The 57,671-nt window shown below is 34.9% G+C and carries 42 protein-coding genes (2 of these 42 only partly in view); 32 read left to right on the top strand and 10 right to left on the bottom strand.

Annotated elements, in window-relative coordinates; translation table 11 throughout:
* The 7 genes from benC to ACMDB5_RS12575 all read left to right on the top strand — a co-directional run.
* On the top strand, nt 1-782 hold the 3' portion of the coding sequence (gene benC / locus ACMDB5_RS12545; RefSeq protein ID WP_413998600.1) for a benzoate 1,2-dioxygenase electron transfer component BenC. It extends 217 nt beyond the left edge of the window; 782 of the gene's 999 nt are visible here — the last part of the coding sequence; the start codon falls outside the window, past its left edge; it ends in the stop codon at nt 780-782.
* A 12-nt stretch (nt 783-794) separates the two neighbouring features.
* Nucleotides 795-1,580, top strand: a complete 786-nt coding sequence (locus ACMDB5_RS12550; protein WP_413998601.1) for a 1,6-dihydroxycyclohexa-2,4-diene-1-carboxylate dehydrogenase — start codon at nt 795-797, stop codon at nt 1,578-1,580.
* 120 nt (nt 1,581-1,700) lie between these two features.
* Complete coding sequence (gene pcaD / locus ACMDB5_RS12555) at nt 1,701-2,480, top strand: 3-oxoadipate enol-lactonase (protein WP_413998602.1); 780 nt, start codon at nt 1,701-1,703, stop codon at nt 2,478-2,480.
* Between the two features lie 6 nt (nt 2,481-2,486).
* Complete coding sequence (locus ACMDB5_RS12560; protein ID WP_413998603.1) at nt 2,487-3,833, top strand: 3-oxoacid CoA-transferase; 1,347 nt, start codon at nt 2,487-2,489, stop codon at nt 3,831-3,833.
* Nucleotides 3,834-3,882: 49 nt separating this feature from the next.
* Nucleotides 3,883-4,416 (top strand): FUSC family protein, encoded by a 534-nt coding sequence (locus ACMDB5_RS12565; RefSeq protein ID WP_413998604.1) that lies wholly within the window; start codon nt 3,883-3,885, stop codon nt 4,414-4,416.
* Between the two features lie 5 nt (nt 4,417-4,421).
* Nucleotides 4,422-5,630 carry a 3-oxoadipyl-CoA thiolase gene (gene pcaF, locus ACMDB5_RS12570; protein WP_413998605.1) on the top strand — a complete coding sequence of 403 codons (1,209 nt, stop codon included), beginning with the start codon at nt 4,422-4,424 and terminating at the stop codon, nt 5,628-5,630.
* Nucleotides 5,631-5,664: 34 nt separating this feature from the next.
* Entirely contained in the window at nt 5,665-6,201 is a 537-nt protein-coding gene (locus ACMDB5_RS12575) for a TetR/AcrR family transcriptional regulator (RefSeq protein WP_413998606.1), read from the top strand.
* 351 nt (nt 6,202-6,552) lie between these two features.
* Here the strand turns inward: ACMDB5_RS12575 and ACMDB5_RS12580 are convergent, their stop codons facing one another.
* Both ACMDB5_RS12580 and ACMDB5_RS12585 read right to left on the bottom strand, forming a co-directional pair.
* The gene (locus tag ACMDB5_RS12580) at nt 6,553-7,242 is read right to left on the bottom strand and encodes an SIMPL domain-containing protein (RefSeq protein ID WP_413998607.1); all 690 of its coding nucleotides are present in this window, start codon (nt 7,240-7,242) and stop codon (nt 6,553-6,555) included.
* A gap of 58 nt (nt 7,243-7,300) precedes the next feature.
* Nucleotides 7,301-7,939, bottom strand: a complete 639-nt coding sequence (locus ACMDB5_RS12585) for a rhomboid family intramembrane serine protease (RefSeq protein WP_413998608.1) — start codon at nt 7,937-7,939, stop codon at nt 7,301-7,303.
* 109 nt (nt 7,940-8,048) lie between these two features.
* Here ACMDB5_RS12585 and ACMDB5_RS12590 point away from each other — a divergent pair, with 109 nt between their 5' ends.
* Complete coding sequence (locus tag ACMDB5_RS12590; RefSeq protein ID WP_413998609.1) at nt 8,049-8,924, top strand: lysophospholipid acyltransferase family protein; 876 nt, start codon at nt 8,049-8,051, stop codon at nt 8,922-8,924.
* A gap of 138 nt (nt 8,925-9,062) precedes the next feature.
* Nucleotides 9,063-10,628 carry a protein adenylyltransferase SelO gene (locus ACMDB5_RS12595; RefSeq protein WP_413998610.1) on the top strand — a complete coding sequence of 522 codons (1,566 nt, stop codon included), beginning with the start codon at nt 9,063-9,065 and terminating at the stop codon, nt 10,626-10,628.
* A gap of 71 nt (nt 10,629-10,699) precedes the next feature.
* On the opposite strand, the gene ACMDB5_RS12600 is transcribed toward ACMDB5_RS12595, so the two are convergent.
* On the bottom strand, nt 10,700-12,184 hold the full coding sequence (locus ACMDB5_RS12600; protein WP_413998611.1) for an aminotransferase class V-fold PLP-dependent enzyme: 1,485 nt from the start codon (nt 12,182-12,184) through the stop codon (nt 10,700-10,702).
* A gap of 408 nt (nt 12,185-12,592) precedes the next feature.
* Here ACMDB5_RS12600 and ACMDB5_RS12605 point away from each other — a divergent pair, with 408 nt between their 5' ends.
* The 3 genes from ACMDB5_RS12605 to ACMDB5_RS12615 all read left to right on the top strand — a co-directional run bounded on the left by ACMDB5_RS12605 (nt 12,593) and on the right by ACMDB5_RS12615 (nt 14,569).
* Entirely contained in the window at nt 12,593-12,883 is a 291-nt protein-coding gene (locus ACMDB5_RS12605; protein ID WP_413998612.1) for a hypothetical protein, read from the top strand.
* A 221-nt stretch (nt 12,884-13,104) separates the two neighbouring features.
* Nucleotides 13,105-13,488: a hypothetical protein gene (locus tag ACMDB5_RS12610; protein ID WP_413998613.1), complete on the top strand. Its 384-nt coding sequence runs from the start codon at nt 13,105-13,107 to the stop codon at nt 13,486-13,488.
* A 55-nt stretch (nt 13,489-13,543) separates the two neighbouring features.
* Nucleotides 13,544-14,569 carry a TQO small subunit DoxD gene (locus ACMDB5_RS12615; protein WP_413998614.1) on the top strand — a complete coding sequence of 342 codons (1,026 nt, stop codon included), beginning with the start codon at nt 13,544-13,546 and terminating at the stop codon, nt 14,567-14,569.
* 111 nt (nt 14,570-14,680) lie between these two features.
* Here ACMDB5_RS12615 and glmM read toward each other — a convergent pair whose 3' ends face one another.
* Nucleotides 14,681-16,084 (bottom strand): phosphoglucosamine mutase, encoded by a 1,404-nt coding sequence (glmM, locus tag ACMDB5_RS12620; RefSeq protein WP_413998615.1) that lies wholly within the window; start codon nt 16,082-16,084, stop codon nt 14,681-14,683.
* A gap of 178 nt (nt 16,085-16,262) precedes the next feature.
* On the opposite strand from glmM, the gene ACMDB5_RS12625 reads away from it, so the two are divergent.
* The 15 genes from ACMDB5_RS12625 to ACMDB5_RS12695 all read left to right on the top strand — a co-directional run bounded on the left by ACMDB5_RS12625 (nt 16,263) and on the right by ACMDB5_RS12695 (nt 36,674).
* A complete protein-coding gene (locus tag ACMDB5_RS12625; protein WP_413998616.1) occupies nt 16,263-16,847 on the top strand; it encodes an ACP phosphodiesterase in 585 nt (194 codons plus the stop codon).
* A gap of 330 nt (nt 16,848-17,177) precedes the next feature.
* On the top strand, nt 17,178-18,863 hold the full coding sequence (gene ggt / locus ACMDB5_RS12630) for a gamma-glutamyltransferase (protein ID WP_413998617.1): 1,686 nt from the start codon (nt 17,178-17,180) through the stop codon (nt 18,861-18,863).
* 15 nt (nt 18,864-18,878) lie between these two features.
* A complete protein-coding gene (locus ACMDB5_RS12635) occupies nt 18,879-19,571 on the top strand; it encodes a DNA alkylation repair protein (protein WP_413998618.1) in 693 nt (230 codons plus the stop codon).
* A 19-nt stretch (nt 19,572-19,590) separates the two neighbouring features.
* Entirely contained in the window at nt 19,591-21,375 is a 1,785-nt protein-coding gene (locus tag ACMDB5_RS12640) for a chloride channel protein (RefSeq protein WP_413998619.1), read from the top strand.
* Between the two features lie 85 nt (nt 21,376-21,460).
* Nucleotides 21,461-24,292 carry an excinuclease ABC subunit UvrA gene (gene uvrA / locus ACMDB5_RS12645; protein ID WP_413998620.1) on the top strand — a complete coding sequence of 944 codons (2,832 nt, stop codon included), beginning with the start codon at nt 21,461-21,463 and terminating at the stop codon, nt 24,290-24,292.
* 16 nt (nt 24,293-24,308) lie between these two features.
* Nucleotides 24,309-24,674: a DUF2200 domain-containing protein gene (locus ACMDB5_RS12650; protein ID WP_413998621.1), complete on the top strand. Its 366-nt coding sequence runs from the start codon at nt 24,309-24,311 to the stop codon at nt 24,672-24,674.
* Nucleotides 24,675-25,074: 400 nt separating this feature from the next.
* Nucleotides 25,075-25,629, top strand: a complete 555-nt coding sequence (locus ACMDB5_RS12655) for a PAS domain-containing protein (RefSeq protein ID WP_413998622.1) — start codon at nt 25,075-25,077, stop codon at nt 25,627-25,629.
* A 267-nt stretch (nt 25,630-25,896) separates the two neighbouring features.
* Nucleotides 25,897-26,715, top strand: coding sequence for a 3-methyl-2-oxobutanoate hydroxymethyltransferase (panB, locus tag ACMDB5_RS12660; protein WP_413998623.1), 819 nt, complete (start codon nt 25,897-25,899; stop codon nt 26,713-26,715).
* Between the two features lie 62 nt (nt 26,716-26,777).
* Nucleotides 26,778-27,128, top strand: coding sequence for a four helix bundle protein (locus ACMDB5_RS12665; protein WP_413998624.1), 351 nt, complete (start codon nt 26,778-26,780; stop codon nt 27,126-27,128).
* A 49-nt stretch (nt 27,129-27,177) separates the two neighbouring features.
* Nucleotides 27,178-27,867 carry an RluA family pseudouridine synthase gene (locus ACMDB5_RS12670; protein ID WP_413998625.1) on the top strand — a complete coding sequence of 230 codons (690 nt, stop codon included), beginning with the start codon at nt 27,178-27,180 and terminating at the stop codon, nt 27,865-27,867.
* Nucleotides 27,868-27,943: 76 nt separating this feature from the next.
* Nucleotides 27,944-29,272 (top strand): aldehyde dehydrogenase, encoded by a 1,329-nt coding sequence (locus ACMDB5_RS12675; RefSeq protein ID WP_413998626.1) that lies wholly within the window; start codon nt 27,944-27,946, stop codon nt 29,270-29,272.
* Nucleotides 29,273-29,367: 95 nt separating this feature from the next.
* Nucleotides 29,368-30,132 (top strand): hypothetical protein, encoded by a 765-nt coding sequence (locus tag ACMDB5_RS12680; RefSeq protein WP_413998627.1) that lies wholly within the window; start codon nt 29,368-29,370, stop codon nt 30,130-30,132.
* A 139-nt stretch (nt 30,133-30,271) separates the two neighbouring features.
* The gene (locus ACMDB5_RS12685) at nt 30,272-34,342 is read left to right on the top strand and encodes a PAS domain S-box protein (protein ID WP_413998628.1); all 4,071 of its coding nucleotides are present in this window, start codon (nt 30,272-30,274) and stop codon (nt 34,340-34,342) included.
* 75 nt (nt 34,343-34,417) lie between these two features.
* Complete coding sequence (locus ACMDB5_RS12690) at nt 34,418-35,275, top strand: neutral zinc metallopeptidase (RefSeq protein WP_413998629.1); 858 nt, start codon at nt 34,418-34,420, stop codon at nt 35,273-35,275.
* A gap of 109 nt (nt 35,276-35,384) precedes the next feature.
* Complete coding sequence (locus ACMDB5_RS12695; protein ID WP_413998630.1) at nt 35,385-36,674, top strand: DEAD/DEAH box helicase; 1,290 nt, start codon at nt 35,385-35,387, stop codon at nt 36,672-36,674.
* Between the two features lie 118 nt (nt 36,675-36,792).
* On the opposite strand, the gene ACMDB5_RS12700 is transcribed toward ACMDB5_RS12695, so the two are convergent.
* The 4 genes from ACMDB5_RS12700 to ACMDB5_RS12715 form a co-directional block, all read right to left on the bottom strand.
* Nucleotides 36,793-38,328: a YifB family Mg chelatase-like AAA ATPase gene (locus ACMDB5_RS12700; protein ID WP_413998631.1), complete on the bottom strand. Its 1,536-nt coding sequence runs from the start codon at nt 38,326-38,328 to the stop codon at nt 36,793-36,795.
* A 185-nt stretch (nt 38,329-38,513) separates the two neighbouring features.
* A complete protein-coding gene (locus tag ACMDB5_RS12705; RefSeq protein WP_413998632.1) occupies nt 38,514-39,872 on the bottom strand; it encodes a RagB/SusD family nutrient uptake outer membrane protein in 1,359 nt (452 codons plus the stop codon).
* An 11-nt stretch (nt 39,873-39,883) separates the two neighbouring features.
* The gene (locus tag ACMDB5_RS12710; RefSeq protein WP_413998633.1) at nt 39,884-42,904 is read right to left on the bottom strand and encodes a SusC/RagA family TonB-linked outer membrane protein; all 3,021 of its coding nucleotides are present in this window, start codon (nt 42,902-42,904) and stop codon (nt 39,884-39,886) included.
* Nucleotides 42,905-43,141: 237 nt separating this feature from the next.
* Entirely contained in the window at nt 43,142-45,649 is a 2,508-nt protein-coding gene (locus tag ACMDB5_RS12715; RefSeq protein WP_413998634.1) for a M14 family zinc carboxypeptidase, read from the bottom strand.
* A 316-nt stretch (nt 45,650-45,965) separates the two neighbouring features.
* On the opposite strand from ACMDB5_RS12715, the gene ACMDB5_RS12720 reads away from it, so the two are divergent.
* The 5 genes from ACMDB5_RS12720 to ACMDB5_RS12740 all read left to right on the top strand — a co-directional run bounded on the left by ACMDB5_RS12720 (nt 45,966) and on the right by ACMDB5_RS12740 (nt 55,146).
* Nucleotides 45,966-46,817, top strand: a complete 852-nt coding sequence (locus ACMDB5_RS12720; protein ID WP_413998635.1) for a cyanophycinase — start codon at nt 45,966-45,968, stop codon at nt 46,815-46,817.
* 5 nt (nt 46,818-46,822) lie between these two features.
* Nucleotides 46,823-49,024: a penicillin acylase family protein gene (locus tag ACMDB5_RS12725; RefSeq protein WP_413998636.1), complete on the top strand. Its 2,202-nt coding sequence runs from the start codon at nt 46,823-46,825 to the stop codon at nt 49,022-49,024.
* A gap of 142 nt (nt 49,025-49,166) precedes the next feature.
* Nucleotides 49,167-52,166, top strand: a complete 3,000-nt coding sequence (locus ACMDB5_RS12730; RefSeq protein WP_413998637.1) for an amidohydrolase family protein — start codon at nt 49,167-49,169, stop codon at nt 52,164-52,166.
* A 33-nt stretch (nt 52,167-52,199) separates the two neighbouring features.
* Nucleotides 52,200-53,501, top strand: coding sequence for an amidohydrolase family protein (locus tag ACMDB5_RS12735; protein WP_413998638.1), 1,302 nt, complete (start codon nt 52,200-52,202; stop codon nt 53,499-53,501).
* A 331-nt stretch (nt 53,502-53,832) separates the two neighbouring features.
* Nucleotides 53,833-55,146, top strand: coding sequence for an ammonium transporter (locus tag ACMDB5_RS12740; protein ID WP_413998639.1), 1,314 nt, complete (start codon nt 53,833-53,835; stop codon nt 55,144-55,146).
* Between the two features lie 57 nt (nt 55,147-55,203).
* Here the strand turns inward: ACMDB5_RS12740 and ACMDB5_RS12745 are convergent, their stop codons facing one another.
* A complete protein-coding gene (locus ACMDB5_RS12745; RefSeq protein WP_413998640.1) occupies nt 55,204-57,243 on the bottom strand; it encodes a cytochrome c biogenesis protein CcdA in 2,040 nt (679 codons plus the stop codon).
* 46 nt (nt 57,244-57,289) lie between these two features.
* Nucleotides 57,290-57,671 carry the end of a tRNA lysidine(34) synthetase TilS gene (tilS, locus tag ACMDB5_RS12750; protein ID WP_413998641.1) on the bottom strand. It continues 929 nt past the right edge of the window, so 382 of the gene's 1,311 nt are visible here — the last part of the coding sequence; the start codon falls outside the window, past its right edge — the gene reads right to left on this strand; its stop codon occupies nt 57,290-57,292.

Raw genomic sequence — 57,671 nt, forward strand, 5'->3', positions numbered from 1 at the left:
AGGGTTACGGTTTGGCCTGCCAAATGCGTCCTGAATCGGATATGGTTGTCGATATTTTGGCAAGTTCTGAAGCCTGTAAAGTAGCTGCTACAATGCACGAAACTGAAATTACCGCTATTGAGCTTCTTTCGTCAGAAATTGTAAAGCTGAAAGCTAAAATTTCTGATGGTAGCAGCATCAATTTCTTAGCGGGACAATACGCACATATTGAAGTTCCAGGTTCAGGACTAACGCGTTCGTATTCATTTAGTTGTTTGCCTGACACCAATGAAATGGAATTTTTAATTCGTTTAATTCCAGATGGTTTAATGAGCAATTATTTGAGAGATGTTGCAAAAGTGGGCGAAAAACTAAACATTACAGGGCCTATCGGAAGTTTCTATAGTCGCGAATTCACGAAACCAACGCTTTTATTTGCTGGTGGAACTGGAATTGCTCCTTTTATTGCCATGTTAGAAAAATTGGCAAAAGAAGGAAATAATCAAGATGTCCAATTATTTTATGGTGCTACAACGGCAGAGAATGTGGTAGAATTGGATCGTATCCATGCTTTGGGGACTAATCTAAAAGTGTACACTTGTACGTCTAACGAAACGGTAGACAATCATGCCCCTGGTTTTGTTACCCAATGGATTAATAAATCAGTATTGACGGCTGATGTTTACGATGTTTACATTTGCGGACCCAACGCAATGGTAGAAGCGGTTAAAACTTCATTAGAAGAAAATCAAATAAAACACTCCAATTTCTATACTGAAAAATTTGTTCCTACGGGAATCTAAAAAAAACTTACCATGATTTTTCATAATAGATTTAAAGATAAAGTAGCCATAATCACCGGTGCTGCACAAGGCATTGGTAAAGGTGTGGCCGTACGAATAGCGAACGAAGGTGCCAAAACCGTTTTGGTGGATCGCTCTCCCGTGGTTTTAGAAATTGCGGAAGAACTTAAAAAACAAGGATTTGATGTTATTGCCGTTCAAGCGGATTTAGAAACCTTTGAAGGGTTTCAAAAAGTTGCGCAACAAACCATCGATGCTTTTGGAAAAATTGAAATTCTCATCAATGTCGTCGGCGGAACCATTTGGGCAAAACCTTTCGAAAGTTATCAAGAAGATGAAATTATTAAAGAAATAAATCGTTCGCTTTACCCAACTCTATGGGGTTGCCGAAGCGTTTTACCCGCGATGATTGAAAATGGCGGTGGGGTTATCGTAAATGTTTCATCGGTAGCAACGCGCAGTGTGAACAGAGTTCCTTATGCCGCGGCAAAAGGCGGTGTAAATGCAATAACGGCTTCATTGGCTTTTGAACAAGCTGAGAATAATATTCGTGTTGTTGGTGTTGCTCCAGGAGGAACAGAAGCACCTCAACGCATTATTCCAAGAAATGAAAACCCTCAAAGTGAAGAAGAAAAACTTTGGTACCAGCAAATCGTTGATCAGACGAGAGAATCCTCTTTGCAGAAAAAATACGGCACTATAGACGATCAAGTGGCAGCTATTTTGTTTATGGCTTCCGATGAAGCAAAATATATTACGGGCTCAACCCTTGCGGTTGCAGGAGGCGATTTAGGATAAAATTACAATACTTTTTATAATCGCGACTTAGAGCAACAGTAACTATCAGAAAAACAGTAACTTTATATAAAGCCTTATTGTGTCGTAAAAACTGATTTTTAAACAATAAACAACAAAAAAATGTCTTTAGTTAAATTATCCAACTTTGAATGTCATTACGAATTTGAAAATTTCGGTCATGATGAGGTCATCCTCTTTTCTAATTCATTAGGAACTGATTTTTCAATGTGGGAAAAACAAGTAGATATCCTTAGTCACCATTATAATATTTTACGTTATGATACTCGCGGTCATGGTTTAAGTACAAATGACAAAGAGGAACTAACGATTGCCGAATTAGGGCAAGATATCATCGAATTATTAGATTATCTGAAATTGGAAACCGTTACATTTTGTGGTCTTTCAATGGGTGGTTTAATCGGCCAATGGTTAGGAATTAATCATCCTGAACGGTTTGATAAAATTATTATTAGCAACACTGCCGCTAAAATCGGAACTGCTGAAGGATGGAATACCCGTATTAAAGAAGTTACGGAAAATGGTTTGGCTAGTATTACAGATGGTACGGCGCTTCGTTGGTTTACTGCAGATTTTAGAAAAGATAATCCAAAAGAAGTTAGCGACATTTTAGAAAAATTTGCCAAAAATGATGTAAAAGGATATTGCGCCAACTGTGCCGCCGTGCGCGATGCCGATTTTAGAGATCAATTACAAAATTTAGAAGTTCCAACCATGATAATCAGCGGTCTTCAAGATGAGGTAACCACTGTGGAGGATGGAAAATTCATGGCAAAAAAAATACCAAATTCCCGTCACTTTGAGATAAATGCAGCGCACTTATCAAACGTTGAATTATTTGAGGAATTTTCAAAATATATCATTTTCTTCAAACAACATTAAAAAAACATGAAAAAAGTACCACAACTAAACTTAAAAGAAGCTGCCGCTTTGGTAAAAGACGGCGATACCTTATTACAGGGTGGATTCGGAATGACAGGAAACCCTGTTCACCTGATGCACGCTTTAGCAGAAACCAATACAAAAAATTTAACTTTCATTGGAAACAATGTAGGTGAAGTAGGAATTGGTGGTGGAAGATTATTACGAAATGGACAGATTAAAAAGATGATTGGTTCTTTCTTTACCAGTAATCCCGAAGCTGTAAAAGCGGCTCAAGATGGTGTTGTAGAATATGAATTAATTCCACAAGGAACTTTAGCCGAAGCTTTACGTGCTGGAGGTGCAGGAATCGGTGGTTTTTACACGCCAACGGCCGTTGGAACTCCAATTGCAGAAGGAAAAGAAACGAAAGTAATAGACGGTGTTGAACAACTTTTTGTAAAAGGAATTCGTGGCAACGTTGCTTTCATTCGTGCTTGGAAAGCCGATACGGCAGGAAATTTAGTGTATCGTATGACCGAACAAAACTTTAACCGTGCGATGGCTACGGCAGCAGATTTGGTCATTGTAGAAGTAGAGGAAATCGTACCGGAAGGAAGCATCGATCCCAATGAAGTGCATACACCGGGTTGTTTTGTAGATTATTTGGTTCAAGCAACACTTACGATTGAAGATTTGGGTTCATCTGCATCCGTGGGAAAAGGTAAAAAAGTAAGCGAAGACCGTTTAAACATGGCCAAACGCGCACTTAAGGAACTTAAAAAAGGGGATGTTGTAAACTTAGGAATCGGTATTCCGACTTTAGTCGCCGATTTTATTACGCCTGAAGCAGGAATTATTCTTCACACAGAAAACGGAATGTTGGGCGTTGGTCCAGAACCAGAAGATGGAGGTGGGGCAATGAATTATCCTGTAAATGCTGGAAAAATTCCGATCACGGCACTTCCCGGAAGCAGTTACTTTGACAGTGCTGAATCTTTCGCAATGATCCGCGGAAAACATGTTGATATTGCTATCATGGGCGGCCTAGAAGTAGACGAGAATGCAAATTTAGCGAATTGGGCCGTTCCGGGTCAACCCCTTTTAGGAGTGGGTGGTGCTATGGATTTAGCGTCTGGAGCTAAACGTTTGATTATTACTATGAATCATAACAATAAAGACGGAAGTTCTAAAATTGTTCCAACATGTAAATTGCCGTTAACCGCATTAAATAATGTAGAGATGGTGATCACGGATTTAGCCGTTTTTAAATACATCGACAAAAAACTTACCCTGATTGAATTGATGCCTGGAGCAACTCTAGAAGAAGTACGAGAGAAAACAGAAGCGAATTTCGCAGAACAATTATCATAAATCATAAGGGCAGAAATTAAAAATCTGCCCTTTAGTTTCTTATTAATCAATGATAAACAAAGTTATTAAATACTGCATTGGTTCCGATTTGATTATTTATGTCATTAGATGCATCATCGGTTTTTTAATAGGATATCAATTGTATTTACAATTACCTGAATATGAACTTTATTGGACCTTACTATCCATTATCCTGGTAATATCGCCCGAAGCTAAAGATTCTAAGCGATTAGCTATTGAAAGATTTAAATCCAATTTGATAGGTTCTGGAATCGGATTATTTTGTTTTTTCATTCATGCCCCAAATGTTTATATTATTTTAATAGGCATACTATTATCGATTTCCGTATGTTATTATTTTAAACTGATGAATGTAGCGCGGACTGCAATTGTTGCCTTGCTTATAGTATTAATTCACGAGCAGCAACAACTCACTTGGCTTACTGCCGTTGAACGATTTATGTCTGTTGCCTTAGGATGTTTTATCGGATTAACCGTTACTGTTACCACATCCTTTATTATTAATTATTTGAGAAAAAAAGCAAATCTTCCGCAAGAAGAAAGCATAAATTTAAAAAAATAAAAATTATGAATACTGAAGCTTATATCATAGATGGAATCAGAACACCAATCGGAAGTTTTGGAGGTACACTTTCTGCCGTTAGAGCAGATGATCTGGCTGCCATCACCATCAAAGAATTAGTTACAAGAAACCCAAACATTCCCCAAGAAGCCATTGATGATGTTATTCTGGGATGCCATAATCAAGCCGGAGAAGATAATAGAAATGTGGCTCGCATGGCCAGTCTATTAGCGGGTTTACCCATAACTGTTCCAGGAGAAACTGTTAACCGTTTGTGTTCATCCGGAATGTCTGCAATTATTCATGCCTCTCGTGCCATTAAAGCAGGCGATGGTGATATCTTCATTGCAGGTGGTGTAGAACACATGACACGAGGTCCTTTAGTAATTTCGAAACCATCTAAGGCATACGGAACCGATTCTAAAATGGAAGATTCCAGTTTCGGATGGCGTTTTGTGAATCCAAAAATGAAAACTTCTTATGGAGTAGATCCGATGGGAATCACTGCCGAAAATTTGGTGGATATGTACAATATCAGCCGTGAAGATCAGGATCTTTTTGCATATACTTCACAAATGAAAGCTGTAAAAGCACAGGAAAACGGAATCTTAGCAAAAGAAATTTTCACCGTAACTATTCCACAACGAAAAGGTGAACCCTTAGAATTTACCAAAGACGAATTCGTAAGAGCGTCTACTACTGTAGAAACTTTAGCAAAACTCAAACCTGCTTTCAAAACAGAAGGAAGCGTAACAGCAGGAAATGCTTCGGGTTTAAATGATGGTGCCGCGGCAACTTTCATCGCTTCTGGAGCAGCAGTTGAAAAATATGGTTTAAAACCGATTGCCCGTATCGTTAGTTCAGCAGTTGTAGGTGTAGAACCAAGAATTATGGGAATTGGTCCAGTTCCTGCTACACAAAAAGCATTGAAAAAAGCAGGTTTGACTTTGAATGATATGGACATCATCGAATTAAACGAAGCATTTGCCGCACAAAGTTTGGCTTGCACACGAGCTTTAGGTTTAGCCGATGACGATGCAAGAATAAACATAAATGGTGGTGCAATCGCTTTGGGTCACCCGCTAGGAATGTCAGGAACCCGTATTGTCTATACGGCTGCGCTTTCATTGCAACGTACAAACAAAAGATACGCTCTTGCAACCATGTGTGTTGGTGTTGGACAAGGTTATGCTGTAATTATTGAAAGAGTTTAAACACCGAAACATTCCATAAGCTAACAATTTATAAATGAGTAAAAGGCAAGACATACTTGATGCTGCATCGCGACTTTTCACAGAAAACGGGGCAAGAGCCACTTCCACAAAATCAATCGCTGTGGAAGCGGCAACTTCCGAGGCTTTGATTTTTAAGTATTTTGGCACCAAAGAAAGATTGTTAGAGGAAATCATTAAAAAGGGATATCAGGAAGCGGCCAAAACTATTTTGCCAAACCTAAATGAAAAAGATGCCTTAGCTTATATTTTAAAAATTATTGAAATCCCTCGGATTTTAGTAGACGCAAACCCTATATTCTGGAAAATGCAGTATAAAATTATGGGGCTTAATGCAATATCTCAAAAGTATCATGACAACTTCATGAGACCTTGCTTTGAGCGCTTAGAACAGTCATTCTCAGAATTAAAGTATGAGAGTTCAGAATTAGAAGCTCAACTTCTTTTAATATATATTGACGGTATGTGGCGTCATTTTGCGAGACTACAAGAAGATGTTAAAAAAGAAGAAGAACTAACCAAACTCATGAAACAGAAATACAATAAAAAATAATTTTCTAGATTATATTTATAATCTGGTCAACTAAAAAAATCCGTCCAAAAAGTAATTTTTAGACGGATTTTTTTGTTTTTCTATTTTGACATTAAGTATAAGCGGCAATTACAAGCAACTTTGATAGTGCCTGTTTACAAACCAATTCCTATTATGCTCTTGGAGGTGTTCCTTCAGCGTTTGCTACAGCAACATCTATTTGGACTAAAGCATCTTTAAGTACGGAATTTAAACAAACTACACCCTGGTTAACATACTTAAAATCAGTTATTTATACTGTTGGTTATTTCATAAAAAAATCCCCTCTCATTTTAAAAAATGAGAGGGGATTTTACATTATTTACCTTGATTTTATTCTAAAATAAAACTCACACTTACATTTGCTGTAATAGTAATTTCACCAGCAGCCAGTGTTTCTCTTGGTGCTGAGCTATCACTCATTTCCATCGTTTTCATTCTCGCATAAACGGGCTGTGGATAATAACTTTGTGAATTATCCGATATTGTCATCGCTCGACCTATTTTTTGCCCTAAAACAGACACGTAATCGGTTGCTTTAAGCTTTGCGTCTTTCATCGCTAATTTTCTAGCCTCAGATTGGTATTCGGCTAATTTAGAAGATTGAAAAACCACATTATCAATTCTATTAATTCCTTGACTAACTACGCCATCCATCAATTCATCATATTTAGACAAATCTCTCAATATAATTTCAATAGTTTGTGTCGCATTGTAACTGCTTTTCTTTTTTTCATAATCGTATTGTGGATTCAATGAAACGCGTTGGGTTTTATAATCCGCCGGATTCAGATCCATCTTTTTAATCAATTTAAGAACTGCCTCCATTTGTTGGTCATTTTGCTTTTTTACATCTTTTGCATTATTCCCTTTAGTTTCAACAGTTACAGTTATGGTGGCTTGATCCGGAACAACTTTTATTTTCCCTTCGCCAGCTACGCTTATTTGCGGAATTTGTTTCACCTCTTGTGCATTGGACAGACTCACAAATAGCACGGATAGAATTAGTAATACTTTTTTCATTTTGATCTATTTTAAAATTAAGTTATTTTGTTTTACTATTCTTTCAAAAGTTGTGCCATTAAATTTTTCCTTTTTTGGCCATAACAAAAAGAACAACGATGGGAATAGTCAATAATACTACCATAAATGTATGTTCAACCAATAACTGCGGATAAGTCACCAAAGTAATCAGATAACCTCCTATGGCACCTCCAAAATGTGCTGTATGTCCTATATTGTCATTTTTTGTTTTCATTCCATAAATAGAATAAAGTAAATAAAGAATTCCGAAAAGATAAGCAGGTATAGGAACTATAAAAAACAAGCCCAGCATCATATTAGGCTGTAACAATATAGCCGAATATAAAATCCCTGTAACAGCTCCCGAAGCACCTACGGCACGATAATTATAATCGTTTTTATGAAATACAATTGTCAACAAACTTCCAAAAATCAAGCTTCCAAAATAAATAATTACAAATGAAAGACTGCTTAAAAGTTGAATAACAACTGGCGCAAAAAAATAAAGTGTAATCATATTAAAGGCTAAATGTGCTATATCGGCATGAAGAAATCCCGATGATAAAATTCGAATTTGTTCGCCCGAACGAACGCTTCCCATATGAAATTCATATTTTCTAAAAAAAGAAAGATCGTTAAATCCTTTAAAGCTAATAAGTACATTTGCAATGATTATTGCAATCAAAAAAGTATTCATAAAATATATTTATTGTTTAGGGTAAATGTAATCAATCTCTAAGACTCAACTAGCAAGACTTTAAAATTTATAAGCATTTTTGAATTATCTTTGCAAGAAAAATTAACTCATGCAATTTCTTGTTTTTATTATAATTTATCCATTGTTATGGATTGTCTCTATACTTCCATTTCGTATTTTATATCTATTTTCTGATTTTCTCTATCTTTTAATATATTATGTCATTGGCTATCGTAAAAAAACGGTTAGAGCTAATCTGGCTATGACTTTACCTCATCTTAGTGACCAAGAACGTCTTATAATTGAGAAAAAATCCTATCACCACTTATGCGATATGTTTCTCGAAATGGCCAAAACTATGACCATTTCATCTAACGAAATGAATAAGAGATTTGTAATTAAAAATATTGAAGTCATCAAAGACTATGAAAAAAAGGGAAAAAGTATAATGCTTTTGGCTTCACATTATGCAAGTTGGGAATGGCTAATTACGCTAAACCAAAAAATATCTTTTGGCGGTGTAGCCGTTTATAAAAAAATAAACAATAAATATTTCGACAGACTTGTCAGAAAAATTCGTTCTAAATACAACACAGAACTCGTTGTAACCAATAAAACAATTCCGTTGATTGCCGAGAATCAAAAAAATGGAATTCTATCCCTGTATGCATTAGCAAGTGACCAGTCTCCGGCAGGACATAGAATATTCCATTGGGATCATTTCATGGGAATTGAAGTTCCTGTACATACCGGCCCCGAAATGTTATCAAAAAAATACGATCTCAATGTTCTTTTTGTAAAAGTAAAAAAAGTAAAAAGAGGCTATTACGAAGCTACTTTGGTTCCAATTACGGATGATGTAAAATCAATTCCTGATTTTGATATCACCCATACTTTTATACGTGAAGTTGAAAAACAAATCGAAGAAGCCCCTGAATATTATTTCTGGACCCATAAAAGATGGAAACACAGAAAAAAAGAGTAAACACTTAAAAATCAAATACAATCATAAACCCGATATTAAAATTATCGGGTTTTCTTTTATCAAAAAACTTGATTAAGCTTTAATTAACAATTGCTTCCCGTAAATTTCACTAATTTTGATACTAATATTCCAAGAAAAATGAACTTAAAAATCAATAATAGATTTAGTACCGAATTACCCGCAGACATTGACGAGTCTAACACAACACGTCAGGTTCGTAACGCCTGTTTTTCTTACGTAACTCCCAGAATACCTTCAAATCCAAAATTAATTCATTATTCTGATGAAGTTTTAGAAATGCTTGGTATCTCAAAAAAGGAGGCGGAATCCCCTGAATTTACAAATGTCTTTTCCGGAAAAGAAATAATAGAAAATTCACGTCCCTATTCTATGAGTTATGCGGGACATCAATTTGGAAATTGGGCGGGACAATTAGGAGATGGCAGAGCCATTATATTAGCAGAAGTAGAAAATAAGGAGCAAGTTTATACCTTACAACTAAAAGGAGCCGGAATGACGCCTTATTCCCGAACAGCAGATGGATTGGCTGTGCTTCGTTCTTCCATTCGTGAACATCTTTGTAGTGAAGCCATGTATCATTTGGGCGTTCCCACTACCCGATCTCTTTCGTTAATTCTTACTGGTGATCAGGTATTGCGTGACATAATGTACAACGGCAACCCAGATTATGAAAAAGGCGCCGTCGTTTGTAGAGTGGCGCCGTCGTTTATTCGTTTTGGGAATTTCGAACTTTTTTCGTCTCAAAATGACCTAAAAACATTGAAATTACTCACTGATTTTACCATCAAATATTATTTCCCGGAAATTAAAGGAACTGCCAAAGAAAGCTACATTCAACTTTTTAAGGCTGTTGCCGATAAAACTCGTGAAATGATCGTACACTGGCAACGTGTAGGCTTTGTACACGGAGTAATGAATACTGATAATATGTCTATTTTAGGACTTACGATAGATTATGGCCCATACGGATGGTTAGAAGATTATAATCCAAATTGGACTCCCAATACAACCGACCGACAAAACCGACGCTATCGTTTTGGCAACCAACCCGAAATAGCACTTTGGAATTTATACCAATTAGCCAATGCCTTATATCCTTTGATTGAAGAAGCCGCTCCACTAGAATCAATATTAGAGAGTTATAAAACGCTTTATGAAGCCGATTATGAAAACATGATGCGAAGCAAATTAGGCCTGTTTACAAAAGCAGAAAATGACAATCAACTGATTCACATCCTAACCGAAAATCTACAACTCACAGAAACAGATATGACCATTTTCTTTAGAAAATTAAGTCAAATCAAAAAAGAAGAATCCGTTGAAAATGCGTTTTTGCACATTTATGAATCCTTCTACAAAACGGAAGAAATCACAGAGCAACTGAAAGATTCTTGGTTGTATTGGTTTACCCAATATTTAAACAGATTACAACAGGAATCGACGACTGACGAGGATAGAAAAGTAGCAATGAATACCGTGAATCCAAAATATGTATTGCGAAATTATATGGCACATCTGGCTATAGAAGCCGCCGATAAAGCCGATTATTCTATAATTGAAGAATTGCATCAATTATTAAAAAATCCGTATCAGGAACAAATAGAACAAGAAAAATGGTTTGCCAAAAGACCCGATTGGGCCAGAGATAAAATTGGCAGTTCCATGTTATCTTGCAGTTCTTAAAATAGATATAAACAAAAAGCCCTTTAACTATCTTAAAGGGCTTTTTTGCATCAAATCGATTTTATTTTGGTTTACGAAAACCATTTTTCCACTAATTCATCTTCCAAAGGCTTTGCTTCTTTGTGTACAAACTCGTTCGTGTCTTTATTATAGGTATAATCCAAAGCCCAAATTTTGTGATTTTCAGCCAATGCTTTAATGCTATTGCAAACCATTTCAATCTCGGCAGTAGTCGTTGTAGGATGGATTGACATTCTGATCCAACCCGGTTTTCTCAATAATTCTCCTAAGGTTATTTCTTTGGTAAGTTGATTTGATGTCGCCTGATCTACGTGCAATAAAAAGTGTCCGTAAGTACCAGCACAGCTGCATCCGCCACGTGTTTGAATTCCGAATTTATCATTCAATAATTTCACACCTAAATTGAAATGTAAATCATCAACATAAAAAGAAATCACACCTAAACGATCTTGGTGTTGACCGGCAAGAATTTTAATATTGGAAACCTGTCCCAATTCTGAAAAAATATAATCCACAATTTCGTGTTCTCTTTTCAGTATGTTTTCAATACCCATTTGCTCTTTTAATTGAATAGCAAGCGCGGTCTTTATTACTTGCAGGAAACCTGGTGTTCCACCATCTTCTCTGTCTTCAATGTTGTCAATGTATTTGTGTTCTCCCCAAGGATTCGTCCAGCTTACCGTTCCTCCTCCAGGACAATCCGGAACTAAATTTTGATATAATTTTTTATTAAAAACCAAGATACCGCAAGTCCCTGGTCCGCCAAGGAATTTATGTGGAGAAAAGAAAATCGCATCCAGATAACTTTCCGGATCTTTTGGATGCATATCTATTTCTACGTATGGTCCCGAACAGGCAAAATCAACAAAACAAAGTCCATTGTGTTGGTGCATTATTTTTGCCACATCGTGATAAGGCGTTCTGATACCGGTAACATTAGAACAAGAAGTAATCGAAGCAATTTTAAAACTTCTGTCTTTGTATTTCTCTAACAACACTTCTAAATTTTCAAGACTGAATAATCCGTCTTCTGCAGAAGGAATAACCTCAACATCGGCAATGGTTTCCAACCAAGAAGTTTGGTTCGAATGGTGTTCCATGTGCGAAATAAAAACAACTGGTCTTTTTTCGGCCGGGATAGTAACATAATCGTTTAGGTTTTCAGGTACTTTTAGTCCTAAAATACGTTGAAATTTATTGACAACCCCAGTCATACCGGTACCATCAGTAATAAGAATATCATCAGCGTTAGCATTAACATGGTCTTTTATGATATGACGCGCTTTATGATAGGCTTTAGTCATTGCCGTACCAGAAATGGTAGTTTCGGTATGGGTATTGGCCACAAAAGGACCAAACTCGTTCATTAATTTTTCTTCAATGGGACGATAAAGACGACCACTGGCTGTCCAATCGGTATAGATTATTTGTTGTGGTCCGTAAGGCGAAACAAAGTCCTGATTTATTCCTATGATATTCTTTCGAAACTGCTGAAAGTATTGCTCTAATTCTGTGGTAATTGCTGTGGTAGTCATTGTTATTGTAAATTTGATTTCAAAGATATAGCTTTTTACGGATTTTACAATTTTAGGAAAACCACTAGGCCTTTTACCTTCATTAAAACAAAGCAGTAAATTCTAAAATGGCATTAGGTGCTGGAGCAATTAATAGAAGTAATAAAAAACAATGTCATTATTCGATAGAACAAACTAAATTCAACTGAAAGCAACAAAACAAAAAATCACATTAACTTTATTTTCAGATAATTACATTTTTTAATACTTAATTTTATGTCTATTACTTTTCAAATAACACTTATCAATAATTAGTATTTAATACTAAAAAACACTTCGCAATTATTTCTGTGTGGAGACCAGAAGCCACAATAAAAAACGGGGCGAATTCGAAAAGCCAAATGAGTAGAAAAGTAAAAAACTACAAAAATGGAAAACAAGAAAAAAGTTATGGTACAAATTGACTTTCCTGGCATGTCTGTAAAGGAATATGATCAAATATGGCAAGATCTTCGCAATGCAGGTTTTCAAAACCCAAAAGGATTGATTCACCACCTAGGAGCTCCGACAGATAAAGGAGTAAAAGTGGTTGATGTTTGGGAAAGTGTAGAAAAATTCAAAGAATTTGGAAGTACATTAATGCCTGTTCTCAATAAACATGGTATCAAAGAACCAGAAGCTGTTATTTTACCTTTACACTATGAATATAAAGGAACTTAATATATTAATTTTGATAAAAAAATCAGGGTGGATTATGCCTTTAGACTACTCCACCCTAATTGTCTTTTTTTATTTAATATCTAATTTTAGCTTAAATTCTAAATCCTTTTCTGCTTTCTGGTTCGATTTCCAAAATTAAGACGTAATTTCCCCAAAATATTGAAGCCAGTAACAATGAGGCTTTCTATTAAAAAGCAAAGACCTATAAAGATTGAGAATAGATGAACAAACTACTAAAAATAAGCAACTTTAAAACAATAGCCATTTTGCTATTTGCTTTATTTTTATTGATTGCTCCATGTTCTGTTCGAAATTATTTCGAAACCCAATTAGGAATCGAAAATACCCAAACACTCAATAGAAATAAAACAACCATACTACAATCAAACGTATGTAATGTTTGGGAAAATCCGCTACAAAAATCAATTACCGAGAAGTACAAAAAGGACGTAAAAAACGAATGTATTCCAATTATAGGAAGTGCTAATTTCAAATTATTTTCTTTTGAAATTCAGAATGATATCCCTTATATCAATCTTGGAGAAAATCTAAAAACAGCCCTTCCCTTCTATATTTTATATAAAAGATTAAAAGTCATGCTTTAACAAAACCAAATTTGTTTAAATCATAACTATTCTTTTACTATAAAATTTTAAAAAAATGCAAGACCATAAATTATTGCAGTCCTACACTACGGCAGGGCTGTTCACATTGTCATTACGACTTGTTGTCGGATGGACCTATTTTTCGGCCTTTTGGCGAAGATTGATTTTGGAGAATAAATTAGATCCTGAAGCTGCAGGATATATCGGAGAAAAATTCAATCATTTTTTACCCAACGCCCTGGGAATAAAACCAATGATTGAATATCTTGTAACCAATCCAGAATCTTTATGGTGGGCAATGGCTATATTTACAATTGTTGAAGCCATTGTTGGATTGTTCCTGATGTTAGGTTTATTTACCCGACTAATGAGTATTGGTGTTTTTGGTTTAGCAATGGGAATTTTGCTAGGATCCGGCTGGCTTGGAACAACTTGCTTGGACGAATGGCAAATTGGTATTCTTGGTATAGCCTCCGGATTTACGTTGTTTTTGTCTGGTAGTGGAAAATATTCATTGGATTATTATTTATTACAAAAACAATCCAAAATCACTGCTTCCCCATTTTTTAGTTGGTTGGGTTCCGGCATACTTCCTATTCGATTCAATCTATTGCACAAGATCGTTTTTTCAGGTTCTTTTTTGATATTATTGCTGACTTTATTTACCAATCAATACTTTCACGGAGGTGTTTGGGGTACTTTACATAATAAATCAGTGAAGCCAAAAATTGAAATTCAAGACACCAAAATAACAAATCAAACACTCTCTTTTCAAGTATTCCGAACGGAAGGTGCTGATGTCTATGGTTCTTTTTTAATTGGGATTCAAGTCACTGATGTCAAAGGAAATATGATTATCGAATTAGACGGAAAAGCACTTTCAAAATTCCCAAAAGAGCAAATAAAAAACATTTATGTAACCAAAGTAAAAAATGGAAAGCATAGCATGATAATTCCTTTGGGCGCTAAAGCAATTCTGTCTATCAAGGATGAAAAATTATCCCTTTTACCCAAAGGCGAGTACAATTTGACTTTGATTGATATTAGCGGAGCAACTTGGTCGTCCTCTTTTGTAAAATAAAAACTTGGTAAAATACAAAGCCGCTTTTTACAAAAGTGGATTAACCCAAAAAACAAACCCCTTTCAAAGTTGAATTTGAAAGGGGTTTTTAAATTTTAAGAATAGCTGTTTTTAGATTCCTGCTATCACTTTTATTTCATCAATAATACGAAGTGCAAGAGCATCTGCTTGTGCTTGCGAAGGTGCTTCGGTATAGATACGGATAATTGGTTCCGTATTCGATTTTCTTAAATGCACCCAGTCATTGGCAAAGTCAATTTTCACTCCATCAATAGTTGTGATGTCTTCATTTTTATATTTCTCGGTCATAGCAAGCAAAATTGCATCTACATCAATTTGTGGAGTCAACTCGATTTTGTTTTTGCTCATATAATATTCCGGATAAGAAGCACGCAAGGCCGAAACGCTCATTTTTTTGTTGGCCAAATGGGTCAAGAACAAAGCAACACCCACCAAACTATCGCGACCGTAATGCGACTCTGGATAGATGATTCCGCCGTTTCCTTCTCCGCCTATGATGGCATTATTCTTTTTCATCAATTCCACAACATTCACCTCACCTACGGCACTAGCTTCGTAATTTCCGTTGTGTACTTTTGTAACATCACGCAAAGCGCGGGAAGATGACATGTTAGAAACAGCATTCCCCGGAGTTTTACTCAACACATAATCAGCACAAGCTACCAAGGTATATTCTTCGCCAAACATTTCACCGTCTTCACAAATGAAAGCCAAACGATCTACATCAGGATCAACCACAACGCCTAAATGCGCTTTTTCCTTAACCACCAATTCTGAAATGTCGGTAAGGTGTTCTTTCAAAGGTTCTGGATTGTGTGGAAAATGTCCGTTAGGCTCACAGTAAAGTTCGATCACTTCAACACCCATCATTCTCAGCAATTTTGGAATGATAATTCCTCCTGATGAATTTACGCCATCAACTACCACTTTAAATTTTGCCGCTTTTACAGCTTCAACATCTACCAAAGCTAAGTCCAATACTTCATCGATATGAATATCCATATAGGCATCATTTTCGGTGATTTCGCCTAAGCTATCCACATCCGAGAAATCGAAAGCTTCAGCCTCAGCGATTTTAAGAATCTTTTCACCTTCAATACCGTTAAGAAATTCCCCTTTTCCGTTTAATAATTTTAAAGCATTCCATTGTTTTGGATTGTGCGAAGCGGTAAGAATAATTCCTCCATCGGCTTTTTCAAGCGGAACGGCAACTTCCACAGTTGGAGTCGTAGACAAACCCAAATCAATCACATCAATTCCTAAACCAATCAGCGTGTTTATCACCAAATTATGAATCATAGGCCCAGATATACGAGCATCACGACCTACAACTACCTTTAATTTATCCTCTCTGCTAATTGAAGGATCTAGGCTGTTTTTAAGCCAAGTTCCATAAGCCGAAGCAAATTTAACCGCATCAACCGGTGTAAGGTTATCTCCTACTTTCCCTCCTATTGTCCCTCTAATTCCTGATATCGATTTTATTAAAGTCATCTTTTGTATTTAATATTTTTTTAAAATTTCGAATCACAAATATAGCTAAAGTAGCTTGGTTGCAAAGAAGCAAAACAGCAAAATTTTCGATGTAATTTCGTAAAGTATGTTAAAAAGCTTTTTTCTATATTTACATTCTACAAAAGACTCTTCGCCTTTGTGGATTAAATAAAAAGAAATGAACTTTCTGGCACATATTTATCTTTCCGGAGATAACGATTCAATCAAAATTGGTAATTTTATAGCTGATAGCGTTCGGGGAAAACATTTTGAAAATTTCCCTTTGGATGTCCAAAAAGGAATTATCCTGCATCGAGCCATAGATACCTTCACCGATGCACATCCTGTTTTTAGAAAAAGCACCAAAAAACTACACGCCCGATACCATCACTATGCCGGCGTGATTGTCGATGTGTTTTACGATCATTTTTTAGCAAAAAACTGGACAAATTATTCAGATGAAAATTTAGTCGAATTTGTGCAGCGCTTTTACCAATCCATGAACGACAATCTTGCAATACTTCCGGAAAGAGTTCAAAAAATGTTGCCGTACATGATTCAGGAAAATTGGTTGGTTAGTTATCAAACCATAGAAGGAATCAAATACATATTGACCAAAATGGATAAACGCACCGCTAATGAATCAAAAATGCGTTTTTCGACCGAAGAACTAACAGAATTTTATTCCGAATTTGAGCAGGAATTCACTGCGTTTTTTGAAGAATTGAGAGCTTTTGCTACGGAAAAATTACAAGGGATTTAAAAAATTTTACCACATAGAAATATTAGGTTAATTTTATTCTTTAAAAAAATGCATCCCGTTTTTGATGCAAAACTTTTAAACCATATGAAATTATTGAAGTCTCCAAAAGGTATTTTTGATAAATTTTAATTGTTTCAATATTTTCAAAGAGGGACAAAAAACTTTTGTAAATGAATATTATAAAAATTTACCTAAAGAATAGTAAAAACTATGTTTGCGTTTTTATAGCGAAGCGTTTTATCCACAAACTAAAATTCTATGCTTCTATGTGGTAGGAGCATTTAAAACAAAGTTAATTATAATGAGATAACATCTATAAACATTACTACCATGAAAAAAATAATCTTACTTCTTTTCTTAGCCCTTTTTGGTTGTAAATCGAACGAAAAAATGATGACTCCAACGGGCGTGGTTACTGATAAAGCCATGGTTGTTTCGGCACGTGAAGAAGCCTCCGCAATTGGAGTCGAAATAATGAAAAAAGGCGGAAATGCATTTGATGCTATGATCGCCACCGAACTGGCATTGTCTGTTTCCTATCCACAAGCCGGAAACATTGGCGGCGGCGGATTCATGGTTTACAGAAAAGCCAATGGAGAAACAGGAGCTTTAGATTATCGAGAGAAAGCACCACTTGCCGCATCCAAAGATATGTACCTCGATAAAGACGGAAACGTAATTGAAGGCAAAAGTACGACCACAGCGCTGGCATCTGGAGTTCCCGGCACAATTGCTGGAATATTTGAAGTCCATAAAAAATTTGGTTCTCTACCCATAGCAGAAATTTTGGCACCTGTAATTGCATTAGCAGAAAGAGGTGTAATCGTTACCAAACAACAAGCGCAAAGCTTAGCAGAATACAAAACAGCGTTCACCAAAGCCAATGGCGCTAACAGTTTGTTTTCTGCAGCATACAAAGCAGGTGACACCATTAAATATCCTGCTTTGGCAAACACTCTAAAACGAATTGCACAAAACGGTCGCGATGAATTTTACAAAGGAGAAACGGCTCAAAAACTGATTGCTTTTCTTTCCAAAAAAGGTGGCAATATAACATTGGAAGATTTAAATAAATACCAAGCAAAATGGAGAACACCAATCACTTTTCAATACAAAGATTTAAAAATCACCTCGATGTCTCCTCCTAGTAGTGGCGGTATTTGTCTGAATCAAATTATGAAAATGATTGAGCCCTACAATCTTTCCGAAATGGGACATAACAGCCAAAAAGCGATACAACTCATTACCGAAGCAGAGCGAAGAGCTTATGCAGATAGGAATTATTTCTTGGGTGACCCAGATTTTGTAAAACTACCTTTAAAAGAATTAGTTGATCCTGGCTATCTAAAAAATAGAATGAGTGATTTTTCATTCGAAAAAGCAAGCAAATCATCCGACATTGCTAACGGCGAAATTAATGGATACGAAAGCAAGCAAACCACGCATTACTCCATTGTGGATACAGAAGGAAATGCTGTTTCGGTGACAACAACTTTAAATGATAATTATGGTTCTAAAATCTATTGTGATGAATTAGGTTTCTTTTTGAACAACCAAATGGATGATTTTAGCGCTAAACCCGGAGTTCCCAATTTATACGGTCTTACAGGAACCGAAGCCAACAGCATCGCTCCCGAAAAAAGAATGTTGAGCTCCATGACGCCAACTATAGTAGAGAAAAACGGAAAACTATTCATGGTCGTAGGGACTCCCGGAGGTTCTACCATCATCACATCGGTATTGCAAACGATATTGAATGTTTATGAATTTAACATGAGTATGCAAGAAGCGGTAGATGCACCTCGTTTTCATCACCAATGGTTACCCGACGAAATTACATTCGAACCCAATTCATTTTCAGCTGAATTATTAAAAAAGTTAAAAGAGAAAGGCTACATAATCAGCGAAAAAAACAAGGAAATAATCGGTAAAGTGGATGCCATTTTAGTTTTACCCAATGGGAAATTGGAAGGTGGTGCAGACAAAAGAGGCGATAATAAATCCGTTGGTTTCTAATCTTGAATTTTATTTATGAATTTTATTTTTTCTTTAGAGACTGCATTTCAAGAAAGCAGCAATCCCGAAAATGCAGTCGCTATGGCTAAATACATGAGGAATCATTTTGCTTTTTTTGGAATAAAAACAACCGAAAGAAGGCAGGTTTTCAAAGAAATCTGGAAGCAAAACAAACTAGAAGTTAGCCAGAATTCCAGAACAATCGCTTTACAATTATTTGCAAAAGAACAAAGGGAATTTCATTATTGCGCCATCGAGATTTTGATAAAAGAACTCAAAAAAAATTATTTAAAAGAAGATATCCATTTAATAGAAAAGCTGATAACTGAAAATTCTTGGTGGGATAGTGTGGATACCATCTCGAAATATATCCTTGGAGAATACTTGTTAGGATTCCCAGATGAGATTGATACTGTTGTCGCTCTTTTCTCCAATGCTGACAATATGTGGCTAAACAGAAGCGTAATTCTATTTCAATTGGGATACAAGGAAAAAACTAATTTTGACTTGTTAAAAACAATCTGTATTAAACAACAATCATCTTCTGAATTTTTTATTCAAAAAGCAATTGGTTGGGCATTACGGGAATACGCTAAAACGAATCCTAAAGCCGTTAAGGAGTTTGTTTCGGTTACTCTTTTAAAACCTTTAAGCAGAAAAGAAGCATTAAAAAAATATATAACGGTGCGTAAAATAATAGTAATTTAGCCCTTTCAAAAAAAGATAAATGTTTAAAAAATATATTTCTAAATTAGAAAGTATAATTGCTTGGTGGCAATCAATCCTGAGTGAAAAACAATTTATTTTCTTATCCAGTGTATTAGTTGGTATATCTGTTGCCTTTGCGGTAATTATCTTAAAGTCATTTGCCCACTGGGTTTTCTTATTTGCTACCTATATCAATGGCACTCTAAAGCTTAGTTTCATTAATAGCATTTTACCGATAGTCGGGATTTTACTGACCGTTTTTGTAATCAAAAAGGTTTTGGGGGGAACCATAGAAAAAGGAACTTCACAAATTTTATATGGTGTTGCCAAAAAAGCCAGCATCATTCCAAAAAAACAGATGTATGCGCAAATTATTACTAGTTCCCTTACGGTAGGATTGGGTGGATCAGCCGGTTTAGAAAGTCCAATTGTGATTACAGGCGCTGCATTTGGCTCTAATTATGCCCAAAATTATAAATTAAGTTACAAAGACAGAACCCTTCTTATTGGTTGTGGTGTCGCAGCGGGAATAGCCGCAGCCTTTAATGCACCTATTGCCGGTGTTTTGTTTGCTATCGAAGTTTTGTTAGTCGATGTGAGTATTTCGGCATTTACTCCCATAATGATTGCAGCCGCAACAGGTGCCTTGGTTTCGGTAATTACATTAGATGAAACCATTTTGTTGAATTTCAAACAACAACAGGATTTTGATTACCATAAAATCCCTTTTTATGTACTTTTAGGAATCGTAACCGGTTTTATTTCTGTTTATTACACCCGTAATTTCCAAAGAACCGAACATTTTTTTGCCCGACTTAAACTAAGCCCTTACAAGAAAGCAATGTTTGGAGCTTCTATTTTAGCGGTACTTATCTTTATTTTTCCTACACTCTTTGGCGAAGGTTATGAAAGCATCAAAATCCTATCCGAAAACAATCCAAGCAAAATATTAGAAAACACTCTTTTTAGTGATTTTAAAAACAATAACTGGATGCTTCTCATCTTTGTTGGTTTGACAATGATGGTAAAAGTTTTTGCAACAGCCATTACATTAGGATCTGGAGGAAATGGAGGTAATTTTGCGCCTTCACTATTTATGGGTTCCTATATAGGTTTTGTGTTTTCCAAGGCCATAAACCTTACGGGACTTACAAATTTACCCGTCAGTAATTTTACCATGGTGGGAATGGCCGGAATTTTGAGCGGATTATTTCATGCACCATTAACCGCGATTTTCCTAATTGCCGAAATAACGGGCGGATACAGCTTAATGATTCCGCTTATGATTGTCTCTTCGATTAGTTTTGCTATTTCAAAACGATTTGAAAAACATTCGATGGACGTAAAAGATTTGGCAAAAAAAGGCCATGCTTTCACTAGCAATAAAGACACCAATGTCCTTTCTACATTAGACACCAATTCTATTATTCAAACCGATTATCTGACAGTTTCTCCCAATGAAAATTTAGAAAAATTAGTCGATTTAATCTCGCATTCCAATCAGGTTGTTTTTGCGGTTGTAGACAAAGAAAAGCACTTATTGGGTATTGTTCATTTCAATAACATACGAGAAATCATCTTCAATACTTATAGGGTAAAATATACTTTAGTGAAAGAAATTATGATCGATCCGGCCGAAGTTATTTATCCTTTTAACAGCATGGAAACCGTAATGAATAAATTTGAAACTTCTAAAGTGGCTAACCTTCCTGTGATAAAAGATGATAAATATTATGGATTTATATCTAAATCGGTAGCCTTAGAAGCCTATCGAACCAAGCTGAAATCGATGACAATAGAATAAATTCTGATTCCTTTTTAACATAATCTTCTATACTCTAGTATCAAAAGAACAAATCAAAATGGTAACTTTGCTTTTTTGCAAAAATATGTTAGATAAAGACAATACCATAGAAGTTCTAGGCGCCAGAGTTCACAACCTAAAAAACATAGATATTTCCATTCCTCGTGAAAAACTGGTAGTGATTACCGGTCTTTCGGGTTCTGGAAAATCATCTTTGGCTTTTGATACGATTTATGCCGAAGGACAACGCCGTTACGTAGAAACTTTTTCGGCTTATGCCAGACAATTTCTTGGGGGACTGGAACGTCCTGATGTGGATAAAATAGACGGCCTTTCGCCTGTTATTGCCATAGAACAAAAAACAACTTCTAAAAGTCCGCGTTCTACCGTAGGAACAATTACCGAAATATATGATTTCCTGCGTTTGCTTTATGCCCGCGCCGCAGATGCCTACAGTTACAATACGGAAGAAAAAATGGTCAGTTATTCTGATGAGCAAATCAAAGACCTTATCATACAGGATTTCACCGCTAAACGCATCAATATTTTGGCTCCGGTTATTAGAGCCCGAAAAGGACATTATGGCGAATTATTCCAGCAAATAGCCAAGCAAGGTTTCTTGAAAGTGCGTGTTAATGGCGACATTCTAGATATCACAGCCGGAATGAAACTGGATCGTTATAAAACCCACGATATTGAAATTGTTGTAGACAGAATGGTTATTGAAGCTACTCCTGATAATGAAAAAAGATTATCCGAAAGCATTAACACGGCGATGCATCACGGCGAAAATGTGTTGATGATCTTGGACCAAGATTCAAATGAAGTTCGTTATTTCAGCAGAAACTTAATGTGTCCTAGCACGGGAATATCCTATCAAAATCCGGAACCTAATTTATTTTCTTTCAACTCTCCAAAAGGTGCTTGCGATCATTGCAACGGACTGGGAACAGTGAATGAAATTAATGTCAAAAAGATTATCCCAAATCCTAAATTGTCAATAAAAGCAGGTGGTTTTGCGCCTTTGGGCGAATACAAATCATCCTGGATTTTCAAGCAATTGGAAATCATCGGAGAAAAATATAGTTTCAAGATTACCGATGCCATCGAAAAAATCCCCGAAGAAGCCATGCAAATGATTTTGAACGGCGGAAAGGAAAAATTCACCATAAACTCCAAAGATCTGGGCGTTGCCAGAGACTATAAAATAGATTTTGAGGGAATCGCCCATTTTATAAAAAACCAACACGACGAAAGTGGTTCTACCACTATCAAGCGTTGGGCAAAGGAATTCATGGACGAAGTAAAATGCCCAGTTTGCGAAGGTACTCGACTGAAAAAAGAAGCCTTATTCTTTAAAATCAATGACGAAAATATTGCCGAATTGTGCAATATGGATATTTCGGATTTGACGGCTTGGTTCAAAAAATTAGACAGCCAATTATCAGATAAACAAAAGCGTATCGCCACCGAAGTCATCAAAGAAATTAAGGATCGATTGGACTTCTTAATGAATGTAGGATTAGATTATTTGGCTTTAAGCCGAAGTTCTAAATCACTTTCCGGCGGAGAAGCACAACGCATCCGATTGGCAACCCAAATTGGATCCCAACTCGTTGGCGTACTCTATATTCTGGACGAACCCAGCATTGGTCTTCATCAAAGAGACAATGAAAAACTAATCCATTCTTTGGAACAATTACGCGATATAGGAAACTCGGTGATCGTGGTAGAACATGATAAAGACATGATTGAGCGTGCCGATTATGTGATTGACATTGGTCCAAAAGCAGGTAAATTTGGTGGAGAAATTATCAGCAAAGGAACTCCTGCCGAAATGCTTAAATCACATACCATTACCGCCCAATACATGAATGGCGAAATGAAATTTGACATTCCCGAAAAAAGACGCGAAGGCAACGGAAAATCCCTAAAACTCACCGGAGCCACGGGAAACAACCTGAAAAATGTTTCTATCGAGCTACCTTTAGGAAAACTAATTTGCGTTACCGGTGTTTCAGGAAGTGGAAAATCGACCTTGATCAATGAAACGCTCTACCCTATTTTGAATGCCTATTATTTTAATGGCGTAAAAAAACCACAACCTTACAAAAAGATTGAAGGTTTGGAACACATCGATAAAGTAATTGACATTGACCAAAGTCCAATCGGGAGAACGCCGCGCTCCAATCCGGCGACTTATACCGAAGTTTTTACCGAAATTAGAGCCTTATTTACCAAAACTCCCGAAAGTATGATTCGCGGTTATAAAGCCGGGCGTTTCAGCTTTAATGTCAAAGGTGGACGCTGCGAAACCTGTGAAGGTTCTGGGGTAAGAACCATCGAAATGAACTTTTTACCGGATGTATATGTAGAGTGCGAAACCTGCCAAGGCAAACGTTTTAACAGGGAAACCTTAGAAATTCGCTACAAAGGAAAATCCATTTCGGATGTATTGAATATGACAGTTGATGAAGCAGTTCCTTTCTTTGAAATGATTCCGAAGATTTACCGCAAGGTAAAAACCATCCAAGATGTTGGTTTGGGGTATATCACCTTGGGACAACAAAGCACAACGCTTTCGGGCGGTGAAGCGCAACGCATCAAATTGGCTGGAGAACTATCCAAGAAAGATACTGGAAACACCTTTTATATTCTGGACGAACCTACAACAGGTTTGCATTTTGAGGATATCCGCGTATTGATGGATGTTATCAATAAACTGGTCGACAAAGGCAATACGATTTTGATTATCGAACACAATATGGATGTGATAAAACTAGCCGATTATATCATTGATATTGGTCCCGAGGGCGGAAAAGGCGGCGGACAAGTCGTTGCCAAAGGAACTCCCGAAGAAGTTGCCAAAAACAAAAAAAGTTATACCGCGAAGTTCTTAAAAAAGGAATTGGAATAACATAAAAGCATGAGGTATGAAAACAACTGCTGAACACAATGAGCGAATGGCAAAAATGACATTTGCATCGGTATATCCTCACTATATTAAAAAAGTGGAGAGTAAAGGCAGAACAAAAGAGGAATTGCATCAAGTCATTGAATGGCTAACCGGTTTTGATGATCTAAAACTGCAAGAACTGATTAATGAGAAAGTAACGTTTGATACATTCTTTAACAATGCCAAATTGAATCCAAATGCTCATCTAATTAAAGGCGTTATTTGTGGCTATCGGGTGGAAGAAATTATAAATCCGTTGACACAAAAGATACGCTATTTAGACAAGTTGATAGACGAATTGGCGAAAGGTAAAAACATGTACAAGATTTTACGGAAAGCCTAAATATAAATAACAAACGACACCCAAGAAATAAAATCACTTAAACATACCTCAGAAGAGGGATAAGTTATTTTTACAGTCTTCAATCTAGACCTAATTTCCAATTCGGTTAACCTAGATGAATAAAATAGATTAAAAAAATGTAGCATGTCATTTTATAGACAATAGGCCTTTCTAAGCTACTAATTAGCAGTAAAACATTCGAATACTATTCTACTAATATTTGTACAAAAATTTATTTTGTACGATAAATCAACTATATTTACCCCCGAATTAAATTCTAAAAAGTATTCTAAAGGTTTTTAGATAAACTTCCGTTACCTCTAGTTCTATGAAATACGGGCTAATTCAATAGCATAGTGTAAATACTAACTTTAACTATAAACTATAAATTACAATTATTATGGAGCAAAATTTTATCAGACCAGAACCTATTGACAGAGAAGTTGTTTGGGATAAAAAGAAAATTGTTTTAAGCAGAACAGATAAATTTGGAACAATTGAGTATGCAAATGATGTTTTCATAGATGTTTCTGGTTATGAAGATTATGAATTGATAGCACAGCCTCATAATATTGTTAGACATCCTGATATGCCAAAAGTTATTTTCAAAATTTTATGGGATTCTTTGAAAAGTGGAAATAACTTTCATGCTGTAGTAAAAAATTTAGCGAAATCAGGAAGATATTACTGGATGATTACTGATTTTGAAATCATTAAAGAAAAAAACGGAGAAATTAAAAATTACATCGGAAAAAGAAAGGCAGTTCCTAATGATGCTCTCAAAAACCATATTGAGCCATTATACCAAAGACTATTACAAATCGAAAAAGTAAGTGGTTTAGATGCAAGCGAAAAATATTTAGCAGGATTTCTTGAAGAAAAAAAGATGTCTTACGAAATGTATATAAAAGATGTTGTTATAGGAAAAGGATTTTTTAAAAAACTTTTTAATTAAAGATTAATATTTACTATTAAAACCTAAAAAATTTCTATTCTAATTTATTAATAACTTATTCAAGAATAATACTTTAGATCGGAAAAAAATCTACCAAAATTGATAGAAAAATACGCTGATAGAAAAATCAGCATTTTTAAATTCAACAGCGGTAACAATTGTCTTTAACCTACATTTTTAAAGAACGGATTCAACGAAAGTCGGATCCGTTTTTTTGTACCATAAGAATTTGTTTTACTACTTTTACAGTTCCTAAAAAAGAACAGAATGTCTGTAGCAAAAAAAGATTACAAAAGAATTACCACAAAGTCATTAATCGAGATGAAAGCCCATGGCGAGAAAATCTCCATGCTGACGGCTTATGATTATACCATGGCAAAAATTGTGGATACCGCCGGTATCGATGTTATACTTGTTGGAGATTCGGCGTCCAATGTCATGGCAGGTCATGAAACGACTTTACCCATTACATTAGACCAAATGATTTACCATGCTTCTTCGGTTGTCAGAGCAACAGAAAGAGCTTTGGTTGTGGTTGACTTGCCTTTTGGTAGTTACCAATCAGATCCAAAAGAAGCCTTACGTTCTGCCATCAGAATCATGAAAGAAAGCGGCGGACATGCCGTAAAACTAGAAGGCGGAAAAGAAATAAAAGAGTCAATCAAAAAGATATTAAACGCCGGAATTCCAGTGATGGGTCATTTGGGATTAACTCCTCAATCCATCTATAAATTTGGAACCTATACCGTACGTGCCAAAGAAGAAGAAGAAGCCGACAAACTCATTGAAGATGCGAAACTGCTGGAAAGACTAGGCTGTTTTTCATTAGTTTTAGAAAAAATACCCGCTAATTTGGCCGAAAAAGTGGCTAAAAGTATTTCAATTCCCGTAATTGGGATTGGAGCCGGCGGAGGTGTTGACGGACAAGTTCTGGTTATCCACGATATGCTTGGAATGAATAATGAATTTAGTCCAAGATTTTTGCGTCGCTATATGAACCTGTACGAAGGAATGACTACCGCAATTGGTCAATACGTTGCCGATGTAAAATCCTCAGATTTCCCGAATGATAAAGAACAGTATTAATTAGACTTTTCAGATTATTAGACTCTTTAGATTACTTGGACAATTAAGTATAAAAACCAAATATGCACCGATTTAAAGAATTAGAAATTTGGAAAAGAAGCCGGCTATTTTGTACCGTTATTTATTCTGTTACTTCAACTTTCCCAAACGAAGAAAAATTTGGGTTAACAAATCAATTAAGGAGGGCTTCTGTTTCTATACCATCAAATATAGCAGAAGGCTCCTCCATAAATTCTAATAAAGATTTCTCTCGATTTTTAGAAATTGCCATAGGTTCAGCATATGAAGTTGAAACACAATTATTAATCGCGTCTGACCTCGGTTTTTTAAATGAAGAAAAAACAAAAGAATTAAATACAGAAATTAATGAGATCATTAAAATGACTTCTCGATTTCGGACAACATTAAAATAAATTCTTTTTCTAAAATTCTAATAATCCAAGAAGTCTAAAAAAGTCCATTTTGAAAATAACATCCAACAAAAATAATCTCCAAGTACTTCATGAAGACAATCACATTATTGTGGTTAACAAGCGTGTTGGGGATATTGTACAAGGCGATAAAACGGGTGATAAACCGCTGAGCGAGATTGTCAAAGAATATATTAAAGATAAATACAATAAACCCGGCGAGGTTTTTCTTGGCGTTGTTCATAGATTAGATAGACCTACAACTGGAATAGTTGTTTTTGCAAGAACCAGCAAGGCGCTAACCAGATTAAACGAATTATTTAAAAATCGGGAAACGCAAAAAACCTATTGGGCGATTGTAAAAAACAAACCCGCTAAATCCGAAGATAATCTGATTCATTTTCTGAAAAGAAATGAGAAAAATAATACTTCTAAAGCGCATCTTAAAGAAGTTCCTGACAGTAAATTAGCCAGCTTAGATTATAAAGTTTTCAAGGAACTCAATAATTATTTTGCTTTAGAAATCAATCTTCATACTGGGCGTCACCATCAAATTAGAGCACAATTATCGGCCATTGGTTCCCCAATAAAAGGAGACTTAAAATATGGCTTTGACAGGAGCAATCCAGACGGCGGCATCCATTTGCACGCTCGAAAATTAGTTTTTATCCATCCCGTTTCAAAGGAAAGTTTAGAAATAATTGCAGCAGTTCCTAATGAGGTTGTTTGGAATGCCGTTTAAAAAGTATAATTTTATCTTAAATTAAACGTAATTTGATGCCAATTCAGACTGCCATAATTCTTATAAAATAAAAAACATGAATTATAGAACCGATTTAGAATACCGCAAAGAAACTTTAATAAAGCTTCTTAATCAGATTCAAATTCATGAAAATGATATCATTAAGGCTTTGTATGATGATTTCAAAAAACCGGCTTTTGAAGCGGTTCTAACAGAGACCAATTATATAATATCGGAATTAAAAGACACTATAAAAAACTTGGATAAATGGGCAAAACCAAAAAAAGTTTTGCCCTCTATTCTCAATTTTCCATCAACTGATTTTATTTACAAAGAAGCTTACGGCAAAGTATTGATTATCGCTCCTTGGAATTATCCGTTTCAATTAGCGCTTTGCCCTTTAATAGCAGCCGTTTCCGCAGGAAATCAAGTTGTTCTTAAACCCTCGGAACTCACTCCAAAAACTTCCGCAATAATTGCCAAAATCATACTAAAAACCTTCCACGTAAACCATGTTGAAGTGGTACAAGGCGGTGCCGAAGTATCTCAAAATTTACTCTCGCAGCGTTGGGATTATATTTTCTTTACCGGAAGCGTAGCAGTGGGAAAAATAGTTGCAAAAGCTGCTGCCGAAAACCTAACACCGGTAACCTTGGAGCTAGGAGGAAAAAACCCATGTGTTATTGATGAAACTGCTAATTTAAAACTGGCAGCCAAAAGAATCGTTTGGGGTAAATTTATAAATGCGGGACAAACCTGCATCGCTCCCGATTACATCCTAATTCAAAAAGACATGAAGAATAAATTCATTGAATATTTGAAAGAGGAAATAACATTGGCTTACGGTGAAAATCCTGAAGAATCTCCAGATTTTGCCCGAATCATCGATCTCAAAAATTGGAAACGATTAACCAATATGATTGAGCCTGAAAAAGTACTTTTGGGAGGAAAAACCAATATTGAAAGCCGATACATCGCCCCTACTCTCATCGATGAGCCACAGTTGGATAGTTTGATAATGAAAGATGAGATTTTTGGACCATTATTACCTATATTAAGCTACAAAAATGAAGCTGAAATTGACAACATCGTTTCTAAATATGAAAAACCATTATCGTTATATGTTTTTTCAGATAACAAATCATTTGCTAATAAAATGATTCTAAATCACTCTTTTGGCGGAGGCTGTATCAACGACACTGTAATTCATTTTTCAAATAACAGACTGCCTTTTGGCGGCGTAGGCCATAGCGGAATAGGTGCTTATCACGGCAGTTTGAGTTTTGACCTCTTTTCGCATAAAAAAGGAATTGTCAAAAAAGCAAATTGGCTTGACCTGCCCATGCGTTATGCTCCTTATAAAGACAAATTAAAGTCTATTCAAAAAATATTAAAATGGCTGTAAAAGAAAGATACAACAAACATAAAAAGTGCTTCTGAATTTCTTTAAAGGAAATCTATTTAAAAAAAATTAAACAATAACATTTTACCAATCTAATAATGAAACCTATAACTGACCGAATTGAAGAAATAAGAAATAATGGATACCAAATAAATTTTGATACCATAATTAACAGTGCATTTGAAAATTATAAAAAGATTGCGGTCTATGCTGGCTTAATGCTATTTGTATTTATAATTTTCTTTGGCTTAATAGCTGCAACAATACTAATTTCTCTTTTCGGAATTGAGGCTATAACTGCAGAAAATATCAAACTTTACAGCCCCGAAAATTTAACCGGAACTCCTTTATTGATTTATATTGGAAGTAATATGTTGCTTTCTATTCTTCTAGCACCATTTCTTGCAGGTTTTTATAAAATGGCTGAATGCGCCAAAAAAGATATCGAGTTTCATGTTTCGACCATGTTCGAATATTACAAATCGCCTTATATCAAAGAAATATTTGCTGCCACATTTTTAATCTTATTGATCAACGCAATTATAGCACTATTAATTGAAACCAGCGGATATCCTATTATAGGAGGGATTTTAGCCTTATTGATTCCTTTTCTTACCTTTTTAACCGTACCACTTATTGTTTTTGGAAAATTAAAAGCAATTCCCGCTATTAAGGCAAGTATTATAATCGTTTCCAAAAAACCATTGGCACTTCTTGCCCTTATAATTATTGGAATAATCGGTGCATTAGTAGGTTTTATTGGATGTTGTATTGGTGTCTTTTTTACCTTTCCTTTCCTCTATTCCATGTACTATACAATATATAATGAGATTATTGGATTTGATTCAGAATCAGAAATTTAGAAAACTGATTGTAAAAAAAACTAAAGCCTTAATATATTTTATATTAAGGCTTTTTTTATATGAAATAAAGTACTATTTTTCTACTATTTTTCTAAAGGTAGATTTCCCAAATCAGCTCTTTTAACCTAAGCGTTTTTTTATGGTATTGAACAATGAATTTTTATTGATTCTTCTTTCAGATTTTATTAGTTTTAGCGCTTATAGTACTACTTTGTTTACAAAATCCTACCAATTAATAGATACTTTTTCAATTAGTGAAAATCAATTTAGTACTATAATTCCTTTTATCTATTTTTTTATTTTTTTATTGATTTTTAAATTTCATAAAATAAAATATAGCTTAGGCAACAAATTTATAGATAATTACGCCAATGAAAAATCAAAGAATAAAGAATACCAACTTTATTTTTTACTAATAGGAACAGTAGTTTTAATCTTAGAAATCACTTTCGAAATTTTTAAAGTAAGACCTAAGAGTTTATTTATAAATAATCTTGCTATTGGAACAATTCTAATCACGGTCAATTTTATCAGCAAAAAATCATTATTTGTATTTAGTCACATAGAAAAAATATTTCGTTTTGTATTTCTGATTTCATTTTTCTACGTGTCTCGAAATTTAATTTTCTCACCCTTTGACGGAATACCAATTATAGCTTTTCTCTTGTTCATTTTCTTTTCTTATAATATATTAAAACCCATAAAAATATACTGGATTTTTGTTTCTTCTGCTTTTATCTATTTGATTTTCCTTATCCTATTTCAATTAGTTCCTACAAAGTCAATCGCATTAATATTCAATTATACTTTAATCGTTGTAGGAATTAACTATATAAGACACATGTCAACATCTGAAATTAATGACAAATTTCTTTTTAACAATCAAATCATAAATAAAGGAAACTCACTGGTTATCGCTACCAATAAAAATCGTGAAGTCGTATTTTGTAGTGAAACTATAGAGTCAATTTTAGGCTATTCAATCGATGAAGTCATGGGACTGGGCTATTTGAAAACAATAGAAAATCAAAAAAATACTATAGCTGAATATAATCAGAGTATTAAAAATAATACGATAATCACACAAAAAGTAAGATGCAAGAACGGGGAACATAAATTTATTCAATGGAATAACAAAAAATTTTCTGACGATTTAATTTTAGGAATTGGACAAGATGTTACAAATGAAATTCAAATTCACAATCAATATAAAGATTTAATTCAAACCGCAACCGATTTCATTTATGAAACTGATTCTGAAGGCAATCTTACATTTGCCAACGATTTCATATTAAAAACTTTGGGATATAATAAAGAGGAGATTCAAACCAAACATTATTCCTTTTTTATAAGAAAAGACTTTCGAGATAAAATAATTCCGATATACCTAAATTTTAAAGATATAGATTATGAATTTCCTCTGGTTGAAATTCCAATATTGAAAAAGAATCGGGAAACCATATGGATTTCGCAAAAAGTAATAATTCACAGAAACGATTACGGCAAAACAGTTGGTTATTCAGGGATTGCAAGAGATATTACCTACCTGAAAAATATTGAAAAAGAAAAAACAGAAAGGCAACTAAAAAACAAAAAATACACTAATGCCTTAAAAGGATTTACAGTAAAAAGTTACTCTCATACTGAAACTTTAGAATCTAAAATAAAAGCTATTTTAGAAATTTCTGCAAAAGCAATTGGCGCCGATCGAGTGAGTTATTGGGAATATTTCCCAGATAAAATATGTTGCGAGCAATTGTATAATTTGAAAAACAAACAATTTGAAAAGGGTTACGAACTGTCAAAAAAAGATTACCCTGACTATTTTTCAACTATTGAAAGTAAAATACAAATTGTAGCTTCTGATATTCAATCAAATCTAATTTCACAAAAAATATACTCGAGAAAACTATATAATGATTACATCATTAAAAATAAAATTCTTTCGATTCTAGAAAACCCAGTACTTATTGGTGGAGAACTAAAAGGAATTGTTTGTTTTGAAGTTATTGACAAAATAAAACATTGGGACAATGAAGATATAAATTTTTCCAGATCGGTTTCAGACATTATTTCAATGACCATTATCACTAACATGAGATATGAAACTGAAAAAAAATTAGAATACAAAAGTGAACTTTTGTCTGCCATGACATTGTGCACCGAAAAATTCTTGAATAATAAGGATATCAGCGCTATTTTTTCGGATGTACTTATAATTATGGGAAAAGCTACTAGATCCAATCGAGTTTATTACTATGAAAAAGATTCAGATACCGAATCAATCAGTCAAAAATACAGATGGTTTTTTGACAATGACACATTAACCCCTACAAACCCAAAACTTCAAAACTTACCCTATACTTATTTTGAAGAACTGCTAGATCCCTTATTGAATAATGAAATCTATATAGTTACGGTATCTGAAATTGAAAACGATACTTTAAAAACCAAGCTTTTAAATTTAGATGTCAAGTCGTTAATCCTTTTCCCCATTTTTGTAAAAAACAAATTTCACGGATTTTTAGGTTTTGATGATACACTAGAACAAAGAAATTGGTCAGAAGACGAAATCAATATTTTACATACTTTGGCCCGAAATATTGCCTCTTCAATAGAACGAATTGTAAACGAAGCCGCTGTTTATGAAAGTGAAGAAAAATTTAGATTATTAGCCAATAATATTCCCGGAACTGTCTATTTAGCAAAATATGATGATGATGCTACTAAAATTTACATCAATGATGAAATTGAAAAACTAACAGGCTACCCAAAATCAGATTTTCTCTCCAATAATTTGAGGTTTATGGACTTGATACATTCAGAAGACCGAGACCACATTATTCGAGACCAAATAAATGCCATAGAAAATGGCAGACCCATCCATTCAATATATAAAATTAAGCGCAGAAACCAGGAAATTGCCTGGGTTGAAGAATTTGGAGAAGTGATCTATAAAGACGGGCAAATTGCTTATATTGAAGGTATTTACATTGACATTACAAAGAGAAAACAAACCGAAAACGCCATAAAGGAAAAAGAAGTCGCCGAAGCGGCCAATAAAGCCAAATCCGAATTTTTGGCTAATATGAGCCATGAAATTAGGACTCCATTAAACGGAATCATTGGCTTTACGCATTTATTGATGAAAACCAAGCTAGAAGACATTCAAAAAAAACACATGCAAACGGTAAATCAATCGGCACAATCTCTTTTAGAGATATTGAATGACATCTTGGATTTTTCTAAAATTGAAGCCGGAAAACTTGATTTGAACATTGAGAAACATGAAATTAAGGAAATCGTAAATCAATCTATCGATTTGGTATTGTTTGCATCAATTCAAAAACAACTTACTTTAGAAATCAATTTAGCCCCAGAAGTTCCAATCTATGCTTGGGCAGATATTGTTCGTTTAAAACAAATTCTGATTAACCTTTTATCTAATGCCATAAAATTTACAGATAAAGGTTCGGTCAAATTGAATGTTTCAATTCTTGAAAAAATTGATGATTCTCATGCCAGAGTGCGCTTTGCTGTAATTGATTCCGGTATTGGTATACTTGAAGAAAACCAGAAAAAAATATTCAAAGCATTTTCCCAAGAGGACAACTCTACTACCCGAAAATATGGAGGAACAGGATTAGGATTGACTATCTCAAATCAGTTATTGGGTTTAATGAACAGCCAATTGCAATTAAAAAGTACGATTAAAAAAGGTAGTTGTTTTTATTTTGATTTAGACTTAGAAATCAGCAATCAAATTTCAGAAGATCCAGCACAAATTGACATTCTTCTGGTTAATGATGGTATTAAAATTAAAGAAGAGCTTATCTCCAAAAAAATAAAAGTAATGCTCGTTGAGGACAATAAAATCAATATGTTATTGTTAAAGACAATAATCAAAAAACTACTTTCGGGCGCTATAATTTCAGAAGTAAAAAATGGTCAGGATGCAGTTACTCATTTTGAAACCATAAAACCCGATATAGTTTTCATGGATATTCAAATGCCAATAATGAACGGCTATCAAGCCACCAGAGAAATCAGAAATCTAGAATCAGGTCGAAAAATTCCTATCATAGCAATAACAGCCGGTGCCGAAAAAGAAGAAAGAAACAAATGCATTGATGCCGGAATGGATGATTATATTTCAAAACCAATCATAAAAGGAATAATCGAAGAAACCATTAATAAATGGCTAAATTAGTTTATTTTAAAAAATAGACGTTTCACTTAGAATTATTATTTAATTTAGTACAATTGAACCAAAAATTCGAACACTATGAAATGGCAAGGCAGAAGACAAAGCGATAATGTTGAAGACAGAAGAGGAATGTCCTCAGGAGGAAAAACAATTATAGGTGGAGGAATAATAGGAATTATCATTCTATTATTGAACATGTTTGGTGGAGAAAATGCCCAAATGTTAACTCCCATATTAGAACAAATGAATCAAGGACAAGGTGCTCCTACAGAACAACGAGATTTGACTACCAAAGAACTGGAAGAACAAGCATTCGTAAAAACATTGCTTGCCGACAACGAAGATGTCTGGAGTAAAATATTCTCAGAAAATGGATTAACTTATAAAAAACCAATCATACGGCTATTTGAAGGTGCTACGGAAACTGCCTGCGGAAACGCTACCTCTGCCTCGGGACCTTTTTATTGCCCTGGCGATCAAAAAGTATATATGGATTTGGCTTTTTTTGAAGAGCTAAAAACTAGATTTGGAGCTCAAGGCGGCGATTTTGCAACTGCTTATGTTATTGCCCATGAGATTGGTCACCACGTACAAACTTTATTGGGTACTTCTGATAAAATGAGACAGCTACAACAGGGAAAAAGTAAGGCTGAAGCCAATAAATTATCCGTTGCTTTAGAGTTACAAGCCGATTTTTATGCCGGAGTTTGGACGCATTACAACCAGCAAATGAACAATATGCTAGAAGAAGGTGATCTTGATGAAGCGCTAAGTGCTGCCCATGCCGTAGGTGATGATGCTATCCAATCTAAAATGCAAGGCCATATTGTTCCGGAATCCTTTACCCATGGAACTTCGGAACAAAGAAAATATTGGTTTATGAAAGGCTATAAAACCGGTGACATCAAACAAGGAAATACTTTTGCTGAATTGTGATAGAAAACGAAGTAGCATAATTATTTAAACAACGGCAAAATAAGCCGTATCTTTGCACCAACTTAAAGAAGTGCGCTAAATAATAGTGTTTGCTTCCTAAACACTATTTATGTCATTCAACTCATTAGGCTTATCTGATGCTTTATTAAAAGCCATCAGCAAAAAAGGGTACACAACCCCTTCTCCAATACAACAAAAAGCAATTCCACCTATTTTAGAAGGTAAAGATGTATTAGCATCTGCACAAACAGGTACAGGAAAAACAGCCGGTTTTACACTGCCTATATTACAGATTTTATCACAAGGAAAAAACTTAAGCCACAGACCTATTCGTGCCTTAATACTTACCCCAACACGAGAACTAGCAGCTCAGATACTCGCCAATATAAAAGAATACAGTGAATTTTTAGATTTACGTTCAGCAGTTATTTTTGGAGGTGTAAATCAAAAACCACAAGTAGCTCAACTACGACAAGGTGTCGATATTTTAGTAGCGACTCCCGGTCGATTAATCGATTTGCAAAATCAAGGTTTGATTTCTCTTTCAAAAGTAGAAATCTTAGTTTTAGATGAAGCAGACCGTATGCTAGACATGGGTTTTTTACGTGATATTGAGCGTATCCTGAAAGTGTTACCTACAAGAAGGCAAAACTTACTATTTTCGGCAACCTTTTCAAAAGATATTAAGAAATTGGCAATGGGTATTTTGCATCATCCTGTTTATGTTGAAGCAACACCAGAAAACACAACTGTTGATGCTATTGTTCAAAAAGTATATCCAGTAGCAAAAGAGAAAAAAACCGAATTAATAATTAAACTTATTTCCGAAGGAAACTGGAAACAAATTTTGGTTTTTACACGTACCAAACAAGGGGCCAACAAACTGTGTGAAAGCATGATTAGTTCCGGTATTAAAGCAGCTGCCATTCACGGTAATAAAGGTCAAGGTGCACGTACCAAAGCTTTGGCCGGTTTTAAAGACGGAAGTCTAACCGCTTTAGTCGCTACTGATATTGCAGCTCGTGGTTTGGATATCCCATTGTTACCACATGTTGTAAATTTTGAATTGCCTAATATTCCAGAAGATTATGTTCACCGCATTGGTAGAACAGGAAGAGCAGGCGCAAATGGAGAAGCTATATCTTTATTTAGCCCAGACGAGACTACTTTTTTACGCGATATAGAAAAATTGATTGGAATCAAATTGCCAACAGAAAATATTGCAGGTTTTGAGCCAGACCCAAAAGCATCTACTCAACCTATTAAACAAGGACAAGGTAGACCACAACGCAATTCGATACCAAAAAAACCAAAAACTGAAAACTCGAGCAGAAGTGGAAATAACAGCTTTGGTCCTAGACGTCCAAATTCCAATAATGACAGACGCTCTGCTAAATAATTGTGTTTTTTAATGAAGATTATCGATTGTAAATCGCAGATTTGGTGTAGCTCAATATTAAAAAAATATCGATTTATCGGGAGCTACACCTATTAGGGTGTTAATCTAAAATCTGAAATTAACCTAACCAACCCTCTCGATCTAAACTGCGATATTGAATGGCTTCGGCAATATGGGAAGAAACCACTTTTGGAGCCGCATCAAGATCAGCAATCGTGCGGGCAACTTTTAATATTCTATCGTAGGCCCGAGCAGAAAGATTCAATCTTTCCATCGCGGTTTTTAACAATTCTTTGGAAGCATCATCAAGAGCGCAATATTCCCTGATATGCTTGGTGTTCATCTGGGCATTGTAATGTATGTTTTCCATTTGCGCAAATCGATCCGATTGGGCTTCGCGCGCGGCTATAACTCTTTTTCTTATATCCACGCTACTCTCCGCTTTTCTATCCTCAGACAATTTTTCGAAAGGAACCGGAGTAACTTCAATATGAATGTCTATTCGGTCCAGTAAAGGTCCCGAAATTTTACTCAAATAACGTTGCATTTCGTGAGGAGAAGAAGTTTGGGGTGAATCAGGATCATTAAAAAAGCCACTCGGACTTGGATTCATGCTCGCTACCAACATAAAAGACGATGGATAAGTCACCGTAAATTTGGCTCTCGAAATGGTCACTTCTCTATCTTCAAGTGGCTGGCGCATCACTTCGAGAACATCCCGCTTAAATTCCGGCAACTCATCTAAAAACAAAACACCGTTATGAGCCATTGAAATTTCTCCTGGCTGTGGATAACTCCCGCCCCCGACTAGTGCTACATTCGAAATTGTATGATGAGGACTACGAAACGGACGCTGGTTCATTAATCCTACTTCTTTGAGCTTTCCGGCCACGCTATGTATTTTGGTAGTTTCTAGCGCTTCTCTCAAGGTCATGGGAGGCAAAATACTGGGTAAACGTTTGGCAAGCATTGTTTTTCCAGCTCCTGGAGGACCAATCAATATAATATTATGACCACCCGCTGCTGCAATTTCCATACAGCGTTTGATTCCCTCCTGCCCTTTGACATCCGAAAAATCAAATTCGGGGAAATCTAAATCTTTATAAAATTCGGCTCGAGTATCGATTGTTGTAGGCTCTAAAGTGCCTTTACCCTCAAAGAAATCAATTACATCTTGAATATTTTCGACACCATAAACATCTAAACCTGCAACAATTGCGGCTTCTTTCACATTTTGGATGGGTAGAAAAAAACCTTTAAAACCTTCCTCTTTTGCTTTTATTGCAATGGGCAATGCCCCTCTTATGGGTTGTAAACTTCCGTCTAGTGAAAGCTCGCCCATAATGATGTATTTATCAACCTCATCGGCATCTATCTGTCCTGAAGCAACTAGAATCCCAATCGCCAAAGTCAAATCATAAGCAGAGCCTTCTTTTCGTAAATCGGCTGGAGCCATATTTATGGTAATCTTTTTGCCCGGCATGGCATAGCCATTATTTTTTAGCGCTGCCGCTATTCTATAACTGCTTTCTTTGATTGCATTATCGGGTAAACCAACTAAATGATAGCCAATTCCTTTATCAATATTTACTTCGACTGTAATTGTTGTAGCCTCTACACCAAAAACTGCGCTTCCAAAAACTTTTACTAGCATGGCAAATATTTTCTTTAAAAATAATGAAATTTCGCACGCTAACAACAACACATATAACTTATTTAATATCAACAAAATAACTCTAAATTAATTTGTAATTATTGTCTAATTAGTTTATATTTAAAAAAAAAGGAGCTATATTTTTACATATAACTCCTTTTTATTAAAAATTAAACGGAATGATTCTATTTATATCCGTCGTTTTGAACTAAGTTTTTATTTACATCCATTTCTCTTAACGGAATAGGTAAAACTAAATTATTAGCATTATAAGGAATCGATCCAATATTTTGTCTTAATCGTTTTGCATCAAATAAGGCAAATCCTTCAAAGGATAATTCTCTTTTTCTTTCCATTAAAATAGTCGCTAAATCAACGCTAAGAAACAAACTAGCACCAGAACGTCCTCGCAACATATTAATGTCATCTACAGGCGAAAGTCCTATAAGAGTTCCTAGTCTAAAATTAGATTCTGCGCGTATCAAATACATTTCAGCTAAACGCAAAAAAGGAATATTAGCAAATTGGTTTTGCCACTTCGTTGTACACCAATAATCGGCTTCATAGAAGAAACCAGCTCTCTGGTCAGCGGCATCATCATATATGTCCCAATGTTGGGTTTCAATACTAATATCCGGATTTCCTGAGCGTCCTCCAAAATCTTCACCCGCCCAAAATACATTAAAATCATTTGCGCTCGCATCCTGACTGCTTACTTGCCAAGCAAATAAATCTTCGGTTGAATTTTCTGGATTATTAAATGCTTTTGCAAAAGTAGCCGTTAAAGTTGTGCCACTATCATTAATTACGATATCGGCCATATTTCGGGCATTGAGATAATCTCCTTTTTGCAAATAAACTCTGGCAAGAAGTGCCGCTGCACTATATTTTGTTGCATAGATCCCATTTGTTTCCGGTAGCAAATTGTACGCATCCGTTAAATCAAGAATTACCTGATTGTAAACTTCTTCTAAAGTGTTCCTTGAAGGGAATGTAATTTTGTGAGGGTCTAAAATAGGTTCTAACATAATAGGAACTCCAAGCTGGCTGTTTACTGAACCCGAAACATAGGGCTTAGCGAATAGTCTTGCTAAATCAAAATAGACCAAACCTCTAAGGAATTTTGCTTCTCCTTGGGTTATATCCTTATCAGTATCATCTGTAAACACAGCTAAATTATCAAGTATGATATTAGCCTGATTGCTAATTTTATAGGCTCTTAGCCACATACTTTCAACAAAACTATTATCCGTCAATATTGCTTTTTCGTCGTATTGGCCTGGTTGAATATAAGTTCCATCCCAGTAAAGATCTCCATCGTTAGCAATTAATTCAGAAGCTAAAGCAATTCCTCCACCATAGAGAGCACTGGATCTAGCATCTCCATAGGCACTATTCAAAATTTTCTTAAGATTTGATGGAGTTTTGATAGCCATATCGGTTGTAATGGCTTGTTCAGGTGTAATAGTTAGATTATCATCACAGCTCACAAAAGAAAAAGTAAGCAAGGATATTAAAATTATTTTATAGTTATATTTTTTCATGTCTGATTTTATTAAAGGTCAATATTTAATCCGATAATTATCGTTTTGGCAGGAGGTGCAGAATAAAATGCAATCCCTTTTTGAATATTTGAATCCCCATTATTGTCGTAAGATGATTCCGGATCGTAGCCCTTATAGTTCGTAAACGTAAGAAGATTAACTCCTGTTAAATATAATCGAGCTCTATCTACAGATAATTTTTGAGTTAGTGTTTTAGGAAGTGTATAACCTAAAGATAAATTTCTTAAACGAACAAAATCAGTTTTATCTAAATAACGTGTCGACGCTTGCTCGCCATTACTACGACCCCATCTAGCTTGAGGAACATTAGTGATATCACCTGGTTTTTGCCATCTGTTCATCTGATCTGTAGTTTGGTTATCTCTATATCGGGCATTGCTCGATTGAAATTTACCCGCTTCATTATAGATATAAGCTCCCCATTCTCCTTGAAAAGTAAAAGAAAAATCAAAATTCTTAAACATTAGCGTATTCGTCATTCCAGTCATAAGCGTAGGATAAGGACTTCCTGAAATGATTCTTTGTGCTTCGCTGTAGTTGTTTGTAGTTGTTTTATCTAAAGAACCATCAGCTTGTAAAGTATTTTTATAAAATAAAGCATTCCCATTTGCTGGATCAACACCTGCATACTCTACTAAATAAAAAGATGAAATAGTTTCTCCTACTCTAACTATATTTTGCCCAGCCACTATATCACCGCCAGGCAAAGATGTCACCTTATTATCTAAAGTAGATAAATTTAATGATGTTTTCCAACTTAGATTAGCTGTTTTAATATTGGTTGTATTTAATACAAATTCAAAACCTTTATTTGTCAAAGATCCTACGTTACGCGTTAAAGAACTCCAGCCAGAAGTACCTGGCAAAGGCTCATTCAATAAAAGATCGTTTGTCTTTTTAACATAATAATCAATTTCACCGGTCACTCTGTTATCTAAAAATCCAAAATCGATACCGGCATCAAATTGATTCGTTTTTTCCCATTTTAAATCCTGATTAACCAATTGAGAAGGATTTATAGCTGACTGTTTGTTATAAGATGATCCGCCAAAAAGACCTAAACTTGCAAAGTTTCCGATACCTGCATTTCCTGTAACTCCAAAACTTCCTCTCAATTTCAATAAGCTAACAACTTCGTTATCCTTCAAAAAATCTTCTTGCGAAATAATCCAGCCCACAGAAGCTGCCGGGAATACTCCATATCGATTTGAGGCTCCAAATCGAGAAGAACCATCATAACGCAAACTTCCTTTTAAGAGATATTTGTCCATAATGGAAAAAGTAGCTCTTCCAAAATAGGAAAGGAAATTATACTTCGTTCTGCTCGAAGATCCTTCTGTAATTTCGGAGGCACTTTCTACAGTTTGCAGCGCATCTGATGGAAAACCTATTCCAGCTACAAATTGTCTTTTTCGAGTACTTTCTTCAAAACTCATTCCTCCAACAAATTCTAAATTATAATCCTCTTTAAAATTTTTACTAAAAGTGAAATAATTATTTATACTATACTTATCTGACTGAATTGCATTCGCATCTGCATAACCATTAGTAGAAGCGGATTCCGTTAAACTACCTGCGAAATATTCTTCTGTTTGATTATTGTTGTCATATCCTAGTTCTGTTCTAAAACTCAATTCTGGTAAAATTTTTAATTCTACATAAGAATTCATTAAAGTTCTAAAAATATTTGCATCCCAATTTCCATTAAATTGTTGCATTAAAAAATTATAATACAAAGTAGTATCATTATTTGGTGTAACTCCATCATCAAGATAAGCTGGAGCTAATGGAGTTTGTGCAACTGCCTGTAAAGGTGTTGCGAAAGAATTATCTGAGCCTATTCTTGTTATTCTTGTTTTACTCAAACTTGTATTTAGCCCCACTCTTAATTTATCAGAAACTTTATGATCTAAATTCCCTCTATAAGAGTAACGATCCATATTGTTCCCTCTAACAATTCCCTCAGTATTGTTATAACCTCCGGAAAGAAAGAATACCGTTTTGCTATCCCCTCCTGATACAGAAAAGTTATGGTCTTGAACAGAACCTTTTACCAAGGCCAAATCCTGCCAGTCAGTATCTACTTCTCCCGTTCTCCAATCTTTTCCATTAGCATAGCCATCAAATAATCCTCCTGGCTCTGTCAACCATAAATCATCTGCTCCATATCTATAAGCAGATGCTTCGGTATAAAGTTCAGCATATTGTGCTGCATTTAACCAGCTCATTTTATGGGTCGCTTGGCTCCATCCTGTAGACGTATTCAAAGAGATTTTTGTTTTTCCTGATTTTCCTTGCTTAGTCGTAATTAAAACAACTCCATTTGTTCCGCGGGCACCGTAAATGGCCGCAGAGGAAGCATCTTTTAATATTTCTACCGATTCAACATCATTAGGATTTAATGATATCAGTGGGTTAATAGGTGCCGATGACACACTCTCGTTATCATTTATCAACGGCAATCCATCTATTACATATAAAGGCTCCTGAGAGGAAGAAATACTAGAAACTCCTCTAATTCTCACTTTTACACCGCCTTCTACCTTTCCATTTATTTGAGTTATTTGAACACCTGCCGCCTTAGCAGTAAGTGCGCTTTGCAAACTTGGTACTGGAATTTCACCAATTTGACCCGCAGAAATAGACGCAATATTATCCGTTACTTTTCGCTTGGATTGTTTACCAAAACCAATGACAAGAACTTCTTTTAGTTCTGCAGAATCTTCCTTTAAAATTACATTAACGATACTTTTACCAGCAACATTTAATTCCTGAGTTTTAAGCCCGATGTAACTAAAGATCAAAACGGCATCTGAGCCAACATTTTTGATCCTATACTTGCCATCCATATCCGTTTGTGTGCCATTAGTAGTTCCTTTTACTAAAATAGTGGCTCCAGGAAGTGGACCATTAGAATCCGATACACTACCTGACACCTCTTGCGAATAGGTCAAACTAGTACAAAGCATCGTTAGAAAAACCAACAAGCCTTTAAGTAGACTATTTTTCATAAATAATAAATAAATTAGTTAATACTTGTTAAAATTGTTACAATCTTAACAAACATACTTAAAAAATTTATAAAAATATTAACATGTTGAAAAATAATAATTAAAAATATTTAATTTAATTAAAAATTAATCCAATTTTAAAATTGGTTGTTAAGGCGAAATAGGAACACAAAAAAATCCGTCTAAAAACTACTTTTCAGACGGACTCTTTTTTAATTAAAAAATGCTTTTTATAACTTAGTTCACTAAAAACAAAGCATTGCTAAACAATAAATTTCCATTTTCCCAAAAACCTCTAAACAAAGGATTATCAATCATATAAATCACTTTTCCTTTTTCTTTTGACTCAACTGCGAAACTTACCGTTTTACTCAATTTATTTTTAATATTATGCCCTATAAAACCATAACTCTTATAATCCTTTGGAACATAAGCAACATTTAAAGCCTTTTTCAGAAGTGAATAACGTTTGTCATCTGTTTTTAAACTGAAATATTTATCTCCTAAACCAAAAGACATCGGGTGGGTAACATCCAACACATTTTCAATTATAGCACCGGAAATAGTAGATGAAATAGCTCTTCGCTCGGTACCTTCATAATCAAGAAAACGTTCTTTTAATTCGATGTCTTTAACTTCTTTTTCGGATGCTTTTTTATCTTCTTCAGATTCGAAAAGACTCAAGGCATATCCCTCTTTATCTGTAAAAACACTCAAAGCATTATTCATTGCAATCACTTTACCACCGTTTTTAATCCAATCTTCAATTCGTTTTTGTTGATCATTAGAAAAATCATAATTCCCATCAGCCAAAATCAAAGTATTATATGTTGTTAAGTTCAGTCTATTGAAATTGCTGGTTTCAACAATACTTACCGGATAGCCTACAACTTCATCCAAATAAAACCAAACAGAACCAAATTCGGTAGAACCAACTCCTTTTCCTGATAATAATGCTATTTTAGGAGCTTTCAACAAATTAAAATTTTCGCTTCCTAAATCTTTTCCATTTACAGAATAACCCGTTGTTATTAAATTATAATCCTTTTTTATTTTTATGATCTCCGAAACCTTTTTCTCAAAATCAACCACTTTCGGATTATCACCTTTACTAACAATTAGTCCTCCCACTTCTACAGTTATTTGTCCAAAAACTGCTTTTTTAAGTGCTGATCTTACTTTGATATTTTTTTGATGCAACAAGGCTAAAACTTGTGCCGAAATTCGATTATTCCAAGGAATATGAAAAGCATATACGTTTTCAGGAGTATTTTGAATAGCAGCTTCAATAGTTGCTTTTGTTTTTAAAGCCGGACTGGTTTTTAAAGCATATCCTTCAACACCAAAAGCCAATGGCAATGCCCAAGCGGTAATATCATAAGATAAACTATCGTTTAATTTCTGGTACGGTTCAAATAAAACTTGTGTCAAAATAGCCTTTGGTTGATCTACTTTTATAATTAAATCATTTGGCTCAATAGAAAAACTTTTATCTTTTTGGGTTTGATAATTAAATCCAGAAGCCTTTTGATTGCCATCCGCATAAGCAAATTCGATACGATTTTTTTTCAATAAATCCGCCAGCTGTTCTAGTTTTGGATTATTTTTTAAAACGTAGGTTCTATAATTTCCTTTGATTGTTTTTCTGGAATTAGTCATAAACCCTCTAAAACCCTGAATTAAATTATCGGCTTCAGATGAAGCTGCACCAACGGTAGTCAAAACGGCTTTAGCGTGATGAGTCAATCGTTCTTGAATAGTCAAAAGAGAGCCGTTTTCTAACAAAACTTCTCTTCCGGCGCCTATTCCTCCTTGTTCAAAAGTCATTCCTACCGCTCCATTATAAGTAGGATAGGTATCACCATAACTTGGGTAAAACATATCAAAACGTTCTCGCGTATTGTACAACCAATTTTCTTGATCAAATTTCTTAGAAATTTTTTCGCCTAAAATGTTATGAAAATCCTTTTGAAATTTCTCAATATATTCATGCCAAGGTTCCGCCGATGGTGGAAAAAAATAAGGCGAATTATAGCCCATTTCATGCACATCTACATGTACTTGTGGCAACCAATCATTGTATAATGCCAAACGTTGTTGGGATTCTATTTGGGTTTGCCAAGCCCAGTCTCTATTCATGTCAAACACATAATGATTGTATCGGCCCCCGGGCCAAACTTCCATATGTTCTCTATCATTTAATTCCGGATGAGTTCTTTTGCCTGAAATTTCTCTTAACCAATTTCCATATCTTGCATAACCATCTGGATTCAAACATGGGTCTAAAATGACAATGGTGTTTTCTAACCAAGTTTTAGATTCCGGATTTGCCGGATTTAATAACTCATAAGCAACTGTCAACGCACTTTCGGTTCCTGCAATTTCATTACCATGAACATCAAAACTCAACCAAACAATCACTTTATCCCCTACCGTTTTTGTTCTTTTGTCGGATAATCCTATGGCTGCCAAATTATTATTTCTAATTTGATCTAAATTTGCCAGATTCTCAGGAGTTGAAATATAATAAACATTCAAATCTCGTTCTTCTGAGGTTTGACCGTATTTTTGTTTTTTAATTGAGGTTGATTGCTCTGTTAGTTGGTTAAAATAAGCTTCAACTTGATGATAGTAGCTAACTTGTTTTCCATAATTAGGCAAAAATTCTGAGGGACTTTTTAACTGAGCACTAACTGATACTACAGCTAACAGAAGAAAAAGTAAAGAAAATAATGTTTTTTTCATATTGATCTAAAGGTTAGTTATTTTTCAAAAATAAACTTAAAAATACATTTTCCGACATAAATTTTCAAATTAGCTTTTCCCTTAATTTTTTTAACCATAAATAGATCCAGCATGCTTTATAAAACAACTCATTATATAAATTGTTTAAGTTTCATTCAATACAATTTAAAACTAAGCTCGCTTTTAAATTGAAAGTATTGTTTCAAAAATAAATTGTATTTTGGCCAAATACTAAAGTTAATCCTACATAAAATGACGATTTTTATTCAATAAATTATAAACTGTCAAACTAATTTAATAAAATCTAAAAAAAATTATGAGTAAATCATTTTTCCTTTCTAAAGTCTATTTTATTATTATTCTCATTTTATCCTTTGCCTCTATTCAGGCTCAATCTCCAAAAGGAAAACTATTTATTATCGGTGGTGGAAACAGATCCGATACATTAATGACACATTTGCTTTCTATTTCTAAATTAGACCCAAAAGATTATATTGTAGTGCTGCCTATGTCAAGTGAAGAACCCGATAGCGCCTACATTTACTTCAAAGATCAATTGAAGAAGCTAACCTCAAATCCGATAGTCATGCTGAATTTTGATAAAAAAACGGCGACTAATCAAAAATGGACAGACTCTCTTCAAAAAGCAAAACTCATTTTTATAAGTGGTGGCGATCAAACTCGATTCATGAATGTTGTAAGTAATACTCCGATAAAAACGGCAATTCATCAAGCTTATCAAAACGGAAGTACTATTTCAGGGACAAGTGCCGGTGCAGCGGTGATGTGCGAACATATGATTACGGGAAATCAAAAATTAGACACCGTCTATTCGGGTACTTTTGACAATATCAGACACAATAATCTCGAAACTACCGAAGGCTTAGGCTTGATCAAAAATGTGATTATTGATCAGCATTTTCTAAAAAGAAGCCGCTACAATCGATTGCTGTCTGCTTTGGTAGAATTCCCTACTCATATAGGGATTGGCATTGACGAAAGTACCGCTATTATTGTTCGAAATAAAGAGATTGAAATCACTGGAGAAAGTGAAGTCATAGTTGTCAAAAATCCAAAAGGGATTAAAAAATTCAAAAAAAACAATCTTATTTCGATCCAAAACCTCGAAATGAGTATTTATAATAGTGGTCAAAAATTTAAAATTTAATATCAATGCATAAGTATAAAACCTATCTAAAGTTAAGCTTCGTTTTTCTCTTTGCAAGCTCCCAGCTATTTGCTCAAAAGCCCAATGAAAAAGAGATCAAAAAACTTGAAAAAGCAGCTAAGCAGGTAACAATTATTAGAGATAATTGGGGAATTCCACATATTTATGGAAAAACAGATGCCGATGCTGTTTTTGGTTTATTGTATGCCCAATGCGAAGATGATTTTGCTCGCATAGAAATGAATTATATCGAAAAACTGGGCCGATTATCTGAAATAAAAGGGCAATCCGTCTTATACAATGATTTAGAAATAAGACTACTAATAGATGAAAAAGAAGCCCAAAACGATTATGAAAAAGCAAAACCATGGTTAAAAAAATTATTGAATGCTTATGCTGACGGAATCAACTATTATTTATACAAAAATCCAGCGGTAAAACCTACTTTATTAAAACATTTTGAACCTTGGTATCCGTTGCTTTGGACAGACGGTAGCATCGGCGCAATTAGTACGGGAGACCTTACTACCGGAGAATTGAAAGCCTTTTATTCTGCTAATTCCGATAAAGTATCTTATATAGAAAGAAAAAGAGATGTTCAAACGGGTTCAAACGGATTTGCTCTGGCTCCTTCAAAAACGGCCTCCGGAAATTCCATTTTATACATCAATCCCCACACTAGTTTTTATTTCAGACCCGAAGTGCAAATCAGCAGTGAAGAAGGATTAAATACTTATGGAGCCGTTACTTGGGGGCAATTTTTTATTTACCAAGGATTCAACGAAAATTGTGGTTGGATGCACACCTCTTCAAATGTAGATGTCGCTGATATGTATGCCGAAAAAATCGTGACAAAAAACAACAAGAAATTTTACGAATATGACAATCAATTAGTACCAATTAAAGAAAAATCCATTACCATAAAATATTTAGAAAATGGTAAAATGGAAAGCAAAGAATTCAATACCTATGCAACCAATCATGGTCCGATAATGGCACAAAGAGAGGGAAAATGGATTAGTTTAAAATCCTACAATCGCTCGATGAAAAGCTTAGAACAAAGTTGGATAAGAACCAAATCGAAAAATTTCGAGGATTATAAACAGGCAATGGATCTAAAAGCCAATACCTCAAACAATACGGTTTATGCCGATTCAAAAGGGAATATTGCTTATTGGCATGGAAATTTTATACCTGTTAGGAATAAAAACATAAACTGGTCAAAAGTGGTCGACGGAACAACTTCTGCAACTGAGTGGAAAGGTTTACATGAAGTTTCTGAAACCGTTCATTCATACAATCCTGTAAATGGGTGGCTACAAAACTGCAATTCGACTCCTTACTCAGTAGCAGGAGATCAAAGTCCAAAAAAGGAAAATTACCCACCCTATATGGCTCCAGACGGCGAAAACTTCAGGGCTATGAATGCTATTCGTCTTTTAAGCGAGGGAGAAAATTATACTTTGGATAAAATTATAACCGATGGTTATAACACAAAACTAACTGCTTTTGAAATATTAATTCCCTCTTTGGTTTCTAATTTCGAAAAACAAATAAAAACAGGAAATTCGCAATACAAGGATTTAGCTGAACCCATAAATATCCTTAAAAACTGGGATTATTATTCTACCGAAACATCAATTGCCACTACTTTAGCGATAGAATGGGGTATGAAATTGAATTCTGTTTTGCAAAAACTTTACATCGATCAAGGAGAAAAAGATCAAATTGAAAACACAAAAAATTTCGCGCTAAATGCTAATGCCGATCAATTATTACCACAATTACAAATGGTGGTAAATGAATTAAAAACGAAATTTGGCAGCTGGCAAATTCCTTGGGGAGAAATCAATCGCTTCCAAAGATTATCCGGTGCCATTGATCTCAAATACGACGACAAATTGAAAAGCTTGCCCATTGGATTTGGACCTGCACTTTGGGGCTCCCTACCCGCTTTTAAAAGTAATTACCAAGAAGGCACTCAAAGAAGATATGGCTATAACGGAAATAGTTTTGTTTGTGCGGTCGAATTTGGTCCCAAAATAATAGCTAAATCACTGCTTGCTGGAGGTAACAGCGGTAACCCAAAGTCAAAACATTTTGATGACCAATCAGAAATGTATCAAAAAGGGAAATTTAAAGACGTTTACTTTTATAAAGAAGATGTCGAAAAAAATGCCGAACGCAGTTACCATCCTGGCGAATGATTTGGCATCCTAAAAATTGACTCGATACGCGATTAGTTCTATTTTTCAATACTGAAAGAAAACTAAAAAGTGAGTTTTTTTCTATATTTATACGTTTTCCGAAATTGATTTTCTACTTTTAAAAAAAATTAACCTTAACCCTATGAAAAGAATTTTTCCCCTCCTTTTTTTATTAATTTTTATATCAAAAATTGATGCTCAGGAATACTTCCCAAACAATGAAGGTATCCAAAATAAGAATAGTAATTATACCGCATTCACAAATGCCAAAATTTTTGTCACTCCAACCCAAGTAATCGAAAAAGGAACTTTATTGATTCAAAACGGGAAAGTGATAAGTGCAGGAAAAACAGTAACACTTCCCAAAAATACAATCGTAGTAAATCTTGAGGGCAAATCAATTTACCCTTCTTTTATAGATATGTATACTAGTTTTGGTATCGAAAAACCCAAAAGAGGCGAAAGCGGTCGTCAAAACCCTTTATACGATACCAAAAAAGAAGGATACTACTGGAACGAGCATATCAAACCTGAAACAGATGCATTCCAGAATTTTAAATACGATAAGACAAAAGCCGAAGACTTATTAAAAGCCGGTTTTGGTGTGGTAGGAACCCATGTTACTGACGGAATTGCACAAGGAAGTGGGATATTAATTGCATTGAATAATGACGAAAATAGCAAAAGACTTTTAGCTAATAAAATAACAAACCATTTCAGTTTTACAAAAAGCGCAACTACAAATCAAGCTTATCCAAGTTCTTTAATGGGAATGATAGCCTTGTTACGCCAGATGTATCTTGATTTAGACTGGTATAAAAATGGAAATTCAACTACCAAAGATCTATCATTGGAAGCGTTGGTAAACAATCAGAAATTAGTTCAAATTTTTGCCACTGAAGATAAACTGAACAGCCTTAGAGCTGCTAAACTAGCCCAGGAATTTGGATTAAAATACGTCTACAAAGGAGCCGGAAATGAGTTTGAAAGAATCGAAGAAATAAAGAAAACGAATGCTCCTTATATCATTCCAATCAATTTCCCGGAAGCATTTGATGTGAGCAATCCTTACTTGGCTAGCCAATTGGATTTTTCTGATTTGCGCTTATGGAATCAGGCTCCAACCAACTTAAAAGTATTATCAGACAATGGAGTTGTATTTGCTCTAACCACAGATAACCTTAAAAAAACAGAAGATTTCAGGACTAACCTTTTGAAAGCAATTCAATATGGTTTTGACAAAACCAAAGCTTTAGAGGCTTTAACAACTGTTCCTGCGGCTTTACTAGGAAAAAGCAACGAAATAGGAACTTTGAAAGACGGTAGTATTGCCAACTTTTTAATTACATCTGGTGAAATTTTTGACAAGAAAACAACAATCTATGAAAACTGGGTTGAAGGCAGCAAATATGTTATCAAAGACATTGCAGCAAAAGACATTCGTGGAAGTTATGATTTAACTGTTGACAATACTCCTTTTAAATTAATCATAAAAGGCGAAATTGCGGCTCCCGAATCTGAAATAAAATCGCTGGATTCAACTAAAGTAAACTCAAAACTTAGTATTTCAAACAATTGGGTTTCATTAATTGTAAAATCAAAAGATTCTGTAAAAACTAATTTCAACAGACTAACGGGATACATTGAAAACACTCCAAACCTTGCTGGAAAAGCTATTTTATTTGACGGTAAAGAGTCGAATTGGTCAGCGATAAAAACAGCTCCTTTCGAAAAAGAAAAAGAAAAGGCTAAAGATGATGCTAAAACGAACACAATAATTCCTGTTAGTTATCCGAACATTGCTTTTGGAAATACCGAAAAACCAAAACAAGAAACCTTATTGTTTAAAAATGCCACGGTTTGGACCAATGAAAAAGAAGGAATTTTAAAAGAAACGGATGTTTTGGTAAAAAATGGTAAAATTGCCGCTATAGGAAATGGTCTTTCTGATGCAGCGGCGACAGTAATTGATGCCAAAGGAAAACACCTAACAAGCGGAATCATTGATGAACATTCGCACATTGCTATTTCAAATGGAGTAAATGAAGGCGGACATAATTCCAGCGCCGAAGTGACTATAGAAGATGTGGTAAATTCGGATGATGTTAATATTTACAGAGAATTAGCCGGTGGTGTAACCACTTCGCAATTACTGCACGGATCTGCAAACCCTATCGGTGGTAGATCTGCAATTGTAAAATGGAAATGGGGATCAGCTCCAGATGAGATGTTATACAAAGACCAACCTAAATTTATCAAATTTGCTTTGGGAGAAAATGTAAAACAAGCCAATTGGGGAATAAGTAATCCAACACGTTTCCCACAAACAAGAATGGGAGTAGAACAAGTTTTTACTGATTATTTTCAACGTGCCAAAGAATACGATGCGGCTTGGAAAAAATACAATACCGCTTCAAAGAAAAGCAAAGGCAAAGCACCAAGAAAAGATATCGAATTAGAAACACTAGCAGAAATAATAAATAAAGAACGTTTTATTAGTTGTCACTCTTATGTTCAATCTGAAATTTTGATGCTTATGCAAGTAGCCGATAAATTTAATTTCAGGGTAAATACCTTTACACATATTCTTGAAGGATACAAAGTAGCCGACAAAATGAAAGAACACGGTGTGGGTGCCTCGACTTTCTCTGATTGGTGGGCTTATAAATTTGAAGTAAATGATGCAATCCCTTACAATGGACCAATAATGCATAATGCTGGTGTGGTAGTAGCTTACAACTCTGATGATGCCGAAATGTCTCGTAGGTTAAATCAAGAAGCGGCAAAAGCAGTGAAATATGGCAACGTTTCTGAAGAAGAAGCCTGGAAATTTGTGACTTTAAATCCTGCTAAACTATTACACATAGACAACAAAGTGGGAAGTATAAAAGTAGGCAAAGATGCTGATATCGTATTATGGAGTACTAATCCTTTATCCATTTATGCTCAAGCTGAAAAAACAGTAATTGAAGGCGCTGTATATTATGACGCAAAGAAAGATGAAAGCAAAAGAGTTGCCATTGATAAAGAAAGGAACGAGATAATAGGTCAGATGCTCGAGGAAAAAAACAAAGGAATGAATACTCAAGAACCTAAAAAGCGAATTAAAGTAGAATACCATTGTGATACTATGGAAGACTAAAAAAGAGATTCATTAATTGAAAAAAAATATAAAATGATACTTAAAAAAAGATATATATTACCGTTCCTATTCAGTTTATCAATGGCGGCGCAACATGCACCAGCAAAGAAACAAACGAAATCAATCCTGTTATTAAATGGTATTGCGCATTTAGGAAATGGACAAATTATTCAAAATAGCGCCATCGGATTCAAAGACGGAAAATTAACCCTAATTGCCGATGCAACTAAAATCCGATTAGCAAAAGATGCTTATGACGAAACTATAGATGCCACAGGAAAAGAAATTTATCCGGGATTTATTGCCCCAAACTCAACTCTAGGATTAGTTGAAATAGATGCCGTAAAATCATCAGACGATGAAAGCGAAATAGGTACTTTTAATCCAAATGTGCGAAGCATAATTGCTTATAATGCCGAGTCTAAAGTAATTGAAACGGTGCGTCCTAACGGAATACTGATTGCGCAAATTACACCTCGTGGCGGGAGAATTTCAGGAAGTTCTTCCATCGTGCAATTGGATTCTTGGAATTGGCAAGATGGTTTAATGAAAGAAAATGATGGGATTCATTTAAACTTTCCGTCTTCCTTTAGACAAAACGGATGGTGGGCTGAACCAGCGGCATCAACACTTAATAAAGATTATTCTAAACAAGTAGGAGAAATAACTAGCTTTTTAAGCAATGCTAAATCCTATTTGGCAGATACAGCTAAGGAGAGAAATTTAATCTTTGAATCCGTAAAAGGATTATTTGACGGAACTCAAACTTTATTCATCCATGCCGATAAAGAATTACAAATTATCGATGCTGTTAATTTAGCCTTAGAGAATGGAATCAAAAAAATAGTTATCGTGGGCGGTTATGAAGCCTATAAAGCTGCCGATATCCTTAAAAAGAACAACATCGGTGTTTTACTAAAAAGAGTACATAGCATGCCTGAAAATGATGATCAGGATGTAAACTTACCTTATAAAATGGCAAAAATTCTAACTGATAAAGGAATTGTTGTAGGACTAGAAAACAGTGGAGACATGGAGCGTATGAACACCAGAAACCTACCTTTTTTAGCTGGAACTTGTGCTGCTTATGGCTTAGACAAAGAGCAAGCCTTACAACTGATTACATCTAATACCGCTAAATTATTAGGAATTGACAATTTGTGTGGCACATTGGAAGAAGGAAAAGATGCTACTTTATTCATCTCAGATGGAGATGCCTTAGACATGAGAACCAATAAAATCTCTAAAGCATTTATCCAAGGACGATTGATCAATTTAGAAACACACCAAAGCTTACTTAACAAGACCTACAAAGAAAAGTACAATCAAAAATAGGTCTTCAAAAATGACCATAATAGCAAAATAATTGCTTTAGATTATTACTAAAAAAATGCCAATCGCAATTCATGTGGTTGGTTTTTTTTTGCTTAAAACAAGATTGTTTTTTATTTATTGAAACAATCAAAATGCGCATATGTTCGATTTTAAATATCTTAATTTCCAAAATTGGTATTAACAAATTGAAAAAATACAACTAAAAATAACCATATACCCATAATTTAACAGGGGTCAAATTGAAAATTAAACAAAAATAAAGCAACACCTACCTATTTTACACAGGGATTTAAATTATTTTATACTTTTATTGAAATTTAAATCCAAAACAATGCGAAAAGTTATTTTAATTGTGATACTAACCACAATTCTCCTCTTAACCCTATTTTCAAGTTTCTTATTTTCCGAAAATCCAATGGCGAACCAAACAGCTGCATTTGACACTGGCGACACCGCGTGGATGATTGTAGCAACTGCGCTTGTCTTACTGATGACTCCTGGATTGGGTTTCTTCTATGGCGGTATGGTAGGAAAAAAAAATGTCATAAGTACAATGCTTCAAAGCTTTATGGCTATGATAATAGTAAGCGTTCTTTGGGTTATTATTGCTTTTGGATTATCATTTGGTCCATCAATAGGCGGAATTATAGGAAACCCCACAACCTATTTATTTTTCCAAAATGTTAATACGACTTCGGCATGGAGCTTAGCTCCTACTATTCCTTTTATGTTATTTGCCTTATTTCAAGCAAAATTCGCCATCATCACACCCGCATTAATTACAGGTGCTTTTGCCGAAAGAATTCGTTTTTGGGCTTATTTATTATTCATGGTCTTATTCATTTTATTCATTTATACTCCTTTATGCCATATGACTTGGCATCCAGAAGGACTTTTCTTCAAAATGGGAATATTGGATTTTGCAGGAGGAACTGTAGTGCATATGAGTGCAGGTTGGGCTGCATTGGCAGGAGCTATCTTTTTAGGAAAAAGAAAAACAGAAAAAGCAAACCCTGCACGCATAACTTATGTGCTATTAGGAACAGCTTTGTTGTGGTTTGGATGGTTTGGCTTTAATGCCGGTTCCGCTTTAGGTGCAAACGGGCTGGCTGTTCAAGCACTCGGAACAACAACTGCGGCGGCGGCGGCAGCTGGTATGGCCTGGGTATTCTTTGACAAAATCCTTGGACAAAAACTTTCGGCCATGGGAGCCTGTATAGGGACTGTAGTCGGTTTAGTTGCCATAACTCCTGCAGCTGGATTTGTAAGCATCCCTCATGCCATTTTCATAGGTGTATTTAGCAGTATTGTAAGTAACCTTATGGTCAGTAAATTCCACAAAAGTAAAATTGACGATGCCTTAGATGTATTTGCTTGTCATGGAGTTGGCGGTATGACAGGAATGCTACTAACTGGTGTTTTTGCTTCTAAAGCGGTAAATCCGGCAGTTGTAGATCAAGGGCTTCTTTTTGGAGAAACAACATTATTCTTTAATCAGCTAATCGCTCTAATTATTGTATCCATCTTTTCTTTTACAGCCTCCTATTTTCTTTTCTATATTGTAAATAAGATTACACCGCTACGAGTATCCGAAGAAAAAGAAGAACTTGGTTTAGATATCTCCCAACACGGAGAATATTTATAAGTTGTATGTAAAGAAAAACCCGTCTAAAAATTACTTTTTTAGACGGGTTTTTTATGCTTATTTTTTAAAATTTGAAATTCCTTCTTTCAACCAAATTTCATATTCATTTATTCCTACGTAACTTATTGTTGGTTTTTTAGCATTTAGATTATTCCCTTCTAAATCCGTTATAACATATAAGGGCTGTGTGTTGGTCTTATATTTTGTTATCATAAAATCAGTCCACTTATCTCCTACTGTTTCAATTTCTGAACCTGTTGTTTTAGAAACAAACTGCTCGCTTTTTGGCAATTCTCTTTTATCATCCACATATAAGGAGATAAGAACTACCTCATTGTTCAGGATAGGCAATATTTTTGAATCGGACCAAACATTATTTTCCATTTTTCTACAATTTACACAAGCAAAGCCAGTAAAATCGAGCATAATAGGTTTATTCACCGTTTTGGCATAAGCCAATCCTTTTTCATAATCGTCAAAAACAATAATTCCATGAGGGCCACTTTTAGCGCCATCAGGCAAAATAGTAGCAGCTGAAGTATTTCCTCTAGAACTACCTACTCCAAAAGGACTTTCACTGTATTCCATCGGAGGAGGAAAAGCACTTACTATTTTTAATGGAGCTCCCCAAAGTCCCGGAATTAAATATATCGTAAAGGTTAAAACCAATAATCCCATTATTAATCTTCCTACCGAAATATGAGTAATTGGACTGTCGTGCGGCAAGCTAATTTTTCCGAATAAGTAAAAGGCCAATGTTCCAAAAATTGCAATCCAAATAGCCAAGAAAACTTCTCTTTCTAATAAATGCAATTGCAATACCAGATCTGCATTCGATAAAAATTTGAAAGCCAAAGCCAATTCCAGAAATCCTAAAACCACTTTCACCGTATTCAACCAACCACCAGATTTAGGCAAAGAATTCAACCATCCCGGGAACATTGCAAAAAGCATAAAAGGCAAGGCTAATGCCAATGAGAAACCAAGCATTCCGATTATTGGAGCAATACCACCTTTGGAAGCAGCTTCAACTAAAAGCGTCCCTACAATAGGTCCGGTACAAGAAAAGGATACAATTGCCAAGGCTAAAGCCATAAACAAAATGCCAATAATTCCGCCTCTATCCGCTTGGCTATCCACTTTATTTGCCCATGAATTAGGTAACATAATTTCGAATGCTCCTAAAAATGATGCGGCAAAAACCACTAATAAAACAAAGAAAATAATATTAAACCAAACATTCGTCGACAAGGCATTCAGAGCATCTGCACCAAAAATCCAAGTTACCAAAAACCCTAAAATCACATAAATAACAATAATTGAAATACCATAAATAATTGCATTTCTAACACCCTGCGCTTTTGTTTTACTTTGTTTTGTAAAGAAACTAACCGTCATTGGAATCATCGGAAAAACACAAGGAGTCAATAAAGCGGCAAATCCAGATAAGAATGCTATGAAAAATATAGACCAAAGTCCTCTTTGAGAATCTGATTTTGTTTCTTCGACAACTGGTTTTGTTGGGGCAACCGCTTCAACATATTCGCTTGCTCCCAAGCTAGGCGCTAAAGAATCTACTTTTGTTGTATCAGCCGCCTCAGGAACTACTGCAACCTCCGCATTTGAAGTTCCAGCCTCAGCGGTAAAAGATGGTAACGCAAAAGAAAATTTCTTTTCTACATTGATACAAACCTCTTTACAAACTTGATAATTAAATTCCACATCAATTTTTGTCAGCTTCGGGTTGGTTACCTTAACTTCTTGTCGAATTTGAGCTTTTCCTTCAAAGAAAGTTTCATCTACTTCAAAGATATCGTTATAAGCCGTTCTGGTTTTACTCTCTTTGGCTTTGCCAATAAGAGTAAAGTTGTCTTTTTGATTCTTAAAAGTAACTTCTAAGGGCAGCGGACCTCCATCTTTAGTAAACTGCGAATACAGATGCCAGTCTTTTTCAATAACAGCATCAAAAACTAATATATAGGTGTTATCTGATTTTTTTTCAATTTTACTGGTCCATTTTGCGGGATCAAGTATCTGCGAATTTACATTAGCAAAAGCTAAAAAAGCAAGCAGTAAAAAAACAACTTTATTCTTCATAGAGTAATTATTTAATTTATTGGGTATTTCAAAATCTTTGACTTCTTTATTCTAATTGTATTTTCAATATGTTTTGTGTCGAATATACTATTCTAAATCGTTCGTCTTGTCGAAGTCCCACAATCCAAATAATTTTAGTGCCAGACCATAAGATCCAACTGTTTTCCTTTTGTATTAATGACAATTTTTCGTCTTTAAAAAATTTACTCACTTTTTTAGACTTTCCGTCCATTCCAAAAGGTTGAAAACTATCTCCATCATTCCATTTTTTTAAAACCAATGGAAATTCTAATTTATCTTCGTCGACAAATATAGCCGTATTTAAAGGAATCGAAATCTCCGACACTTTAGAAAACGAAAGTTTTAAGGGAATATTAACTTCTGTCCTATCCTTCTCAATGAAAAACTCTTGTTTCTCCTCTTCAAAA

This window comes from Flavobacterium sp. W1B (genome assembly GCF_047344965.1).
Lineage (GTDB): Bacteria > Bacteroidota > Bacteroidia > Flavobacteriales > Flavobacteriaceae > Flavobacterium.

Bases quoted from the DNA above. Each gene is read 5' to 3' on its own strand.
- ACMDB5_RS12550 (WP_413998601.1), top strand. From the start codon at position 795: ATGATTTTTCATAATAGATTTAAAGATAAAGTAGCCATAATCACCGGT.
- pcaD (WP_413998602.1), top strand. From the start codon at position 1,701: ATGTCTTTAGTTAAATTATCCAACTTTGAATGTCATTACGAATTTGAA.
- ACMDB5_RS12560 (WP_413998603.1), top strand. From the start codon at position 2,487: ATGAAAAAAGTACCACAACTAAACTTAAAAGAAGCTGCCGCTTTGGTA.
- ACMDB5_RS12565 (WP_413998604.1), top strand. From the start codon at position 3,883: ATGATAAACAAAGTTATTAAATACTGCATTGGTTCCGATTTGATTATT.
- pcaF (WP_413998605.1), top strand. From the start codon at position 4,422: ATGAATACTGAAGCTTATATCATAGATGGAATCAGAACACCAATCGGA.
- ACMDB5_RS12575 (WP_413998606.1), top strand. From the start codon at position 5,665: ATGAGTAAAAGGCAAGACATACTTGATGCTGCATCGCGACTTTTCACA.
- ACMDB5_RS12580 (WP_413998607.1), bottom strand. From the start codon at position 7,242: ATGAAAAAAGTATTACTAATTCTATCCGTGCTATTTGTGAGTCTGTCC.
- ACMDB5_RS12585 (WP_413998608.1), bottom strand. From the start codon at position 7,939: ATGAATACTTTTTTGATTGCAATAATCATTGCAAATGTACTTATTAGC.
- ACMDB5_RS12590 (WP_413998609.1), top strand. From the start codon at position 8,049: ATGCAATTTCTTGTTTTTATTATAATTTATCCATTGTTATGGATTGTC.
- ACMDB5_RS12595 (WP_413998610.1), top strand. From the start codon at position 9,063: ATGAACTTAAAAATCAATAATAGATTTAGTACCGAATTACCCGCAGAC.
- ACMDB5_RS12600 (WP_413998611.1), bottom strand. From the start codon at position 12,184: ATGACTACCACAGCAATTACCACAGAATTAGAGCAATACTTTCAGCAG.
- ACMDB5_RS12605 (WP_413998612.1), top strand. From the start codon at position 12,593: ATGGAAAACAAGAAAAAAGTTATGGTACAAATTGACTTTCCTGGCATG.
- ACMDB5_RS12610 (WP_413998613.1), top strand. From the start codon at position 13,105: ATGAACAAACTACTAAAAATAAGCAACTTTAAAACAATAGCCATTTTG.
- ACMDB5_RS12615 (WP_413998614.1), top strand. From the start codon at position 13,544: ATGCAAGACCATAAATTATTGCAGTCCTACACTACGGCAGGGCTGTTC.
- glmM (WP_413998615.1), bottom strand. From the start codon at position 16,084: ATGACTTTAATAAAATCGATATCAGGAATTAGAGGGACAATAGGAGGG.
- ACMDB5_RS12625 (WP_413998616.1), top strand. From the start codon at position 16,263: ATGAACTTTCTGGCACATATTTATCTTTCCGGAGATAACGATTCAATC.
- ggt (WP_413998617.1), top strand. From the start codon at position 17,178: ATGAAAAAAATAATCTTACTTCTTTTCTTAGCCCTTTTTGGTTGTAAA.
- ACMDB5_RS12635 (WP_413998618.1), top strand. From the start codon at position 18,879: ATGAATTTTATTTTTTCTTTAGAGACTGCATTTCAAGAAAGCAGCAAT.
- ACMDB5_RS12640 (WP_413998619.1), top strand. From the start codon at position 19,591: ATGTTTAAAAAATATATTTCTAAATTAGAAAGTATAATTGCTTGGTGG.
- uvrA (WP_413998620.1), top strand. From the start codon at position 21,461: ATGTTAGATAAAGACAATACCATAGAAGTTCTAGGCGCCAGAGTTCAC.
- ACMDB5_RS12650 (WP_413998621.1), top strand. From the start codon at position 24,309: ATGAAAACAACTGCTGAACACAATGAGCGAATGGCAAAAATGACATTT.
- ACMDB5_RS12655 (WP_413998622.1), top strand. From the start codon at position 25,075: ATGGAGCAAAATTTTATCAGACCAGAACCTATTGACAGAGAAGTTGTT.
- panB (WP_413998623.1), top strand. From the start codon at position 25,897: ATGTCTGTAGCAAAAAAAGATTACAAAAGAATTACCACAAAGTCATTA.
- ACMDB5_RS12665 (WP_413998624.1), top strand. From the start codon at position 26,778: ATGCACCGATTTAAAGAATTAGAAATTTGGAAAAGAAGCCGGCTATTT.
- ACMDB5_RS12675 (WP_413998626.1), top strand. From the start codon at position 27,944: ATGAATTATAGAACCGATTTAGAATACCGCAAAGAAACTTTAATAAAG.
- ACMDB5_RS12680 (WP_413998627.1), top strand. From the start codon at position 29,368: ATGAAACCTATAACTGACCGAATTGAAGAAATAAGAAATAATGGATAC.
- ACMDB5_RS12685 (WP_413998628.1), top strand. From the start codon at position 30,272: ATGGTATTGAACAATGAATTTTTATTGATTCTTCTTTCAGATTTTATT.
- ACMDB5_RS12690 (WP_413998629.1), top strand. From the start codon at position 34,418: ATGAAATGGCAAGGCAGAAGACAAAGCGATAATGTTGAAGACAGAAGA.
- ACMDB5_RS12695 (WP_413998630.1), top strand. From the start codon at position 35,385: ATGTCATTCAACTCATTAGGCTTATCTGATGCTTTATTAAAAGCCATC.
- ACMDB5_RS12700 (WP_413998631.1), bottom strand. From the start codon at position 38,328: ATGCTAGTAAAAGTTTTTGGAAGCGCAGTTTTTGGTGTAGAGGCTACA.
- ACMDB5_RS12705 (WP_413998632.1), bottom strand. From the start codon at position 39,872: ATGAAAAAATATAACTATAAAATAATTTTAATATCCTTGCTTACTTTT.
- ACMDB5_RS12710 (WP_413998633.1), bottom strand. From the start codon at position 42,904: ATGAAAAATAGTCTACTTAAAGGCTTGTTGGTTTTTCTAACGATGCTT.
- ACMDB5_RS12715 (WP_413998634.1), bottom strand. From the start codon at position 45,649: ATGAAAAAAACATTATTTTCTTTACTTTTTCTTCTGTTAGCTGTAGTA.
- ACMDB5_RS12720 (WP_413998635.1), top strand. From the start codon at position 45,966: ATGAGTAAATCATTTTTCCTTTCTAAAGTCTATTTTATTATTATTCTC.
- ACMDB5_RS12725 (WP_413998636.1), top strand. From the start codon at position 46,823: ATGCATAAGTATAAAACCTATCTAAAGTTAAGCTTCGTTTTTCTCTTT.
- ACMDB5_RS12730 (WP_413998637.1), top strand. From the start codon at position 49,167: ATGAAAAGAATTTTTCCCCTCCTTTTTTTATTAATTTTTATATCAAAA.
- ACMDB5_RS12735 (WP_413998638.1), top strand. From the start codon at position 52,200: ATGATACTTAAAAAAAGATATATATTACCGTTCCTATTCAGTTTATCA.
- ACMDB5_RS12740 (WP_413998639.1), top strand. From the start codon at position 53,833: ATGCGAAAAGTTATTTTAATTGTGATACTAACCACAATTCTCCTCTTA.
- ACMDB5_RS12745 (WP_413998640.1), bottom strand. From the start codon at position 57,243: ATGAAGAATAAAGTTGTTTTTTTACTGCTTGCTTTTTTAGCTTTTGCT.